We start from the raw sequence: 57,671 nt of genomic DNA, 5'->3' as shown, positions 1-57,671 counted from the left end.
CGCGAGCCGAGCTGATCCTCTCCGTCCGCGGCGGCGTCGCCGACACGGACAAGGTGCTGCGCCCGCTCGCCGTACTGGCGGCTTCGCCGCAGGTCGAGGGCCTGATCGTGACCCCCGGCGCCTCGCTCGACGTGGGTGAACCGCTGTGGCCCGGCGCCCAGTTCACCTCGGTCCTCGTCGCGGAGCCGGGCGGTCTGGTGGAGGACCTGGAGCTCGACGAACCCATGGAGCCCGTACGGTTCCTGCCGCTGCTGCCCATGACGCCGAACGAGGGCGCGTGGAAGCGGGTGCACGGCGCGCAGGCCCTCCAGGAGCGCTGGCTGAACAGCGGAACGGACCTGCGCGATCCGCTGCGCAAGTCCGTTTCCCTGGACTGAAGTCCCTTACGGGAAGAATCAGTTGGCGAAGACGGTGACGCCGTCCTCCGTCGCGTGCTTCGGTTCGAGCTCCTCGGCTTCGTGGGTGAGGGCGTCCTTGCGGGCCCAGACCACGACCGCGCCGATGACCGCGGTGACGGCCGCGACCACGAACGGGATGTGGATGTTGCTCCACTCCTCGATCTTCGGCGCGAAGAACGGCGCGGCGGCGGCGGCGAACCACCGGACGAAGTTGTAACCGGCGCTCGCCACCGGGCGCGGCGCGTCCGACACGCCGAGCGCCAGCTCGGTGTAGACGGTGTTGTTCACGCCGATGAAGGCGCCGGACAGGATCGTGCAGACGATGGCCGTCGCGTGGTTGCCGTACCCGAGCACGAGGACGTCCGCCGCGAGCAGCACGAGCGAACCGCCGAGCACCTTCAGGGAGCCCAGCCTGGCCTGTAGCTTCGGCGCCACAAGCACCGAGAAGACGGCGAGCAGCAGACCCCAGGCGAAGAAGATCGCACCCGACTTGTACGGGGTCATGTCCAGCACGAACGGCGTGAAGGCCAGGACCGTGAAGAACGTGTAGTTGTAGAAGAACGCGGAGGCTGCGGCCGACGCGAGCCCGCCGTGCCCGAGGGCCTTGATCGGGGCGAGCAGCGAGGTCTTTTGCGCGGGCTTCGGCTGTTCCTTCAGGAACGCCGTGATGCACAGGAAGCCGACCGCCATCAGGACCGCCGTACCGAAGAACGGGTAGCGCCAGCTCGCGTTGCCGAGGACCGCGCCGAGCAGCGGCCCGCACGCCATGCCGAGGCCGAGCGCCGACTCGTACAGCAGGATCGCCGCGGCGCTGCCGCCGGCCGCCGCGCCGACGATGACCGCGAGGGCCGTCGACACGAAGAGCGCGTTGCCGAGGCCCCATCCCGCGCGGAACCCGACGAGTTCGCCGACCGACCCCGAGGTGCCGGCGAGCCCCGCGAAGACCACGACGAGCGCGAGCCCGAGGAGCAGGGTCTTCTTGCCGCCGATCCGGCTGGAGACGAACCCGGTCACCAGCATCGCCACGGCGGTGATCAGGAAGTACGAGGTGAAGAGCAGGGACACCTGGCTGGCCGAGGCGTCGAGGCCCTTGGCGATGGAGGGGAGGATCGGGTCGACGAGCCCGATGCCCATGAAGGCGACGACGGACGCGCCGGCGGTGGCCCAGACGGCCTTCGGCTGCCGCAGCAGGCTCGTCGCTCCCTTGTCCAGTGGGTCCCCTTCGGCGGGCCCTCCTGTGCTGCTGTTCATGCCTGCTCCTTAGCGGCTCACGTCGAGATCATTGACGTATACACATATTAGTTAGCCAACCTAAAAGGTGCAAGTTACATCTAGTTTCCCCTGGTGACAGGGCCACCGGACGGGTGATCGTCCTTGACGGGGGGACGACCGGGGAGGACCGTTGGTCGTTATGAGGGGCGAACCCAGTTGCCCGAAGTGTGGTGGCCGGGTCAGGGCTCCCGGTCTCTTTGCCGACTCCTGGCAGTGCGACGTGCACGGGACGGTGCATCCGCTGCAGCCTGTGATCCCGCCGAGCGTCGAGGCACTCCAAGTGGTGGTCCACCGCGCGCAGGTGCCGGTGTGGATGCCCTGGCCGCTGCCGGTCGGCTGGCTGTTCACGGGCGTGGCCTGCGCGGGCGACGACCGCAGCGGCGGCCGTGCGACCGCCGTGGCCTGCTCGGGGCCCGCGCCGCTCGGCGGCATCGGTGAGCTGGTGCTCGTCGCGGAGGAGCTCGGCGTCGGGCTCGGCGCGCGCTATGCGGGCATCGACGGCCCGGACCCCGGCCCCTATCTGAACGTCGAGCAGCCGCCGCAGGCCAAGCTGCTCGCGGCGGGCAGGCCGACCCCGATGTGGCATGTGGCGGGAACGCCGGACGACCGCGCGGTCTTCGCGGGCGAGGCGCGCGGCCTGTGGCTGTGGGCGGTCGCGTGGCCGGAGCAGTCGGGACTCCTGATGTACGACGAACTGGTGCTCACCGATCTGCGGGACGCCGGGGCCGAGACGGATCTGCTGCCGTGCGGGGCGCTCTCGCCGCGGATTCTGTCGCCGTGAGGCATGTGGCGCCCCGAGGCGGGAGCGGGGGCGCCGTGAGGGGGATCTCCCCTGTGGCGGGCGGCGGAGTGTTCGACTCCCGTTATCCTTGAGCGTCCCGTCGTCGCCCCCTCGTCGCGTCTCGTCTCTCGTCTTCTCCCGTCCCCCGCCCGCCCGTCAGAGCCTGGAGTCCGCGTCGTGCGCATCGATCTGCACACCCACTCCACCGCTTCCGACGGGACGGACACCCCGGCGCAGCTCGTGCGCAACGCCGCCGCCGCCGGACTCGACGTCGTCGCGCTCACGGACCACGACACCACTCGCGGGTACGCGGAAGCCGTCGCCGCTCTCGCGGGACTCGACCGGGGTCTCACCCTCGTCACCGGCGCCGAGCTCTCCTGCCGCCTCGACGGCGTGGGCCTGCACATGCTGGCGTATCTCTTCGACCCCGACGAGCCGGAACTCGCCCGTGAGCGCGAACTCGTGCGCGACGACCGGGTACCCCGCGCCAAGGCGATGATCGGCAAGCTCCGCGAGCTCGGCGTCCCGGTCACCTGGGAGCAGGTCGCGCGTATCGCGGGCGACGGCTCGGTCGGTCGCCCGCACATCGCCGAGGCCCTGGTGGAGCTCGGCGTCGTGCCCACCGTCTCGGACGCCTTCACGCCCGACTGGCTCGGCGACGGCGGCCGGGCGTACGCCGAGAAGCACGAACTGGACCCTTTCGACGCGATCCGCCTGGTCAAGGCGGCGGGCGGCGTCACCGTCTTCGCGCACCCGGCCGCCGTCAAGCGCGGCCAGGTGGTGCCGGAGTCCGCGATAGCGGCGCTGGCCGCCGCCGGTCTCGACGGCATCGAGGCCGACCACATGGACCACGACCCGGCCACCCGCACCCGGCTGCACGGCCTCGCCGAGGACCTCGGCCTGCTTGCCACGGGGTCGAGCGACTACCACGGCAGCCGCAAGACCTGCGTGCTCGGTGAGTTCACCACCGACCCCGAGATCTACGGGGAGATCACGCGGCGCGCGACCGGGGCGTTCCCGGTACCGGGCGCGGGCGGACGCGCCGGCGCGTGACCCCGCCGCGCAACGCGGCCCCGCCTTCACCTTCTCCGCCGCCCACGCGCGGCTCTTTCGTACGACTCACTTCACCGCAAGGCCATCACTGTGTTCGACGTCGCCGTCTTCGGATCCCTCTTTCTCACCCTTTTTGTCATCATGGATCCCCCTGGGATCACCCCGATCTTCCTCGGACTCACCTCCGGCCGCCCCGCCAAGGTGCAGAAGAAGATGGCCTTCCAGGCCGTGTGCGTCGCCTTCGGCGTGATCGCGGTCTTCGGGATCCTGGGCCACCAGATCCTCGACTACCTGCATGTCTCCGTACCCGCCCTGATGATCGCGGGCGGACTGCTGCTCCTGCTCATCGCGCTCGACCTGCTCACCGGCAAATCGGACGAGCCGACGCAGACCAAGGACGTCAATGTCGCCCTGGTGCCGCTCGGCATGCCGCTGCTCGCGGGGCCCGGCGCGATCGTCTCCGTCATCCTGGCGGTCCAGGACGCCGACAGCCTCGGCACGCAGATCTCCGTGTGGTCGGCGATCGTGGCGATGCACGTCGTGCTGTGGCTCGTGATGCGCTACTCCCTGCTGATCATCAGGGTCATCAAGGACGGCGGCGTGGTCCTGGTGACACGGCTCGCGGGCATGATGCTCTCCGCGATCGCGGTGCAGCAGATCATCAACGGCGTGACGCAGGTGATCAACGGCGGCTAGCCAGGGCCTCGGCCGGGGCGGCTTGCGACCGGACCCCGGCATGCCAAGGGCCCCCGTACACCTTTGGTACGGGGGCCCTTCAACCTGTGCGTGCAACCTATATGTGCAACTTGCTACCTATATATGCAACATCTGCGTTACGAGGCCGGGGATTCGGCCGGGCGGATATAGATGCGCTGGCCGATCGCTGCGGCCTGCTGCACGATCCGATTGACGGAGGCGGCGTCTACGACGGTCCGGTCCACGGCAGCGCCGTCGACGTCGTCGAGTCGCATGATTTCGAAGCGCATAAGGCTTCTCCCTTCGTCTGGTCATCCTCCTGAAGGAGAACTACTGGTGTGTGGCCGCCGGGACAACTGTGTCCGGCGTTCCATACGGGTACAACGAGTTGCCCCCAGCAAACATTCCCTACGCTAAATAAATTTTTCGACAGACTAATTACTCGTGAGTAGCGAGATCGGTTGTGTTCGCTGTGTGACCGACGGGACAATGGAGCCGATGAACGACGAGATCGAGATCAGCGCCCAGCTGGAGCGCGCCAACGGACTCCTCGAGCGGGTGCTCGCCGAGGTGGCGAGGACTCCGTCCACGCACGCGATCTTCGTCGACGCCGGGTACGTGTACGCGGCGGCGGGGCGGCTCGCGGTGGGCACGGAGGACCGGCGGGCCTTCGACCTGGACGCGGAGGGGCTGATCGAGGCGTTCATCGACAAGGCGCGCACGCTCTTCGCGGACAGCCGGCTGCTGCGCGTCTACTGGTACGACGGCGCGCGGCGCCGCATCCACACGGTGGAGCAGCAGTCCATCGCCGAGCTGCCCGACGTCAAGGTGCGCCTCGGCAACCTCAACGCGAACAACCAGCAGAAGGGCGTGGATTCCCTCATCCGGACGGATCTGGAATCACTCGCCCGGCACCGCGCGATCAGCGACGCGGCGCTGGTCGGCGGCGACGAGGACCTGGTCTCGGCGGTGGAGGCCGCGCAGGGGTACGGCGCGCGGGTCCATCTGTGGGGCATCGAGGCCTCCGACGGCCGCAACCAGGCGGAGCCGCTGCTGTGGGAGGTCGACAGCCAGCGCACGTTCGACCTCGACTTCTTCAAGCCGTACGTGTCCCGGCGCACCGCCGCGATGTCGTACGAGACCGCAGGCACCCCGCGGCCCGCGCGCGAGGACGTGCGGTTCGTGGGCGCGCAGGTCGCCGCGAAGTGGCTGGGCGCGCGGGGGCGCGAGGCGCTGGTGGATCTGCTGCCGGGCCATCCGTATCTGCCGGGGTCGGTGGACCAGGAACTCCTGGTGGAGGCCGAGAAGCTGCTCGCGTACTCGTTGCGGGGCCAGTCCGACCTGCGGCGGGCGCTGCGGGACGGCTTCTGGGAGCATCTGCGGACGCAGTATTAGCGGGCTTCGGTGTCGGCTCGCGCTCGCGCTCGGGCTTGGGCTTAGGTGTCGGCGTCCCAGAAGGCGATGAGAGCGGCGGCGGTCTGAGCCGGGCGGTCGGTGTTGGGGGAGTGCTCGGCGCCGGTGATGACCGTGCGGTGGGCGCGGAGCCTGTCCGCCATGTCGTCGAGCCAGGGGACGGGCCAGGTGTCGTCGCGCTCGCCGGAGATGACGTGCTTGCGCAGGGGGAGGGCGGCGAGTTCCGTGACGCGGTCCGGCTCGACGCAGAGTTGTTTGCCGGTGGCGATGAGCTGGGCGGGGCTGTGCCGGAGCCAGCGCTCGCGCAGGGCGTCACCGTCGACGTCGGTGTCCTCGGGCGGATCGGAGGCCTGGATGGCGGCCCAGGCCTCGGCCATCGTCATGACGGCCAGCGCGTCGGTCAGCATCTTGGCGCGGGCCTGCTGCGGGGGCGAGATGGCGGCGGGGCCCGATGCCATGAGGGTGAGCGAGGCGAAGGTCCCCGCAGGGGCGCGGAGGGCGGCGGCGCGGGCGATCTGGCCTCCTAGGGAGTGGCCGAGGAGGTGTGGGGGCGGGCTGGTGAATGCGTTTGTGCCTGTGCCTGTGCCTGTGCCTGTGCCTGTGCCGGTGTCTGCGTCGGCTTGAGTGAGGGCGTCGGCTTGAGCGAGTACGTCCAGGGCCAACTCGGCCTGAGAGTAAGGGGATTCATCCCTTTCGGGCCCTTGGCTCTCGTACTGGCCGCGGCCGTCGACGGCCACCGCTCGATACCCGGCAGCCGCGATGGGCACGAGCAGCGCGATGAAGTCCTCCTTGCTGCCGGTGAAACCGGGGAGCAGCAGGACAGTGCCCTTGGCCTCGCCAGCCGGGCGGGCATCCAGGGCGGCGAAGTCGCCGCGCACGGTCCTCAGGCTCAGGGCGTCGACGCCGGGGGGCGGGGTGAAGGTCGGAGGCCTGCTCATGCCTTTGAGGCTATCGGCGGAGGGGGACGGGGTCTCGCCGGGGGCGTGTTGGGGGTCTCGGTGGGGCTTGGCGTGGCGTGGCCCGGCGCTGCGCGCCGGATGCTCCCCGCCCACCCACCCGTTTGCCCCGAGTCCTGAGCGGCAGGGTGGGGGCGGGTAGCGGAACGGGCCAGTCTGCCCGGTCACGTTGTGGCTGCGGAGTAACGGGTGGGTGGGTGGGAGACATCCGCGCGTCAGCGCGGGACAGCTGACACCGAGCGCTCGGACAGCCGACCAACCTTCCCGGCGCTGCGGGGCACCCGGCGAGCGGGGAGCGCCGCGAGAGGCGATGCGGAAGGCCCGGCTCCCCCGTAGGGGGGCCGGGCCTTCCGACGTCCTGGCTCAGCGGAGCGTTCAGCTCTCCTCTGCCGGCGCAGCCACCGCCTTGCGGGCCCTGCGGCGAGGCTTGGTCACCGTGGGCTCCTCCTCGGCGACCGCCGGAGTCTCCGCCGCCTTGCGCGTACGGCGGCGGGGCTTGGTCTCCTCCGTCGGCTGAGCGGGGATCTCGGCCTCGGCCGTCTTGCGCGTACGGCGACGCGGCTTGGCGGCGGGAGCCTCGGTGTCCACGGCCTCGACCGTGTCGACGACAGCCTCGGCGGTCTCGGCGGCCTTCCGCGTCCTGCGGCGAGGCTTCTCGGCAGGAGCGTCGGCGTCGACGGTCTCCGCCGTCTCGACGACCGGCTCGGCCGCCTTGCGGGTGCGACGGCGCGGCTTGGCCGCCGGGGCGTCGGTCTCGGCTGCCTCGGCTGCCTCGACGACCGGCTCCGCGGCCTTACGGGTGCGGCGCGGCTTCGTGGCGGGTACCTCGGCCTCGGCCGTGTCGACCACGGCTTCCGCTGCCTTGCGCGTGCGGCGGCGCGGCTTGGTGGCCGGGGCCTCTGCCTCGGTGCTCTCCACGGCCTCGGCCGTGTCGACCGCGGCCTCGGCTGCCTTGCGGGTACGGCGGCGCGGCTTGGTGGCCGGGGCGTCCGCCTCGGTGCTCTCCACGGCCTCGGCCGTGTCGACCGCGGCCTCGGCTGCCTTGCGGGTACGGCGGCGCGGCTTGGCTGCCGGGGCCTCCACCTCGGTGCTCTCCACGGCCTCAGCCGTGTCGACCGCGGCCTCCGCGGCTTCCGCTGCCTTGCGCGTACGGCGGCGCGGCTTGGTGGCCGGCGCCTCGACGGGTGCGGGGGTCGTCTCCACGGCCTCGGCCTCGACTGTGTTCACCGGGTTCACCGGGTTCACCGTGTCGACAGCGGCCTCCGCCGCCTCCGAGCCGCCCCTCGTCCGGCGACGGCGACGCGGCGTGCGCGGCTCCGTCGGCTCTGCTGCGGGGGCTGCGGGAGCCGCGAGGGCTGCCGTCGGAGCGGCCTCGGCCACCGGCGCGGCTGCCGTAGACGGCGTCTCCAGCGGCGCACCGGAACGCGTGCGGCGGCGACGGCGCGGCGTACGCGCCTCACGCGGCTCGCGCTCCGGCTCGGAGGCGTGCCCGCGGTCACGGTCACGTCCACCGTCACGCCCGCCGTCACGGCCACGGCCGCCACGGTCGCGGTCCCGTCCGCGGGAGCCGCCCTTGCCGCCGGTCTCGCCGAGGTCTTCGACCTCCTCGGCGCGGAGCCCGGCGCGGGTCCGCTCGGCGCGGGGCAGCACGCCCTTCGTGCCCGCCGGGATGTCCAGCTCCTCGTACAGGTGCGGAGAGCTCGAGTACGTCTCGACCGGGTCGCTGAGGCCGAGGTCCAGCGCCTTGTTGATCAGCTGCCAGCGCGGGATGTCGTCCCAGTCGACCAGCGTGATCGCGATGCCCTTGGCACCCGCGCGGCCCGTACGGCCGATGCGGTGCAGGTACGTCTTCTCGTCCTCGGGGGACTGGTAGTTGATGACGTGCGTGACGCCGCCGACGTCGATGCCGCGAGCGGCGACGTCCGTGCAGACGAGCACGTCCACCTTGCCGTTGCGGAACGCGCGCAGCGCCTGCTCGCGCGCGCCCTGCCCGAGGTCGCCGTGCACGGCGCCCGCGGCGAAACCGCGCTTCTCGAGCTGCTCGGCGATGTCGGCGGCGGTCCGCTTCGTACGGCAGAAGATCATGGCGAGTCCGCGGCCCTCGGCCTGCAGGATGCGCGAGACCATCTCGGGCTTGTCCATGTTGTGCGCGCGGTACACGTGCTGCTTGGTGTTCGCGACGGTCTGGCCCTCGTCGTCCGGCGCGGTGGCGCGGATGTGCGTGGGCTGCGACATGTAGCGACGGGCCAGGCCGATGACCGCGCCCGGCATGGTCGCCGAGAACAGCATCGTCTGGCGCTTGGGCGGCAGCATGTTGATGATCCGCTCGACGTCGGGCAGGAAGCCCAGGTCGAGCATCTCGTCGGCCTCGTCGAGGACGAGGCACTTGATGTGCTTGAGGTTGAGCTTCTTCTGGCCCGCGAGGTCGAGGAGACGACCCGGCGTGCCGACGACGATGTCGATGCCCTTCTTGAGGGCCTCGACCTGCGGCTCGTACGCACGGCCGCCGTATATGGCGAGGACGCGGACGTTACGGGCCTTGCCGGCGGTCAGGAGGTCGTTCGTGACCTGCTGGCAGAGCTCACGCGTGGGGACGACGATGAGCGCCTGCGGGGCGTCGGTCAGCTGCTCGGGCTTGGCCCGGCCCGCCTCGACGTCCGCGGGGACGGTGACGCGCTCAAGGAGCGGGAGTCCGAAGCCGAGCGTCTTGCCGGTGCCTGTCTTGGCCTGGCCGATGACGTCGGTCCCGGAGAGCGCCACGGGGAGCGTCATCTCTTGGATGGGGAAAGGACTGGTGATGCCGACGGCCTCAAGGGCCTCGGCCGTCTCGGCGAGAATCCCGAGATCGCGAAAAGTCGTAGTCAGAGCATTGCCTCTTCTGTGAGACGCGGCCCGAGGCGAACGCTGGGGGTCGTGACCGTGCCACTACCGCCGGCTGCCTGGGGGCTGGGCCGGGGGCGCGGGACCACTGCCTGCGCTCGAGCGCTCGTACCGCTGAGGTTCCCTCCTCGTGCCGTCCGCACTGTGCGGGCCGCCTGGAGGGCTGTCGGGTCGGAGCCGATCGGGCCTCCGACCGGGCATCCTCATTCGTACGGCCCGACGAATATTCGGCGGGCGCATTACCACTGTACCCCGGAATCTCGCAGCCGTGTCTGGCGAATTGGTCACGTAGTCGTTGTCACAGTCACTGACCAGGCCCTTACACGTTGCCGCGCGCGGGCTATTGTGCGGTTCATGGAGACGCCTGACACCGCCGCTGACACACCCGCCGAACCCACCGGAATCGCCGCCCTGGACTGGAAGACCGCTGCCGACGAGCCGCATTACCGCGCCGCCGTCGTGGATCTGCTCGGGGCGCTGGCCTACGGAGAACTCGCGGCGTTCGAGCGGCTCGCGGAGGACGCGAAGCTTGCGCCGACGCTCGGCGACAAGGCGGAGCTGGCGAAGATGGCGTCCGCGGAATTCCATCACTTCGAGCAGTTGCGGGACCGGCTTTCGGCGATCGGCGCGGACGCGACCGAGGCGATGGAGCCGTTCGTCGCCGCGCTCGACGGTTTCCACCGTCAGACGGCGCCGTCTGACTGGCTGGAGGGCCTGGTCAAGGCGTACGTGGGTGACTCGATCGCCAGTGACTTCTACCGCGAGGTGGCGGCGCGGCTCGACGGTGACACCCGGCGTCTCGTCCTCGGGGTGCTCGACGACACGGGGCACGCGAGTTTCGCCGTGGAGAAGGTACGCGCCGCGATCGAGGCGGACCCGCGGGTGGGCGGGCGGCTCGCGCTGTGGGCTCGGCGCTTGATGGGGGAGGCGCTTTCGCAGTCGCAGCGGGTGGTCGCCGACCGGGACGCCCTGTCGACCATGCTGGTCGGGGGCGTTGCCGATGGGTTCGACCTTGCCGAGGTCGGGCGGATGTTCTCCCGGATCACCGAGGCGCACACGAAGCGGATGGCTGCGTTGGGTCTCGCCGCGTAGTCGCGGGGCTCCAGGGGGCGGGTGGGGGTGCGTTTCTCTCCGCGGGCGCGTTGTGGCTTGTCGCGCAGTTCCCCGCGCCCCTGACGGGGCCCGTAAGGCCCGGGCTACGCCGTCGCTGAGCGACGGCGTACTCGGGTGCCGGTGGGGCGGAGCAGGAGGGAGAGCAGGGCTGCTGCCACTGCTACCGCGCCTGCCAGGGTGCCGAGGGTGTGGCCTGCGCCGAGGGCCATGTGGGTGACGATGGAGCCGATCACGCCGCCCGCGGCGCCGGTCGACAGGACCAAGCTGCGTGCGGGGAGCCGGTGGGCCAGCCGGTGGGCGGCGGCCCACGCCAGGGCGAATCCGAGCAGTGCAGAGCCGAGTGCTTCCAGAATCACAGGGTGTCCCTCCCTCGCGGCCAGGTGCAAAACGGTCGTAGCCGGTAGTACCCCCGGCGGCCGGAACGCAATCCTCCAGGGCCTCCGCGGGCCGCGCGGATTCCTCCGCGGGCCGCACGGATTCCTCCGCAGACCGCGCGGCAATACACGGGAACGGCCCGGTGGTCCATGACCACCGGGCCGTTCCCGTTGTTCGTCCTGCGTGCGGCGCCCCTGACTACAGGGCGCTGAAGCCCACCTTGCGCGCGGTCGGCTCGCCGAGCTCGACATACGCGAGGCGGTCGGCCGGAACCAGGACCTTGCGGCCGTGCTCGTCCACGAGGCTCAGCAGCGGCGACTTGCCGGACAGCGCCTCGGACACCGCGTGCTCGACTTCCTCGGCACTCTGGCCGCTCTCCAGCACGATCTCGCGGGGCGCGTACTGCACGCCGATCTTGACCTCCACGGCTTTGTCCCTCCGACGGTCAGTGATGTGCGCGGCCGTCCGCGCCGTACTCAGCACACATTAGCCCGGTGAGGCGATGCGTATGCTTCCGCCGCTGCACGCCGGTAGCGAACAGAGATCGGGAACAGAATGCCCGGTCGACGAATCCGGGTCAGTGGCCTTCCGTGCCGTGCAGCGGGAAGCCCGCGATGCCGCGCCAGGCCAGCGAGGTGAGCAGTTCCACCGCCTTCTCGCGCGGGACCGTGCTGCCGCTGGCCAGCCAGTACCGTGCGACCACCTGCGAATAGCCGCCGAGGCCCACGGCGAGCAGCATCGCCTCGTCACGGGGCAGCCCCGTGTCCTCGGCGATGACCTCGCAGATCGCCTCCGCGCACTGGAGCGTCACCCGGTCAACGCGCTCGCGGACCGCGGCCTCGTTCGTCAGGTCCGACTCGAAGACCAGACGGAAAGCGCCGCCCTCGTCCTCCACGTACGCGAAGTAGGCGTCCATCGTGGCCGCCACCCGCAGCTTGTTGTCCGACGTGGACGCGAGCGCCGTACGGACGGACTGCAGCAGTGATTCGCAGTGCTGGTCGAGCAGGGCGAGGTACAGGTCGAGCTTGCCGGGGAAGTGCTGGTACAGCACCGGCTTGCTGACTCCGGCACGCTCGGCGATGTCGTCCATCGCCGCCGCGTGGTACCCCTGCGCGACGAAGACCTCCTGCGCCGCGCCCAGCAACTGATTGCGTCGGGCACGACGCGGCAGGCGTGTGCCCCGCGGGCGCGCTGCCTCTGTCTGCTCGATGGCTGTCACGCCGCCTCCCATGATCGTGAATGTGCGGTGTGCGCCGCGCGGCCATCGTACTTTTCGGTAACCCTGATGTGCGCGGTACGAGCTGAGAATTTCACGGACTGGATAGCCGAGAAAGCCGTGCGTAGCAGGGCAAACACGGGCAGCTCAGCGGTAGTCGTCTCAGCGGTAGTCGTCCTCGTCGAGGCTGACGACGCGGGCCTGCTCGGCGAGGTCGGCCTCGTTGGCCGCGTCCGTGTCCGCGTACCGCAAGGAGTCGTCCTCGCGCGGCGCGAGATCGGTCTGCTGCTCCGCGGCATCGGCCTCCGGTGCCTCGGTGCTCTGATCGGCGATGCCGGGGGTCTCCCCGGCCTCGAAGGTCTCGGGGTCCGACGGGTCGATGGACGGGTCAATGGGCGGGTCAACGGTCATCGTGGCTCTCTTCCCCGGCGGCCTGGCGGACGGATTACTAGTGGTGACTAGTGGTGCGAGTGCCCTGTTCGCTCGCTTCTATCTCCCTGTTGCCGTCCCTTTTGGCCGCCGTCCCTCCGTGCCTCTCTTCTACGAGCCTAGGAGAGTGCCGGACCGGGCGCTACGCGATCTCTGTACGGGCTTGGTACGGGCTTGGTACGGGCTTGGCGCGGCCTCCCCGTGACGCTTGGTACGGCTTGGTGCGGCCTCCCCGTGACATCGGCTGGATCTGTGACGGCGAACACATGAGCCACCGCGTGATCGTCTCGTAACATTGCCGCATGTCTTCGACCGATCTGCCGCATGTGATCGCCGCATCCGTCGCGCCCAAGCCGGGTGCCGTGGCGGTCGCGGCGGGCGAGCGGCTCGACTCGGTCACCCTGCCGGGGCTCACGCTCTCGGTGCGTTCCAGGCCTTCGGTGCGCGAGGGGCTGCCGCCCGCGCTGTTCGTGCACGGGCTCGGCGGCTCCTCGCAGAACTGGTCGGCCCTGATGCCGCTGCTGGAGGACGTCGTCGACTGCGCGGCGATCGATCTGCCGGGGTTCGGGGACTCGCCGCCGCCGGACGACGGCAACTATTCGGTCACGGGCCACGCGCGCGCGGTCATCCGTTATCTGGACGCGCGCGGCGACGGGCCCGTGCATCTGATCGCCAACTCGCTGGGCGGCGCGATCGCCACCCGGGTGGCCGCCGTCCGCCCCGACCTGGTCCGCACCCTCACCCTGGTCTCGCCCGCGCTCCCGGAGCTCCGGGTGCAGCGCACGGCACTGCCGACCGGGCTCCTCGCGGTGCCCGGCGTGGCGAGCCTGTTCACCCGGCTCACCAAGGACTGGACGGCCGAGCAGCGGGTCAGCGGCGTCATGGCGCTCTGCTACGGCGATCCGGGCCGGGTCTCGCCCGAGGGGTACAGCGCGGCGGTGCGGGAGATGGAGCGCAGGCTCAACCTTCCGTACATGTGGGACGCGATGGCCCGCTCGGCGCGCGGCATCGTGAACGCGTACACGCTGGGCGGCCAGCACGGACTGTGGCGGCAGGCCGAGCGGGTGCTCGCGCCGACGCTGCTGATCTACGGCGGCCGGGACCTGCTCGTCTCGTTCCGCATGGCCCGCAGGGCCGCCACGGCGTTCCGTGACTCGCGTCTGCTCACCCTGCCGGACGCCGGGCATGTGGCGATGATGGAGTATCCGGATACGGTGGCCACTGCGTTCCGCGAACTACTCGCGGACACGGACGAATTGCAGGCATCCGGTCAGTCGGATCAGTCAGACGCAGGGAGCTGAGGCGGCGAGTGGGACGTCATAGCCGCCGGGGTTCGACCGACCTCGCAGACAACACGGGCAGCACGGGCAGCACGGGCAGTACGGACACCACCGGCATAACGTCAGCGCAGGGCGCACGCCCGCCGGGTCCCGGCACGGGACGCCGCAGGCGTGCTCCGGGGGACCCCGGCACGCCCGCGCACGGCATCCCGCAGGCGACGCCTCCGCACGGAGTCCCGCAGGCGACGCCTCCGCGAGGCGTGCCGCAGGCCACCCCGCCCCGCGGCACCCCGCAGGCCACCCCTCCGCACGGCTCGCCGCACGTCCGTGGCGGGCACCCCGAGCAGCGTGAGCCGGGCGGGGGATGGGGGTCCGGGCCGCGTTCGGGCGCCGTCTACGGAGTGCCGGGTGCGCGGACCGCGCCGCCCCGCATGCCGGGGCCCCGCCGTGAGTACGTGGACGCGTTCGGCGACGAGTTCGACGAGGACGACCTCTTCGCGACCGGTACGACCGCCGGCCCCGCCACCGCGACAGGCCCCCCGCCCCGCGATCCGTACGCCTCCGTCACCGACTGGGACCGCGCGGTCGACGAGGACGAGGAAGCGCACGGAGAGCTCTGGTCAGCCGCCGACGGGTCCGACGGTCCCGGCGGCATCACGTACGACGAGGACGAGAACGCGGACGAGGACGGCAAGGGCGGCGGCAAGGGCCGCACCTACGCCGGGATCGCCGCCGCTGCCGTCACCACCGTCCTCGCGGTCGTCGTGGCCGGCCAGGTGACCGGCGGGTCGGCGGACTCCGTCCCCCGGACACAGGTCGCGAAGGGCCAGGACCCGCGCGCCGCGGGTGAGGACGCGTCCCGCTCGGACGACCGGCCCACGCCTCCGGAGTCCGCCCCGGCGACGTACGAGACGAAGATGGCGAAGAAGTATCCGCTGGACGCCAAGCTCACCGCGTCCGGCGACTTCGAGGCGATGGCCGGGTTCGACAAGGCGCCCGGCAAGGGGCAGAAGTTCCGCTACCGCGTCGACGTCGAGAAGGGCATGGGCCTGGACGGCGAGCTGTTCGCCTCGGCCGTGCAGAAGACCCTGAACGACGACCGGAGCTGGGCGCACGGCGGCGGCCGGACCTTCGAGCGCATCTCCTCGGGGCAGCCCGACTTCGTCATCACGCTCGCGAGTCCGGGGACGACCGGGAAGTGGTGCGCGAAATCCGGGCTCGACACCCTTGAGCAGAACGTCTCCTGTGACTCCGCGGCCACCGACCGCGTCATGATCAACGCCTATCGGTGGGCGCAGGGCGCCGAGACGTACGGCGACCGCATCTATCCGTACCGGCAGATGCTGATCAATCACGAGGTCGGTCACCGGCTCGGTTTCAATCACACGGACTGCACGAAGGACGGCCAGCTCGCGCCCGTCATGCAGCAGCAGACGAAGTTCCTCGACCACGACGGGATCAAGTGCAAGGCCAACCCCTGGGCGTTTCCCAAGAGTTGACGCCGTGAGTTGATCCCGGGAGGCGAACCCGCGCGTTGACCCCCGGGTGTTGGACCCGCGAGATGATCCCGGCAGTTGAGACGGAAGCGACCAGCATGTGGTCGTTTTCCGATCGGCAGCTTTGACATCCGCCGCAAGTTCGTTCATATTTCTCCGCATGTCGCCTCGTCACGCCTCCTCGCGCGCAGCCCTTGAGCTGGCGCTCTTCGGCGTGACCGCGCTCTGCGTGTCCGACATTCACTGTTGCTGACGCCCGCCCCTGGCGCGTGCGTCGCTTCCTCATGACCTTTTCGCGGTCCTGACCTCCTCTTTCGGCGACCCCCGGGGCGAGCTCTGCTCTTTTTCTCGCTCTTTCCCCGCTTGCTCCTCCGAGAGGTCCCCTCCCATGCGTCAATCGTCCGTCATAGCCCGCCGCGTGGCCGCGGCATCCGTCAGCCTTGTCCTGGCAGCGGGCGCCGCAGCCTGCGCGGGACCCGAGGACCCCGGGGGCGACGACGCCGGGAACGGCGCCGGGGGCAAGCCCGCCAAGGGCGGCACGCTCACCGTCCTCAACAGCCAGCCGCAGGTCGACTTCGACCCGGCGCGGCTTTACACCTCCGGCGGCGGCAACGTCCCCTCGCTCGTCTTCCGCACCCTGACCACCCGCAACCGCGAGGACGGCGCCAAGGGCTCGGAGGTCGTGCCGGACCTCGCCACGGACCTCGGCAAGTCGAGCAAGAACGCCACGGTGTGGACGTACACCCTCAAGAAGGGGCTCAAGTACGAGGACGGTTCGCCGATCACGTCCGCCGACGTCAAGTACGGCATCGAGCGCTCCTTCGCCGGTGAACTCTCCGGCGGGGCGCCCTACTTGCGGGACTGGCTGATCGGCGGCGACAAGTACGCCGGGCCCTACAAGGACAAGAGCGGCAAGGGCCTTGAGTCGATCAAGACGCCCGACGAGCGGACCATCGTCTTCCACCTGAACAAGCCCGAGGGCGAGTTCCCCTACCTGGCGACGCAGACGCAGTTCACGCCCGTCCCAAAGAACAAGGACAAGGGCACCAAGTACGAGGAGCACCCGGTCTCCTCGGGCCCGTACAAGGTCGTCGAGAACGAGAACGACGGCGAGCGCCTCACCCTGGAGCGCAACCCGCACTGGTCGGCGAAGACCGACCCCGAGCGCAAGGCCTACCCGGACAAGATCGACGTGCGGTCCGGCCTCAACTCCTCCGTCATCAACCAGCGGCTCTCGGCCGGCCAGGGCTCGGACGCCGCCGCCGTGACCACCGACACGAACCTCGGCCCCGCCGAACTCGCCAAGGTCACCGGCGACAAGGCACTGGCGTCGCGTGTCGGCACCGGGCACTTCGGATACACGAACTACCTCGCCTTCAACCCGAAGGTGAAGCCCTTCGACGACCCGAAGGTGCGCCAGGCCATCTCGTACGCGGTCGACCGGTCGTCCGTCGTCAACGCCGCCGGCGGTTCGTCGCTCGCCGAGTCCGCGACCACGTACCTGCCGAACCAGAAGTCCTTCGGATACACGAAGTACGACCACTTCCCGGCGGGCAAGTCCGGCAACCCGAAGAAGGCCAGGGAGCTCCTGAAGGAGGCCGGCCACAAGGACGGGCTCACCATCACGCTGACCCACTCCAACGCCAAGGACTTCGAGACGAGCCCGGAGATCGCCACGTCGATCCAGGACGCCCTGAAGAAGGCCGGGATCACGGTCAAGCTGGAAGGCCTGGAGGACAACGACTACAAGGACAAGATCCACAGTGCCGAGGACGAGCCCGGCCTCTTCCTCGCCCACTGGGGCGCCGACTGGCCCTCCGGCGGCCCCTTCCTCGCCCCGATCTTCGACGGGCGGCAGATCGTGAAGGACGGCGCCAACTTCAACACCGGCTTCCTCGACGACAAGTCCGTCAACGACGAGATCGACGAGATCAACAAGCTCACCGACCTCGACGCGGCCGCCGAGCGCTGGGGCGCCCTCGACAAGAAGATCGGCGAGAAGGCCCTCACCGTGCCGCTCTTCCACCCGGTCTACAAGCGGCTGTACGGCAAGGACGTGAAGAACGTCGTGATCAGCGACTGGACGGGCGTCCTCGACGTCTCCCAGGTTGCGGTCAAGTAAGGGCGATCGGTCACCCCACCATGAGCGAGGCCCTGTTGGCCCCGGAAGCGGGGACGGGCGCCACGGCGCCCGCCCCGGCCTCCGGCGCCCGTCAGTTCTGGCGGCGGCTGCGCACGCAGCGCGCCGCCCTCGTCGCGGCGGTCGTCGTCGCGCTGCTCGTCCTGGTCGCGCTCGCCGCGCCGCTGCTCACCGCCATCGAGGGCCAGGACCCCGGTACGTACCACCCCGACCTCATCGACTCCGGGCGCGGCGGCGTCCCGATCGGGTCGTTCGGCGGGATCAGCGCCGAGCACTGGCTCGGCGTCGAACCGCAGACCGGACGTGACCTGTTCGCCCGTCTCGTCCACGGCGCGCGGGTCTCCCTCGGCGTCGCCTTCGCCGCGACCTTCGTGCAGGTGCTGATCGGCGTCGGCGTCGGCATCGCGGCCGGACTCGGCAACCGCCTGGTCGACCAGGTGCTCAGCCGCGCGACCGACGTCATCGTCGCCATGCCGCTGATGGTGCTCTCGCTCGCCCTGATGGCGATCGTGCCCAGCGGATTCCCGCGCCCCGTCCTGGTCGCCCTGGTCATCGGGCTCGTCGCCTGGGGCAGTACGGCCAAGATCGTGCGCGCGCAGACCATCACCCTCAAGGAGCTCGACTACGTGGCCGCCGCCCGGCTCAGCGGCTGGAGCACCTGGCGCATCGCGCGCCGCGAACTCCTGCCGGGACTCGCCGCCCCCGTCATCACCTACGCGGCGCTGCTCATCCCGCTGAACATCACGGTCGAGGCCGCGCTCTCCTTCCTCGGCGTCGGCGTCAAACCGCCGACCGCCTCCTGGGGACAGATGCTGACCTCGGCCGACGTCTGGTACCAGGCCGCACCGCAGTACCTACTGCTGCCCGCGGGGGCACTGTTCGTGACGGTGCTCGCGCTGACCGTCCTCGGGGACGGCATACGGACCGCGCTCGATCCGAGGGCCGCGTCGCGGCTGCGGATCGGCACCGGACAGAAGCGGGAGGGCAGGGCATGACCGGCTTCTCGCCAGGCAGGACCCGCTTGCTGCGAGGCATGACCGGCTTCTCGCCAGGCCTGACCGGCCTGCTGCACGGCATGACCGGCTTTCTCCTGAGGCGCGCGGCGGGCGCCCTCGTCACGCTGCTCGCCATCTCCGTGATCATCTACGCCGTCTTCTACATCGCTCCCGGCGACGTCGCCCAGATCACCTGCGGGCCACGCTGCTCACCGGCCCAAGTGGCGCAGGTGAGCGAACAGTTGCGGCTGGATGACCCGGTGTACGTCCGCTACCGGGACTTCCTCCAGGGCATCTTCGCCGGCCGGGACTACTCGACGGGCACCGGCACGGAGCACTGCGCCGCCCCTTGCCTCGGGCTCTCCTACCAGAGCGACCAGCAGGTCACCCAGCTGATCCTGGCGAAGCTGCCGGTCACCGGGTCGCTCGCGCTCGGCGCCATGGTGATGTGGCTGATCCTCGGCGTCGGCACCGGAGTCCTCTCCGCCTGGCGGCGCGGGCGCGTCACCGAGCGCGTCCTGACCGCCGTCACGCTCGCGGGCACGGCGACGCCGGTCTTCGTCATCGGCCTGCTGCTGATGATCGTGGCCTGCGGCCAGCTGAACTGGCTGCCCTTCCCGCAGTACGTACCGTTCACCGACGACCCCCAGCAGTGGGCCTGGAACCTGCTCCTGCCCTGGCTGTCCCTGGCGCTGATCGAGGCGGCCAAGTACGCGCGCCTGACCCGCGCCTCGATGCTGGAAACCCTCGCCGACGACCATGTGCGGACCTTTCGCGCGTACGGCGTCGGGGAGCGCTCCATCATCGGCAAGCACGCCCTGCGGGGCGCGTTCGCGCCGGTCATCGCGCTGAGCGCCAACGACTTCGGTTCGATGTTCGGCGGCGCCGTGCTCAGCGAGACGCTCTTCGGCCTGCCCGGCATGGGGCGCGAACTCGTGCACGCGGTCAAGGTCGTCGATCTGCCGGTGGTGGTCGGCATGGTCCTGGTGACCGGCTTCTTCGTGGTGCTCGCCAACGCCGTCGCCGACGTCCTCTACGCGGTGGCCGACCGAAGGGTGGTCCTGTCATGAGCCCGATCCCCGACAAGGCGCACAGCCTCGTCCACGTGACGGACCTGGTGGTCGACTTCGGGGAGACGCGCGCCGTCGACCGGCTCTCCTTCACGCTGGACAGGGGCGCGGCGCTCGGCCTCGTCGGCGAGTCGGGGTCCGGCAAGAGCACGGTCGCCTCCGCGCTGCTCGGGCTGCACCGGGGCACCGGCGCGAACGTCGGCGGCGAGGTGCGGGTCGGCGGCATCGACGTACAGGAAGCGTCCGGTGCGGAGCTGCGGCGGTTGCGGGGCGGGAAGGCGGCGATGGTCTTCCAGGACCCGCTGTCGTCGCTCGACCCGTACTACGCGGTGGGCGACCAGATCGCCGAGGTGTACCGCGTGCACACCGGGGCCTCGCGCAGGGCGGCACGCGCGCGTGCCGTCGAAGTGCTCGACCGGGTGGGCATTGCGGACGCCGTTCGCAGGGCGCGGTCCCGGCCGCACGAGTTCAGCGGAGGCATGCGGCAGCGTGCGCTCATCGCCATGGCGCTCGCCTGCGAGCCCGAGCTCCTGATCGCCGACGAGCCGACGACCGCTCTCGACGTCACCGTGCAGGCGCAGATCCTCGACCTGCTGCACGTGCTGCGCGCGGAGACCGGCATGGGTCTGCTCCTGGTCACGCACGACGTGGGCGTCGCGGCGGAGAGCGTCGACGACGTCCTGGTCATGCGGTACGGCAGGTCCGTCGAGCGCGGGCCCGTGCGGGAAGTCCTCGGGGCGCCCCGGGAGGCCTACACGCGGGAGCTGCTCGGGGCGGTGCCGCGGGTGGACTCGCCGCGGGAGGCGTCCGCGCCCGTGCGGGGTGACGTCGTGCTCGAAGCGGTCGGCCTGCGGCGCGAGTTCGGGCGCGGCAAGCGCGCCTTCCCGGCGGTGGACGGGGTCTCGCTCACGGTCCGCCGGGGAGAGACGCTCGGGATCGTGGGGGAGAGCGGCAGCGGCAAGACGACTCTGGGGCGGATGCTCGTGGGGCTGCTCGACCCGTCGGCGGGGGAGATCCGCCACGGGGGCGATCCGTCGCCGGGCGGCGTACGGGCCGGCGTGCAGATGGTGTTCCAGGACCCCGTCTCCTCGCTCAATCCGCGCCGCGCCGTCGGGGAGTCCATCGCCGATCCGCTGCGCGCGCGGGGAGAACACGACGATGCAGTGGTGCGCGCTCGCGTGCGCGCCCTCATGGAGCGCGTCGGGCTCGATCCGGCGTACTACGGGCGCTACCCGCACGAGTTCAGCGGAGGCCAGCGCCAGCGTGTCGGGATCGCACGGGCCCTTGCCGCCGAGCCCCGCGTCATCGTGTGCGACGAGCCGGTGTCGGCCCTCGACGTCACGACGCAGGCGCAGGTGACCGCGTTGCTCGCCGAGCTCCAGGAGGAGCACGGGCTCGCCCTGGTCTTCATCGCGCACGACCTCGCGGTGGTGCGCCAGGTCAGCGACCGGGTCGCGGTGATGCGGCAGGGACGGATCGTCGAGCAGGGCTCCGTCGACGAGGTGTACGGAGCGCCGCGACAGGCGTACACCAAACAACTGTTGGCGGCCGTGCCCGCGCTTGACCCGGAGGCCGCTGCCCGGCGCCGCACGGCCCGAGGGGAGCTGGCCGCAGCTTAACGTTCCGTAGCGAAAGAGCGCTCTCCGGGCCCCTAGCGCGACAGAACGCAACCGGCACGGGAAAGTTACGGCCGTTCACCCCTTTTGGTGGCGTGATGGACAACCGTCCGTCGCGCCACCTGCATGTCCGCATACGTTCGTCCCGCTGCGAGCCGCTGGTCCAACGGCGGCTCTCCATACGGGAGATCGGGGGTGTACGCGTGCGCATCGGACTGCTTACGGAGGGTGGCTATCCGTATGTGAGCGGTGACGCCAGGCTCTGGTGCGACCGGCTCGTGCGCGGGCTCGGGCAGCACGAATTCGACGTCTACGCACTCAGCCGCAGCGAGCGGCAGGAGGCCCGGGGCTGGGTCGAACTGCCGCCCCAGGTGAACCGGGTGCGGACGGCGCCCCTGTGGACGGCCGACGACGACATCGCCCCCGGAGCCGAAGCCCGCTTCAGGTACGGGCGGCGGGCGCGGCGGCGCTTCGCGGAGTGCTTCGGCGAGCTGGCCTCGGCGGTGTGCGACTCCGCCCCCGGCACCCCCAGCGCTTTGGCGGACCGTTTCAGCAGTGGGCTCTACGGCCTCGCCGAACTCGCCGGGGACGAGGGCGGCCTCGTCGGCGCCCTGCGCTCCGAAGCGGCCGTGCGCGCCCTGGAGAGCGCGTGCCGTGCGCCGGGCGCACTCCGCGCCGCGCGCACCGCACGGGTGCCGGACCTGCTCGCCGTCGCGGACCGCCTGGAGCGGGCGCTGCGCCCGCTCTCCCTCGACTGGTACGGCGACGACTGCCTCGGCGCGGTCGATCTGTGCCACGCCACGTCCGGCGGCCCGGCGGCGCTCCCCGGGCTCCTCGCCGAGCACTTCTGCGGAGTGCCGCTCCTCGTCACGGAGTACGGCGTGCAGCTGCGGGCGCACTACCTCGCGACCGGCGACGAGGCCCTGAGCGCGCCGGCGCGGGCGCTGCTCACCTCCTTCCACGGCAGGCTCGCCGCCGAGGTGTACGACAGGGCCACGGTCATCACGCCCGGCAACACGCACGCCCGCCGCTGGCAGGAGCGGTGCGGTGCCGAGCGGGCCAAGCTGCGCACCGTCTATCCCGGCATGGAGGCGTCCCGGTTCGCGGAGGTCGGCGAGCGGGAGGACCCCGGCGATCCGGACACCCTCCTCTGGGTCGGGCGCATCGAGCCCGCCAAAGACCTGATCTCCCTGCTCCACGCCTTCGCCGAGGTCCGCAAGGAGGAGCCGAAGGCGCTCCTGCGCATCGTCGGCGCGCCCGCGGAGGGCCCGGAGGCCGCCGCGTATCTCGCGCACTGCAAGGCGCTGGCGGCGCAGCTCTTCCCGGACGAGGCGCAGGGCGCGCACGCCGTCGGCGACAACCCCGTGTCCTTCGAGGAGATCGGCACGCCGGGGGCGCCCGAGCTCCAGGACGCGTACGCCGCGGGGAGCGTCGTCGTCCTGTCGAGCGTCATAGAGGGCTTCCCGATCAGCCTGGTCGAGGCGATGTTCTGCGGGCGCGCGACGGTCTCCACGGATGTCGGGGCGGTCGTCGAGGTCATCGGCGGCACGGGGCTCGTGGTGCCGCCGCGCAACCCGCGGGCGCTCGCCGACGCGTGCGTGGCGCTGCTGCGCGACGCGGGACGGCGCGAGCGGCTCGGGGCCGCGGCGCGTGCGCGGGCGCTCGAACTGTTCACCGTTGAGCAGAACATCGAGGCATTTCGCGGCATTTACCTGGAGATCGTCTCGCGCTGTCCGGTGCGCAGGGAGGCACTCGACGACGCGGGCGAGCCGGTCCCGTTCGGCAATCCGGCCGAAGCCCGGATGCCGGGCCGGTGGGCGGGGGCCGCGGGCGGCGGGGACACGGGCGCGCCCAGCTGGGCGCAAGAGGCCGACGAACCGCAGCAGTTGAAGGGGGCGGGCGTATGAGCACGGAGCGGCAGATCGACGCGCCACGAGCTCCGGGAAGCCCCGGCGGATGGGACGCGCGGTCGCAGGAACTGCTGGCCGACGCGGCACTCGTACGGGAGCCCGCGGCCTGGCGGGGCGCGGCGTCCGGTGCCGGGGCGGGACCGAAGGCCGCGCGGCGCGGCGGCGCCGACCCGGTGAAGGCGCTGATGCACCGGCACCGGGAACTGTGCGAGCGGGCCGTGGACCCGTTGGAGATCGCCGCCGGGCTTGAGGCGCACGGGGTGACCGACAGGACCGCCGCGCGGTTCAGGCACCGTGACGTGTTCGCGCTCGCCGAGGAGATGTACGCGCGCGTGCCGCGCGACGAGGAGGAACGCGCCGTCCCTGTGGCGCTTCCGGCGCCGAGTGCGCCCGAAGTACCCGCGGCCCGGGCGCTGATCGCGCTGCTCCCGGGCGCGGCATGCGGGCTCGCGGTCGCGGGCCTTGAGCTGAGCGAGGGACGTGCGCGGCTCGCGGTGGGGATCGGCGGGGCGCTCGCGGTGGCCGTGGCGCTGCTGGTGACCCTCCGGCACGGCCCGCTGCGATCCGCGCACCGGGCCCTTCCGGCCACGCGCGCGTGGACGTGTCTTCTCGTCGCGTACGCCCTCTTCGGCGACGGACTGCTGCGGGCCGCCGTCTCGGCCGGCCCCGGCGGCCTGCCTGCGCCCTCGACCGCCGCCGCGCTGGGGCTCGCGCTCGCCGTCGCGCCCGCGGCATGGTGCGTGCGGCTCTTCGCCGTGCGGGCACAGGCACGGCTTTCGCTCAGCCGTGGGCTCACCGAGTTCACCGCCTCCGTAAGGCCGTTGCTCCTCGGCGTGCTCGCGCTCTACCTGTGCGCCCTGGCGGCCCTGCTCGTGGGAGCGGCGGCCCTGAGCGGAACAGCGGTCGGCGCGGGGGCGGGTGCCCTCGGCGCGCTGCTGCTGCTCTCCCGGCTGCTGCGTACATACGGCTTCACCCGGGCCCCCGCGCTGATGCTGGGGTTCGCGGGTGCCGTGGAGGCGGCCTCGCTCGCCTGCGGGTTCGCGGGGCGCCTACCGGGATGCGCCTGGCTGGCCGCACCGGTGGAGGGGGCGGTACGGGCCTGGGGGCCCGGCGTCGTACCCCTCGTCGCGTGCGGTGCCGCCGCGGGCGTGCTGTTGCTCCACTCCCTGCGGGTGCTCAGCCGGGCCTCCGCGCACGCGGGCGGTGCGTCTTGAGCGTGCGCGCCGCCGGTCGCGGCTCACCCGCCCTCATGCCTTCCACTCTCTCTCCCGCGGGGCCGACACCGCGGGCCTTACCCCGTGAATTACGGCAACCCCCTGAAGGAGACAGCCAGATGAGCACCCCCAGTATCCGAGAAACCGACCAGGGAGCCGCCCGATGAGGGTGCTGCTGATCGGAGCCAACGGATACCTCGGCCGGTTCGTCGCCGACCGGCTGCTCGCCGACCCGGCGGTGCAGCTCACCGCGCTCGGCCGCGGAGACGACTCGGACGTACGGTTCGACCTCGCGAGCGGCAGCCCCGGCGCGCTCACCCGCTTCCTGGACGCGGTGCACCCGGGCGTCGTCATCAACTGCGCGGGCGCCACCCGCGGCGGCGCCCGCGAGCTGACCCGGCACAACACCGTCGCCGTCGCCACGATCTGCGAGGCACTGCGCCGCAGCGGATGCGGGGCGCGGCTCGTGCAGCTCGGATGCGGCGCCGAGTACGGGCCGAGCCAGCCGGGGTCCTCCACCGCGGAGGACGCCGTGCCCAGGCCCGGCGGACCGTACGGAGTCAGCAAGCTCGCCGGTACCGAGCTGGTCCTCGGGTCGGGTCTCGACGCCGTCGTCCTGCGGGTGTTCTCGCCCGCGGGCCCCGGCACCCCGGCCGGATCGCCGCTCGGGCGGCTCGCCGAGGCCATGCGGCGCGCCATGCAGTCCGGTGACGGCGAGCTCAAGCTCGGGGGCCTCGGCGTGCAGCGGGACTTCATCGACGTACGCGACGTGGCGCGCGCCGTGCACGCCGCCTCGCTCTCCGCGGCCCAGGGCATCGTGAACATCGGCGCGGGCCGTGCCGTACGTCTGCGCGACGCGGCGGCGGTCCTGGCGCGCGTCGCCGGGTACGGCGGCGCCCTGCACGAGCTCGACCAAGGCGGCCTGAGGCAATCCATCGGGCACCCCCGCGCCGAATCCGACCACGGGAACCCCGCCGCCTACCCCTACCCGGACGGCTGCGGCAGCTGGCAGCAGGCGGACGTGCGCACCGCGCGCGACCGGCTCGGCTGGCGGCCCCGGATCAACCTCGAAGAATCACTCGCCGACATCTGGATGGAGGCGGCATGCCGCATCTGACCAGCACAGCCACAGGCACCGCACACACCGACGTACGTCTCGGCTTCGGCATCCCCGGTTTCGCGCATCCCCTCGTCGCACCGGTCGAATGGTCCGAACTGACCCGCCCCGGGACCCCCTTGGACTGGGTCGTGCTCAACGTCAGCAGGGGCCCCGGAGACCGGCCCGACCCGCACTGCCTGGAGGCGGCGGGGCGGCTGCGGAACGCGGGCGTACGTGTTCTCGGTCACCTCGACGTGACGTACGGAGCGCGCGGCTTCGGGGAGCTCGTCTCCGACGCCCACCGCTATCTCGACTGGTATCAGGTCGACGGCTTCTCGCTGGACCGCTGTCCCACGGAGCGGACCGCGCTCCCCGGGGTGCGCAGGACGGTCACCACGCTGCGGGCGCTCTGCGACGACGCCCACATCGTCCTCGGGCACGGCACGCACCCCTATCCGGGATACGCCGAATCCGCCGACCAGTTGGTGACCTTCTCGGGCGCCTGGAGCGATTACCGCTGGTCACAGGTGGCCGAGTGGACCGCCGACTACCCGCCCGAGCGCTTCTGCCACTTCGTGCACGGCATGCCGCGCGGCCACCTCGAAGAGGCGCTGCGCATCGCACGCTGGCAGGGCGCGTCGACGATCTACTTCACCGACCGGGTGGACAGCGGGGGAGCGGGCGACCCCTGGGAATCCCTGCCCGGGTACTGGGACGAAATCGTCTCGCGCATCGGAACGGGTGTCTCGGAATGAAGAGGGGCGTGGCAGTGTTACGGACAGAACAACCGTTTCCACATACCGACCAACGGAGTCTCCGTGTCGCTGCCACCCCTGGTCGAGCCAGCATCTGAGCTCACCGTCGACGAGGTCCGCAGGTACTCCCGCCACCTGATCATCCCCGACGTCGGGATGGACGGGCAGAAGCGGCTGAAGAACGCCAAGGTGCTCTGTGTCGGCGCCGGCGGCCTCGGGTCACCGGCGCTGATGTACCTCGCCGCGGCGGGCGTCGGCACGCTCGGCATCGTGGAGTTCGACGAGGTCGACGAGTCGAACCTGCAGCGCCAGATCATCCACAGCCAGGCCGACATCGGCCGCTCCAAGGCGGCGTCGGCGAAGGACTCCGTCCTCGGCATCAACCCGTACGTGAACGTGATCCTCCACGAAGAGCGGCTCGAAGCCGAGAACGTGATGGACATCTTCGGCCAGTACGACCTGATCGTCGACGGCACGGACAACTTCGCCACGCGTTACCTGGTCAACGACGCCTGCGTGCTGCTCAACAAGCCGTACGTATGGGGTTCGATCTACCGCTTCGACGGCCAGGCGTCCGTCTTCTGGAGCGAGCACGGTCCGTGCTACCGCTGCCTCTACCCGGAGCCCCCGCCCCCCGGCATGGTCCCGTCCTGCGCCGAGGGCGGCGTGCTCGGCGTGCTCTGCGCGTCGATCGGCTCCATCCAGGTCACCGAGGCGATCAAGGTCCTGGCCGGCGTGGGCGACCCGCTGGTCGGCCGCCTGATGATCTACGACGCCCTGGAGATGCAGTACCGCCAGGTCAAGGTCCGCAAGGACCCCGACTGCGCGGTCTGCGGCCCGAACGCCACCGTCACCGAGCTCATCGACTACGAGGCCTTCTGCGGCGTCGTGTCGGACGAGGCGCAGGAGGCGGCGCTCGGCGCGACGATCACTCCCAAGCAGCTCAAGGAGTGGATCGACGCGGACGAGAAGATCGAGATCATCGACGTCCGTGAGCAGAACGAGTACGAGATCGTCTCGATCCCCGGCGCCAAGCTGATCCCGAAGAACGAGTTCCTCATGGGCACCGCCCTGGAGAGCCTTCCGCAGGACAAGAAGATCGTCTTGCACTGCAAGACGGGTGTCCGGTCCGCGGAGGTCCTCGCCGTGCTGAAGTCCGCGGGCTTCAGCGACGCGGTGCACGTGGGCGGCGGCGTGATCGGCTGGGTCAACCAGATCGAGCCCGAGAAGCCGGTCTACTAGGCGTAGCGCTTGAACGGAGAGGGGCCCGCACCCATGGGTGCGGGCCCCTCTCGTTTGACCTCTTACGTCTCGCAGACCTTGCCGTCCTTCGGGGTCTTGCCGTTCAGCAAGTAGGCGTTGACCGTCTCGTCGACGCAGTCGCTCCCGCTGCCGTACGCCCCGTGGCCCTCGCCCTTCCAGGTCAGCTGGACGCCGACGCCCTTGCCCAGCTCGTCCGCCATCTTGCGGGCGCCTTCGTAGGGCGTCGCCGGGTCGCCGGTGTTGCCGACGACCAGGATCGGGGCAGCGCCCGGAGCGCTCACGTCGGGGGAGTCGTGCAGTCCGGCCACCGGCCACTCGTGGCACCAGCCCGCCGTGTCCCAGCCCATGAACTCGCCGAAGACGGGCGATATCTCCCGGAACTCGCCGAGCCGCGCCTTCGCCTCGGGGGGCGTCGTCCGGTCCTTGGCGTCGAGGCAGGCTATCGAGCGCTGCGAGTGGCTGGCGGTGCTGTAACGGCCGGACGAGGAGCGTTCGTTGTACGCGTCGGCGAGCTGGAGGAGGGCCGAGCCGTCGCCCTTCTCGGCCTGCTCCAGACCGCGGGTCAGGGCGGGCCAGCTCTGCCGGCTGTAGAGGGTGACCGAGATGCCGGTGGTCGCCAGGGACTGGGTGAGCTTCCGGTCGCCGGACGCGGGCAGCGGCTCGGCGTCCAGGCGCTTCAGGAGACGCACTATCTTCTGCGAGCCCGCCTTCGGGTCCTGGCCCGAGGACTTCAGGTAGTTCTCCAGGGCGCGCTGGAAGCCACGTGCCTGGTTCTTGGCGTGGCCCGTCGAGTCCGCGGACGGGTCGACGACGGCGTCCAGCGTGAGGCGTCCCACCTTCCGGGGGAACAAGTGGGCGTAGGTCCCGCCGAGTTCGGTGCCGTACGAGACGCCCATGTAGTGCAGCTTCTCGTCGCCGAGCACCTGGCGCATCACGTCCATGTCCTTGGCGGCCTCGACCGTCGAGACATGGCCGAGGAGCTTGCCCGCGTCGCGCGCGCAGCCGGCGCCGAAGTCGGCCGCGTCCTTGAAGTACGCCGCTTCCTCCGCCGCGGTGTCCGGAGTCATGTCGACGGACTCCGCGGCCTCGGTCTCCTTGTCGCTGCGGCAGCGCACGCCCTCGCTGCCGGCGACCCCGCGCGGGTCGAAGCTCACCAGGTCGTACCGGCCGCGCAGCGAGTCGTACATGTCGGCGAAGGACGGCAGCATGGAGACGCCGGAGCCGCCCGGCCCGCCGAAGTTGAACAGGAGCGAACCGATGCGCTCGCCCTTGCCGGTGGACCTGGTGCGGATCAGCGCGACGTCGATCGTCTCGCCGTCCGGCTTCTCGTAGTCCAAGGGGACCTTGAGGGTCGAGCACTGCCACTCGGAGCCGGGCGCGGGCTCGTCGCCGACCGCCTCGCAGCCGCCCCAGTCGAGCTTCTGGGTGGTCAGCGAGGCGGGCAGGGTGGAGGAGGGATCGGGCCTCGGCGACTGCTCGGGACCGGTCGGCGCGGGCTTCGCGTCGCCGTCGCCCCCGTCGGAGCCGCTGCAGCCGACGGCGAGCCCCGCCACCAGAATTCCTGCGGCGGCCAGAGCCGCTGACCGTACGAGACGCGGCATGGAGCGCTTCCCCCCTCGGAAGACAGTCAAGCCATAGTAATTGGGGCCACCGACAGTGGCTCCGGGGGGCCGCGGGCCCTTGCCGCGTCAGGGGCGGGACCTGCCTCCGGGAGCTTGCCCTGCCCCCGGGAACCGACCGTGCCCCCGGGAGCTGACCGCGCCCTCAGGAGCAGACAGTGCCCTCCTCGGGCACCGTGCCGTCCAGGAGATAGCCGTTCACCGCGTCGCGCACACACTTGTTCTTGCTGTCGTACGCCCCGTGCCCCTGGCCCTTGTACGTCAGCTCGACGCCGACGCCCTTGCCGAGCGCCTTGGCCATCTTCTTCGCGCCCTCGTACGGTGTGGCCGGGTCGCCGGTGTTGCCGATCACGACGATCGGCGGCGCGTCCGGTGCGCTGACGTCCGGGTGGTCGGTGGCGCCGTCCACCGCCCAGTCGGTGCAGCCGAGCATGCCCCATGCCAGGTAGTCGCCGAACAGCGGTGACGCCTTGCGGAAGTCGGGGAGTTTCTTCTCGACGTACTCCGGTGTGTAGCGCGCCTTGTCGTCCGCGCAGTTGACGGAGATGTTGGCGGCCTGGAGGTTGCTGTACGTGCCGTCCTCGTTGCGCCCGTTCATGGAGTCGGAGAGCGTCATGAGGAGCCGGCCGTCGCCGTCGTACGCCCGGTCGAGGCCTTCGGTGAGGTACGGCCAGAAGTCCCGGGAGTACAGCGCCTGCGCGATGCCGTTCGTGGCGGCGGTCTGCGTCAGTTCGCGGGAGTCCCCGGTCGGCAGCGGCTTGGAGTCCAGCTTCTCGAGGAGCGCCGCGATCTTGTCCTGCACGTCCTGCCCGGTGTCGCCGACCGGGCAGTCCTCGACCTTCGACGTGCAGTCCTCGGCGTAGTTGTCGAGCGCGAGCTGGAAACCCTTCGCCTGGCCCAGCGAACCCTGTTCGGCCGACTCGGTGGGGTCGACGACCGCGTCGAAGACGGCACGGCCCACCTTCCCCGGGAACAAGTGCGCGTAGACGCCGCCGAGTTCCGTGCCGTACGAGATGCCGAAGTAGTGCAGCTTGTCGTCGCCGAGCACCTGGCGCATCAGGTCCATGTCGCGGGCCGCGTCGGTGGTGCGTACGTGGGGGAGCACCTTGCCGGAGTTCTTCTCGCAGGCTCCGTTGAAGTCCTTCACGTTGTCGACGAGCTTCTTCCGCTCGGCGTCGTCGTCGGGAGTGGAGTCCTCCTGGAAGTACGCGTCGAGCTTCTCGTCGTCCTCGCACTTCACGCCCGCGCTGCGGCCGACGCCGCGGGGGTCGAAGCTCACCAGGTCGTAGCGGGTGCGCAGCTTGGCGTAGTCCTGTCCGAAGGCGGGCAGCGTGGTCACGCCCGAGCCGCCGGGGCCGCCGAAGTTGAAGACGAGCGAGCCGATCCGCCGGTCCTTCCCGCCGCTCGCCGCGGCGCGGATCAGGGCGATGTCGAGGGTGTCGCCTTTGGGCTTGTCCCAGTCGAGGGGGGCCTTCATGGTGGCGCACTGCCATGCGGCGCCGCCGGGCAGCGGCGACGGGGCCTCACCGCCGCCTTCGGCGGCGTCGGGCGCCGGGCAGTCCTCCCAGCTGAGCTCCTGGGCCGACAGGTCCGTGTCCTTGGCGTCCTTGGAGGACTTGGAGCCGTCGTCGCTGCAGGCCGCGAGGGTCGCGGACAGCAGGACGACGGTGGCGGCGGCACGCGCCTTGTGGTTGGGCATGCTTCCCATCCTGCGGGGGGCGCAGACGGGGCGCACGGCCTGCTCGCCCTTCCGTGGTGTGCACGCCTTCCTAAAGAAGGCCCTTCCTTGTCAGATGGTTGAAGAACAGCCATCCCGGAAGCACCGGCAGCCACAGCGTGAGGAGCCGGAACAGCAGTACGGCGGGCGCGGCCACGTCCTTGGGCACGCCCACCGCGATCAGACCGAAGGTGAGCGTCGCCTCGACCGCCCCGACACCGCCGGGCGTGGGCGCCGCCGAGCCGAGCGCGTTGCCTGCCAGGAAGACCACGGCGACGCTGGCCAGGGTCAGCGGCTTCATCTCCGTGGTGCTGAAGGCGCGTACCGAGGCGTCGAGACAGAGCACGAACATGAGCGTCAGGAGCAGCATGCCGCCGATGCCGGTGAGCAGCTTCTGGGGCCGCTGGAGCACGTCGAGCATGCGCGGCACGACGCCCGCGAAGAGCGAGCGCACGCGCGTGACGACGAACTTCCGCAGGAACGGGATCGCGGTCACCACGAGCACGAGCACCGCGACCGAGAGGAGACCGGCGATGACGGTACGGGACGGTGACAGGGACGGTGTCTTCTCCGTGCCGGTCACGTAGCCGAAGATCATCAGCAGCATGATGTGCGAGCCGAGCCCGAAGAGCTGCGAGGCCCCGACGCTCGCCACCGCGAGGCCTGAACGCACCCCGGAGCGTTGCAGGAAGCGTGTGTTGAGCGCGACGCCGCCCACCGCGGCCGGTGCCACAATCTTCACGAACGACCCGGCGACCTGGGCCTGCACCGCCCGCAGGAACGGCACACGCTCCGGCACGAAGCCGAGCAGGCTCATCGCCGCCGCGAAGTAGCTCAGCGCCGAGCAGGCCACGGCCACGGCGACCCAGCCCCATTCGGCCTCGGCGACGATCGTGTTGAAGTCGACGTGGGTGAGCTGCGAGAGCAGGAAGTACGCGCCGATGGCACCGGCGATGAAGCTGATCAGCGTGCGCGGCCTGATGCGCTCGAGCTGAGCGGGCTCGACGGGCGCCTGCGGCCTGATGAGCAGCACCTGGTGGCGGATCTGGGTGAGCAGATCCTCCTCGCGGGCCTGTTCGAGCGCTACGTCTATCGCCTGCTTCTCGGCCTGCTTCTCCGCGCGCACGGTCTTGCGGTCGGGGCCCTTGGCGCCGTCGGCCTTCTCCGCCGCCTGTGCCGCCGCGCTGGCCTCCGCCTCCGCCGCGCGGGCGAGCTTGTCCTTGCGGGACGCCTCCAGGACCGCCTCGCGCTCGCGCTGCGAGCGCTCCCTCGCCAGCTTGCGCAGGGTCCCGCGGGTGGAGCGGGTCAGGGCGATGGGCTGGAGCAGCGGGAGGCAGTCGGCGACCGTGTCGGGGCCGAGCACGTCCAGGGCGGTGGCGACCGCGCGCTCCGCGCCGACGCGCAGCCCGAAGGCGGTCAGGAGCTGGGCGACGTCCATCCGCAGGACCAGGTCACCGGCGGCGATCTCACCGCCGCGCAGGTCGGTGAGAATCACCGTGCCGGAACGATCCACCAAGATCGCGTCACCTGCGAGCCTGCGGTGCGCGATCCGCCGCGACTGGAGCGCCTGGACCTGCCGCCAGGTGTCGCGCAGCAGTTCGTCGGTGATGGCGTCGTCGGGCAGGGAGTCCAGGGTGCGGCCGCCCGTGTGTTCGTAGACGAGCATCACCGCGTCGGGACCGAGCTCGGAGGTGGCGATCAGCTTGGGCGCGTTGGCCCCGGCCGCGATGGCCGCGTACGCGAGGAGTGCCTCCTGCTCCAGGGCCTGGCGCAGCGACTGCAGGCTGCGGCGCTGGGTGATGCCGCGCAGGGTGAGCCTGCGCCATACGCGGTAGAAGAAGCCCTGCGCCTGCTGCTCGCGGTCGATGACCGTGACGTCCAGGGGCGGGCCGTCCTCCAGGGTGACGAAATAGCGGCGGCCCCGGTCGCCGTGCTCGCTGTCGGGGGCGTCCTCGCGGGCCGCGCTCACCGGGTGGAAGCCGACGTGCCGCAGACCCGCGAGGAGCGTCTGGCCGGTGGGGCGGACGTTCGGCGAGCCGACCGCGTAGAGCGTTCCGTAGGCCACGCTCCAGCCGAGCAGGACCGTCAGGATGATCGAGAACGGTGTGGTGTAGCCGGTGACGAGCATCGTGAAGGCGTCGAGAAGCAGCACCACCCACAGCACCACGCGCCAACGGGGTCTGCGGGACATCCCCACGGCTGTCATGTACGCGATGACGGGCGCGAGATAGCCGTGCACGGGATCGGTGAGCGCGTGCAGATCGCCGGGCGACGGCCTGGTCAGCGCCTCCTGGATGGAGTCCGGGGCGGCCTTGGCGACCCAGAGGTCGGTGGCCAGCGTCACGCCGTGCGCGAGGACGGCCGCGAGGACGCCGTCGGCGATGCGCAGCCCGTCCCGCTTGACCAGGCGCTCGATGGCGAACGCGACGGGGACGAGCAGGACGCCGATGCTCGCGGTGAGTCCCGCGAACTTGATCAGGAGGTCGGGCGCCTGGTCCGTGCCCTTGTCGATGTCCTGGGCCAGCCCCGACGTCGTGCCGTGCGCGAACGCGGCGATCGCGAGGACCACGACGATCCCGAGGATGCCGACGAGCAGCCGCATCAGGTCCGAGGGGCGGTGCACGCGCGCGGCGAGCAGCGGTTCGTCACCGGCCACGCGGTCGGCGTGCGCGCCTTCGCCCTCGGCGAAGTCGGAAACGGTGTCGTCGGCGAGGCTGGAGCCGGCGTCGTCGGGAATGAGGGCGTGCGCCCCCTCCCGCAGGTCCTCCTGGCGCAGGTTCTCCTCGCGGAGTTTTCCCTTGCGGAGGTCTCCGGGGTCGGGGTCTCTGGCGTCGAGGCCTCCGGAGTCGGGGTCTCCGGCGTCGAGGTTCCCGGCGCCGAGGTCCCCTGGCCGCTCGTCCGTGCTGCCGGGCGTCTCGCTCTTCTCGTACTTCTCGTACTTCTTCAGGGAGTGCCCACCGGTGTCCGGGCGCGCCTCGGCCGCAGGGGTGCCCGCCGTCTCATCGGGGTGCACGTCCTGCTGCTCCGTCGCCTCTTCTTGATCTCGTATCACCAGTCACCGCCCGCATGATGGTGGCATGTCCCACCGACAGAGGGGGGCATCAGGGTGCAATGCGGGGTAGCAAAGTGTTCACCCGGCACCAGTTTGTCGCGTACCGCACACTCTGTCGCGGGCCGGTCGCGGTGTCGGTGGCGTACGGCAGGATGGTCCGGATGAGCGAGGAGAGCGGAGCGGAGCAAGGCCTCTCGACGTACCCGGAGTATGCCGAGCGGGTCTTCGAGGTCGCGGAGCTGATCCCTCCGGGACGGGTGATGACGTACGGGGACGTCGCCGAGTGGCTGGAGGAGGGCGGCCCCCGGCAGGTCGGCCGGGTGATGGCCCTCTACGGAGACGCGGTTCCGTGGTGGCGCGTGGTCCGCGCGGACGGCCGGTTGCTGCCGGGCCACGAACTGCGGGCGCTGGACCACTACCGCGCGGAGGGCACGCCGCTGCGTACGGCGAGCCGCGCCTCCGAGGGCCATGTGCCGCGCCTGGACATGCGGCGGGCGCGCTGGGACGGCGCCGGTGCGCACGGGGACGACGCCGGTGCGCACGGGGACGGCGCGGCGGCCGGCGACGCGGCTGGTGGCGACGCGGCGGGAAGCGGCGGTGCCGCTCTCCGGCAGGCTCCGGGGGCTCACACCTGACAGCTTCCGCCATCCCGCGGTGTCGCGGGGGACCGGTGGCCCGTACGGGGGAAGCCGCACGGCCCGCACGCCCGCTGGCGTAGCGTCGACGGCACGCGGTTCCCCCACCCCGCATCTCGCCTCATGCCTCACCCCCGCACCTCACCCCGGCCCGCACCCGCGGCCATCGCGCAGCCTTTTTTCACCCCGTACACCCACCAGGACCGGCGACCCACGTGAGCTCCACTTCTTCCGCCCGGCACACCCGGCACCCGTCGCACCCTCAGGTGCGACAGGGGGCCCGGGGTGCCTATCGGCTGGTGCGCACTCCGCCGGTGCACGTGGATCCCCCTCGTCTTGACGCACGGCAGCGCGCCGTGGTTGACCACCCCGGAGGGCCGTTGCTCGTCCTCGCGGGGCCCGGTACGGGCAAGACGACCACGCTCGTGGAGTCCGTCGCCGCGCGGGTCGCCAAGGGCACGGAACCGGAGCGGGTCCTCGTCCTGACCTTCAGCCGCAAGGCGGCGGTGGAACTGCGCGACCGTATGGCGCTGCGCATAGGCGCGGCCAATGCCCCGCAGGCGACGACCTTCCACTCCTTCTGTTACGCCCTCATCCGCGCCCACCAGGACGCGGATCTCTTCGTCGAACCGCTGCGGCTCCTCTCGGGTCCCGAGCAGGACGTGGCGGTACGGGAGCTGCTCGCGGGCCAGATCGACCTGGCGGGGGAGGGGCGTTCTCGTGTCCGCTGGCCGGACGAGCTGCGGGCCTGTCTGACGACGCGGGGCTTCGCCGACGAGGTGCGCGCGGTGCTCGCCCGGAGCCGTGAGCTGGGCCTCGGGCCCGACGCCCTGGACGCCTTCGCCCGGCGTGCGGGGCGCCCGGACTGGGGCGCGGCGGCGGCGTTCCTCGCGGAGTATCTGGACGTGCTCGACATGCAAGGGGTGCTCGACTACGCGGAACTGGTGCACCGCGCGGTACTGCTCGCGCGGCGTCCCGAGGTCGCGCGGGCGCTCGGCGCGCAGTACGACGCGGTGTTCGTGGACGAGTACCAGGACACGGACCCGGCGCAGGTGCGGTTGCTGCACGCCCTTGCCGGGGGCGGGCGCTCCCTCGTCGCGTTCGGCGACCCGGACCAGTCGATCTACACCTTCCGGGGCGCCGACGTGAACGGCATCCTCCAGTTCCCTTCCCGCTTCCCGCGCGCGGACGGCACCGATGCGCCGGTCGAGGTCCTGACCACGTCCCGCAGGTCGGGGGCCGGGCTCCTCGCCGCAACGCGCCTGCTCACCCGGCGCATGCCGCTGACGAGGCTGCCCGCGGAGAAGGTACGGGCCCACCGGGAACTTTCGGCGGTTCGTGACGGCGGTCGCGTCGAGGCGTACACGTACCCCACGTCCGGCGCCGAGCTGGACAACATCGCGGACATCCTGCGCCGCGCGCACCTGGAGGACGGCGTCCCCTGGGGCGAGATGGCGGTCCTGGTCCGCGCGGGAGCCCACACGATCCCCGCGTTCCGCCGCAGCCTCACCGCGGCGGGCGTCCCCCTGGACATAGACGGCGACGACATCGCCCTGCGCCACGAGCCGGCGGTGACGCCGCTGCTGACGGCGTTGCGGGCGGTGGCGACGTCGGTGGTGGCTGAGCCTGCGGCGGCTGCCGGCTTTCCGGCTGAGTCGGAATCGGCTTCAGGTGAGTCCGGGGCGGCTACGGGTGAGTCCGGGGCGGTTTCTGCTGAGCCCGGGGCGGCTTCCGGTGAGCCCGAGCCGGCTTCTGGTCCGCGGTCCGGGTCCGCTTCTGATCTCCGGGCCGAGCTTGCGTCTGGCTCTGGCGTCCGGGGCGAGTCTGCGCCCGCCTCTGACGTCCAAGCCGAGCCCGCGCCCGGCTCTGACCTCCAGGCTGAGCGCCAGCCTGAGCCCGCTTCCGGTCTCCAGGCTGCGTCCCGGCCCGAGACGGCCGCCTCTGATCCGCGCGGCGTGTCCGAGGCAGCTTCCGGTCCGCAGGTTGCCGTCGCTTCCGACCTCCGGGCCGAGCCCGAGCCCGAGCCCGATTCCGGGACCGACCGCGCTCCCGACGCCGGGGCCCCCGAGGGCGGCACCCCCGAGCCCGAGTCTGGTGCCGGGGCCGGCGACGATCCCGAGGGCGACGACCCCGAGGGCGACGGCCCCGCGCCCGAGTCCGAAGCAGCTCCCGGCCCGCACGGGGGCGAACCCGAACCCGAACCCGAACCCGAGCCCGCTGCCGGGTCCGCAACCGCCGCCCCCGTCTGGCTCGACACCGAGACCGCCCTGGCCCTCCTCACGTCCCCCCTCGCCGGCATGGACGCCGCCGACCTCCGGCGGCTCGGGCGGGCCCTTCGCGCGGAGGAGCGGGCCGCGGGCAACCACCTTCCGCCGCCCTCCGACGAGCTCCTTGCCAGAGCGCTCGCCGAACCGGAGCGGCTCGTCGCGCACGATCCCGCGTACGCGCGTGGCGCCCAGCGGCTCGGCGCGCTGCTCCGTAAGGCCCGTGAGCGTCTCGCGGGCGGCGGCACCGCCGAGGAGGCGCTCTGGGAGCTGTGGGACGGCACCCCGTGGCCGCGCCGCCTGGAGCGGACCGCACGCCGTGGCGGCGCCGCGGGGCGTAACGCGGACCGCGATCTCGACGCGGTCTGCGCCCTGTTCGCGTACGCCTCGCGCGCCGAGGAACGCACCGGAGGGCGCGGCGCCCTCAACTTCCTCGAAGAGACCGAGGCGCAGGACATCGCCGCGGACACCCTCAACCGCAGGGCCGTACGCCCCGACGCCGTACGCCTGATGACCGCGCACCGGTCCAAGGGCCTCGAGTGGCGGCTCGTGGTGGTCGCGGGCGTACAGGAAGGCCTCTGGCCCGACCTGCGCCGCCGCGGCTCCCTCCTGGAGGCCGACCGCATCGGAAGCGACGGCCTCGCCGAGCCCCTCACCCCCGGAGCGCTCCTCTCCGAAGAGCGCCGGTTGTTCTACGTGGCCGCCACGCGCGCGCGTGAACGCCTCGTCGTCACCGCCGTCAAGGCGCCCGCGGACGACGGCGACCAGCCCTCCCGCTTCCTCACCGAACTCGGCGTGGAGCCCAAGGACGTCACGGGCCGCCCGCGCCGCCCCCTGTCCGTCTCCGCGCTCGTCGCCGAGCTGCGTTCCACCACGGTCGACCCGCGCGTCTCGGAGCCCCTGCGCGAGGCCGCCGCCCACCGTCTGGCCAAGCTCGCCGCGCTGAGCGACGCCGACGGGCGCCCCCTGGTGCCGTCCGCGCACCCGTACCGCTGGTGGGGCATGTACGAGCCGACGGCCAGTGAAGTCCCCCTGAGGGACCGCGACAAGCCCGTCGTCCTCTCCGGGAGCGCCCTGGACCAGCTCGCCAACACCTGTTCCCTGCAATGGTTCCTGGGCCGCGAGGTGAAGGCCGACGCCCCCTCGACCGCGGCCCAGGGCTTCGGCAACGTGGTGCACGTCCTGGCCGACGAGGTCGCCTCCGGCAGGACACCCGCCGACCTCGCCGTCCTCATGGAGCGCCTCGACTCGGTCTGGGACGCGCTGGCCTTCGACGCCCCCTGGAAGTCGTCGCAGGAGAAGGAGCACGCGCGCGTGGCGCTCGAACGCTTCCTCCAGTGGCATGTGATGGACCGCGCGTCCCGCACCCCCGTCAGCAGCGAGCACGACTTCGACGTGACCCTCGAAGCGGGTCCCTACGAAGTACGCGTGCGCGGCTCCATGGACCGCGTCGAGCAGGACGCGCAAGGCCGCGCCTACGTGGTCGACTTCAAGACCGGCAAGCAGACCCCCACCGCCGCGGAAGTGGCCCGCCACCCCCAGCTCGCCGTCTACCAGCTCGCACTGCGCGAGGGCGCGGTCGACGACGCCTTCGAAGGCGTACGTCCCGAGGCGGGCGGCGCGGAACTGGTGCAACTGCGCCAGGGCGCCGCCAAGAAGGACGGCGGCGAGGCCCTCCCCAAGGTGCAGGCCCAGGAGCCGCTCGCCGGGGAGTGGGTGGGCGACCTCCTCGCCACCGCGGCCGGCAAGGTCCTCGACGAACGCTTCACGCCCACCACGGGCCAGCACTGCACGCACTGCGCCTTCCGCGCCTCGTGCAGCGCGCGGCCGGAGGGACGGCAGGTGGTGGAGTGACGGGGGAGGCACCAGTGCGGTTGGTGGTCGACCTCACGTCGCGGCGCACGCGTCCATAGCAGTCTCACAGGCCATCTAAAGTCTCCGTAAAGCTGATTTGTGCACCAGCGAACCCTCCGATCGTGCACCTTCCCGAGGAGAAACAGACATGGCAGCCAACCGGAAGCTCCTGGCCGCGGCGGTCGCCTGCGCCACCGCCTTCGTCGGCATCACGGGATGCTCCAGCGAGGAGAAGGACCCCTTCGAGGGAATGAGCGCCGACAAGATCGCCAAGAAGGCGGCCGACGCGTCCAAGGACGCGGGTTCCTTCAAGGTGACCGGCGAGGGCAAGCAGGAGGGCAAGCCGATCAAGGTCGACTTCTCGGTCGCCAAGTCCGGTGACTGCGAGGGGAAGATGGACGGCGGAGCGGGCGGCACCGCCGAGTTCCTCGTGTCCGGCGAAACGCAGTACATGAAGGGCGACGCGGCCTACTGGAAGAACGCCCTGGGTGGCGGCGGTCAGACCTCGCGCTTCGAGGACAAGTGGGTGAAGACGCCGAACAGCCAGAACGCCGGTGTCTGTGACGCGGACGCCATGTTCCAGACCAAGGACCTCAAGAAGCTCAAGCGCGAGGACGACGCCGACGTCAACGGCAAGAAGACGGCCGTGCTCACGAAGAGCGAGTCGGGCAAGAAGACCACCTTCTACGTCGCGGCCGAGGGCAAGCCGTACTTCCTGAAGGTCGTCACGGCCGACAAGGCGGACCCGGGCACGATGTACTTCTCCGACTACGGCAAGTCGGTCGCGGTCAAGGCTCCGGCGCCGGACGAGGTCGTGGACCTGGAAGAGCTCATGAAGTCCTGATGCGTGTCCTGATGCGTGTCCCGACGTGAGTCCTGACACCCGAAGGCCCTGACGCCGGTGCGACGGCGGTCACTGAAAGCCGGGTACGCCCCGATTGTCAGTGGCCGCCGCTAGCCTCTCTGACGTGCCACCTCGTATCACCGACCCCGAGCAGCTCAAAGAGCTCCTCGGCATCCCGTTCACCCCGGAGCAGACGGCCTGCATCACCGCGCCGCCCGCCCCGCAGGTGATCGTGGCCGGAGCCGGGTCGGGCAAGACGACGGTGATGGCGGCCCGCGTGGTCTGGCTGGTCGGCACCGGCCAGGTCGCCCCCGAGCAGGTCCTCGGCCTGACGTTCACGAACAAGGCGGCGGGCGAACTCGCCGAGCGGGTGCGCCAGGCGCTGATCAAGGCCGGGGTCACCGATCCCGAGACCCTCGACCCGGACCACCCTCCGGGCGAGCCGGTCATCTCCACGTACCACGCCTTCGCGGGCCGTCTCCTGACCGACCACGGGCTGCGTATAGGGCTCGAACCCACCACCCGGCTGCTCGCTGACGCCACCCGCTTCCAGCTCGCCGCGCGCGTCCTGCGCGAGGCGCCGGGACCGTATCCCGCGCTGACGCGCTCCTTCCCCGACCTCGTCAGCGACCTCCTCGCACTCGACGGCGAGCTCGCGGAACACCTCGTACGTCCCGAGCAGCTTCGCGCGTACGACACCGAGCTGCTGCACGCCCTGGAGGGCGCCAAGCTCTCCAACGCCGACCTGCGCAAGGTGCCGGAGACGGCGGCGGCCCGGCTCGAACTGGCCGAGCTCGTCGGCCGCTACAGGGAGGCGAAGCGCGCCCGCGACCTCCTCGACTTCGGCGACCAGATCGCCCTCTCCGCGACGCTGGCCCGCACGCGCGCGCAGGTCGGCGAGATCCTGCGCGAGGAGTTCCGCGTCGTCCTGCTCGACGAGTACCAAGACACGTCGGTGGCCCAGCGCATCCTCCTGGCAGGCCTCTTCGGAGGCTGCACGGGCCACCCGGTGACGGCGGTCGGCGACCCCTGCCAGGCGATCTACGGCTGGCGGGGCGCGTCCGTGGCGAACCTCGACGACTTCCCCGAGCACTTCGCGTACGCCGACGGCCGCCCCGCGGCCCGCCACGCGCTCAGCGAGAACCGCCGCAGCGGCGGCCGCCTCCTGGACCTCGCGAACGGCCTCGCGGAGCCGCTGCGCGCGATGCACGCGGGCGTGGAGGCCCTGCGGCCCGCGCCAGGCGCCGAACGCGACGGCCTGGTGCGCTGCGCCCTTCTGCGCACGCACACCGAGGAGATCGACTGGCTCGCCGACTCCATCGCGCACCTCGTGCGCACCGGAAAGGCCCCCGGCGAGATCGCGGTCCTGTGCCGCACGGCGACGGACTTCGCGCAGATCCAGGGGGCGCTCGTGGCCCGCGACGTGCCCGTGGAGGTCGTCGGCCTCGCCGGGCTTCTGCACCTCCCGGAGGTCGCCGACCTGGTCGCCGTCTGCGAGGTGCTCCAGGACCCCGGCGCGAACGCCTCCCTGGTGCGCCTGCTCACGGGCCCGCGCTGGCGCATCGGCCCGCGCGACCTCGCCCTCCTGGGCCGTCGCGCACGCCTTCTCGTACGCCATGGGCACGCGGCCCCGGACGACCCGGACCGGCGGCTCGCCGAAGCGGTCGAGGGGGTCGATCCCGCCGAGGTGATATCGCTCGCCGACGCGCTCGACACCTTCCTGGAGACGCCCCTCGACGAGGACACGGAGGACGACGGGCTGCCCTTCTCGCCGGAGGCGAGGGTGCGGTTTGCCCGGCTCGCCGCCGAACTGCGCGATCTGCGCCGCTCGCTGGCCGACCCCCTGATGGACGTGCTGCACCGGGTGCTCGCCGTCACGGGCCTCGAAGTCGAGCTCTCCGCGTCACCGCACGCCCTCGCGGCCCGCCGCCGCGAGACGCTGTCGAACTTCCTGGACGTCGCCGCGTCCTTCGCCGCGAACGACAGCGGGGCGAGCCTCCTTGCCTTCCTCGCCTTCCTGCGGACGGCCGCGCAGTACGAGAAGGGCCTGGACAACGCCCTGCCCGGCGGCGAGAACACCGTCAAGGTGCTCACCGCCCACAAGTCCAAGGGCCTGGAGTGGGACGTCGTGGCCGTCCCCGGGCTCGTCACCGGCACGTTTCCCAGCACCCAGGGGCGCGAGAAGTGGACGGCGCAGGGCAAGGTCGTCCCGCACGCGCTGCGCGGCGACGCGGCCACCCTGCCCGACATAGAGGCGTGGGACTCCCGCTCCATGAAGGCGTTCCACGAGGACATGAAGGAACACCAGCGCATAGAGGAGCTCCGCCTCGGCTACGTGACCTTCACCCGCCCCCGCTCGCTGCTCCTGGGCTCCGGCCACTGGTGGGGCCCCTCGCAGAAGAAGCCGCGCGGCCCGTCGGACTTCCTCCGGGCGCTGTACGACCACTGCGTGCTGGGCCACGGGGAGATCGAGGCCTGGGCCGACGAACCGGAGGAGGGCGAGGAGAACCCCGCCCTGGCGGAAGGCGCCGCCGAGCACGCGTGGCCGCTGCCGCTGGACGACATGGCCCTGGCCCGCCGCCGGTCCGCCGCGCAGACGGTCCTCACGCATCTGGACGGCCTGACGGGGGAGGCGGGGGTGACGGAGATGACGGGGGAGGCAGCGCCTGCCGACGCCCGCTCGCACGAGGAGCCCCACCCGTCGGCGTTCGACGACGTGCCTCCTTACGAGGACCCGGACTGGCCGCCCCCGCCAGAGGACGAAGAGGCCCCCGACGCCGACATGGGGGCTGCCCACCCAGGGGACGCTGACACCGGTGACTGGGACTCCTGGACAGCGGCCCGTCCCGCGATCCCGCACCAGACCGCCCCTCCGTCGTCAGCCGTGCCCGGCGTGCCCGGCGCCCGCCCGCACCCGGCCGACACCGACACCGAGACCGCCGCCGCCCCCGGCGAGGCCCGTCTCACCCCGGAGGAGGCCCGCACGCTCGCCTCCTGGGACCGTGACCTGGACGCCCTCACCGGCGAACTCCTGCGCGCCCGTGAGGCGATCAGGGACGTTCCCGTACCTGCATCGCTCACCGCGTCCGAAGTGCTCCGCCTGGCGGCCGACCCGGAGGGCTTCGCGCAGGAGCTTGCGCGCCCCATGCCACGCCCGCCGCAGCCCGCGGCCCGGCGCGGCACCCGCTTCCACGCCTGGATCGAGACCCGCTTTGAGGAGCTGCGCCTCCCGCTGCTCGCTCCCGAGGATCTGCCGGGCGGCGGCCCCGGCGAGGCCGAGATCGCGGACGAGCGCGATCTGGAAGCCCTCAAGGAGGCCTTCGAGCGCACCGAGTACGCCCACCGCTCCCCCCACCGCGTCGAGGTGCCCTTCCAGCTGACGCTCGCGGGTCGTGTGATCCGCGGCCGGATCGACGCGGTCTACAAGGAGGTCGACGGCGACGACGTGACGTACGAGATCGTCGACTGGAAGACCAGCCGAACCCGCACCGCAGACCCCCTCCAGCTCGCCGTCTACCGCCTGGCCTGGGCCGAGCTGCACGACGTACCCCCGGAGTCCGTGAAGGCCTCGTTCCTGTATGTGCGCAGCGGTGAGATCTCCCGCCCCGCGCACCTGCCGGGCCGGGCCGAACTTGAGCGGATCCTCCTGGCGGAACCGGGCGGGCAGCCGGGTGACGAACCACCGGACGAACCGGCTCCCGAGGGCGGCTAGGCTCGTGACCATGAGCCAGTCCGTTGACAGCGACGTCAGTGGCGGCAGCGCCGTCCGTACGTTCATCCAGACCCACCGTGCCGCCTTCCTCGACGACCTCGCCGAGTGGCTGCGCATCCCGTCCGTGTCGGCACAGCCCGACCACGCGGACGACGTACGGCGCAGCGCGGACTGGCTCGCGGCCCGGCTCAAGGAGACCGGTTTCCCGACCGTCGAGGTCTGGGAGACGCCCGGCGCCCCCGCCGTCTTCGCCGAGTGGCCCTCCGGTGACCCACAGGCCCCCACCGTCCTCGTCTACGGCCACCACGACGTGCAGCCGGCGGCCCGCGAGGACGGCTGGCACACCGAACCCTTCGAGCCCGTCGTCCGGGGCAATCGCCTCTACGCGCGCGGGGCGGCCGACGACAAGGGCCAGGTGTTCTTCCACACACTCGGCGTCCGCGCCCACCTGGCCGCCACCGGCCGCAGCGCCCCCGCGGTGAACCTGAAGCTCCTGATCGAGGGCGAGGAGGAGTCGGGCTCGCCGCACTTCCGCGCGCTGATCGAGGAGTGCGGGGAGCGCATCGCCGCCGACGCGGTGATCGTCTCGGACACCGGCATGTGGGCCGAGGACACCCCCACGGTCTGCACCGGCATGCGCGGCCTCGCCGACTGCGAGATAGAGCTGCGCGGCCCCGACCAGGACATCCACTCGGGCTCCTTCGGCGGCGCCGTCCCGAACCCGGCGACCGCCGCCGCGCGCCTCGTCGCCGCGCTGCACGACGAGCACGCGCGCGTGGCCGTCCCCGGCTTCTACGAAGGTGTCGCCGAACTCACCGACCGCGAGCGCGAACTCTTCGCCGAGCTGCCCTTCGACGAGGAGAGCTGGCTGCGTACGGCCAAGTCGCACGCGACCCACGGAGAAGCGGGCCACACCACCCTGGAGCGCATCTGGGCCCGCCCCACCGCCGAGGTCAACGGCATCGGAGGCGGCTACCAAGGACCGGGCGGCAAGACGATCGTCCCGTCGTCGGCCTTCCTGAAGCTGTCCTTCCGGCTCGTCGCGGGCCAGGACCCGGACCGCGTCGAAGATGCGGTCCGCACCTGGGTCGCCGACCAGCTGCCGAACGGAATCAGCCACACCATCACCTTCGGCGCCGCCACGCGCCCGTGCCTGACGCCGCTCGACCACCCCGCCCTGCAGTCCGTCGTACGGGCGATGGGCAAAGCCTTCGAGAAGCCGATCCTGTTCACCCGCGAGGGCGGTTCGGGACCGGCGGCCGATCTCCAGGACGTACTCGACGCCCCCGTGCTCTTCCTGGGCATCTCCGTGCCGTCCGACGGCTGGCACGCACCGAACGAGAAGGTCGAGATCGATCTGCTCCTCAAGGGAGTCGAGACGACGGCCTATTTGTGGGGCGATCTCGCCGAGCACTGGCGCGATGCACACTGAGCCCCGCATTGCCGACCTTGCCGCACCACCCATTCCATCGGGGGAGTTGGAAGCACCTGTGACCACCTGGACCGACCGCACCGCTGACCGTCCCGTCTCGCTCACCGCACCGAGCGGCATCGATCGCGCAGCCCACCACCGCCTCGACGAGGCCTGGCTCGCCGCCGCCTGGAGCCACCCCACGACACGGGTCTTCGTGGTCTCCGGCGGCCAGGTACTCATCGACGAGACGCCCGAAGGCGCCACCGAACTGGTGATGACGCCGACCTTCGAAGCGCCCCTCACCGAGGCCCACCGCTACTTCCTGGGCACGGACGACGACGGCGTCAGCTACTTCGCGCTGCAGAAGGACTCCCTGCCCGGCCGCATGGACCAGCAGGCACGCCCCGCGGGCCTGCGCGAGGCGGGCCTCCTCCTGTCGCCCCGCGACGCGGGCCTGATGGTGCACGCCGTGGCCCTGGAGAACTGGCAGCGTCTGCACCGCTTCTGCTCGCGCTGCGGCGAGCGCACCGTCATCGCCGCGGCCGGCCACATCCGCCGCTGCCAGGCGTGCGGCGCCGAGCACTACCCGCGTACGGACCCGGCAGTGATCATGCTGGTGACGGACGACCAGGACCGCGCGCTCCTCGGGCGCCAGGTGCACTGGCCCGAGGGCCGCTTCTCGACTCTTGCGGGCTTCGTGGAGCCGGGCGAGTCCATCGAGACGTCGGTGCGCCGCGAGGTCTGGGAGGAGGCCGGCGTCACGGTCGGCGACGTCGAGTACGTCGCGAGCCAGCCCTGGCCGTTTCCCTCCAGCCTGATGCTGGGCTTCATGGCCGAAGCGACGTCCTCGGAGATCAACGTGGACGGCGAGGAGATCTCCGAGGCCCGCTGGTTCTCCCGCGAAGACCTGCGGGCCGCATTCGAGTCCGGGGAGGTCCTGCCTCCGTACGGGATCTCGATTGCGGCCCGACTGATCGAGCTCTGGTACGGCAAGCCCCTGCCGAAGCCGGGCGCCGTGGGCTAGGGCCGGTCCGCCGGACCGGGACCCCGGCCGCTCAGGCGGCCAGCTTCTGCTTCACCTGGGCGAGCGAGGGGTTCGTCAGCGTCGAGCCGTCCGGGAAGAGAACGGTGGGAACCGTCTGGTTCCCGCCGTTCGCCTTCTCGACGAAGGCCGCGGAATCCGGGTCCTGCTCAATGTTGATCTCGTTGTACGTGATGCCCTCGCGGTCCATCTGGCCCTTGAGCCGGCGGCAGTAGCCGCACCACGTGGTGCTGTACATCGTCACAGTGCCCGGCATGTGTCTCGCGCTCCTTTGTTGCTCGGGGTGCGTCATCGCAATGACCTGAACGTACGTGACCCGGCCACCATTCCCGCATTAGTACGACTGCGGAGGCCTCCCTGTGGACAACCTGCTCACGCGCCCCGGGGGACCTGGCAGCATGGCGGGGTGACAGCAGCAACGCACTCCACCCTCTTCCCGCAGGTTCCGGACTCTGCCGACGCGGTGCTCGCCGGGCTCGACCCCGAGCAGCGCGAGGTGGCCACCGCCCTGCACGGGCCGGTGTGTGTCCTGGCGGGCGCCGGGACGGGCAAGACCCGGGCGATCACGCACCGGATCGCCTATGGCGTCCGCGCCGGAATCCTGCAACCCGCCAGCGTGCTCGCCGTCACGTTCACCAACCGCGCGGCCGGCGAGATGCGCGGCCGCCTGCGCCAGCTCGGCGCGTCCGGAGTCCAGGCGCGCACGTTCCACTCCGCGGCACTGCGCCAGCTCCAGTTCTTCTGGCCGAAAGCAGTCGGTGGCCAGCTGCCCCGAATCGTCGACCGCAAGATCAAGCTCGTCGCCGACGCGGCGGCCGCCTCCCGCATCCGCCTCGACCGCAACGAACTGCGGGACGTGACGAGCGAGATCGAGTGGTCCAAGGTCACCCAGACCGTCCCCGCCGACTATGCGACCGCCGCCGCGAAGTCGGGCCGCCTGATCCCACGGGACGCCGCCGAGATCGCCCAGATCTACGGGGCGTACGAAGATCTCAAGCGCGACCGCTCCGTCATCGACTTCGAGGACGTCCTGCTCCTGGCCGTCGGCATCCTCCAGGACCGCCACGACATCGCCGACCAGGTCCGCGCCCAGTACCAACACTTCGTGGTCGACGAGTACCAGGACGTCAGCCCGCTCCAGCAGCGCCTCCTGGAGCTGTGGCTCGGCGACCGCGACAGCCTCTGCGTCGTCGGCGACGCCAGCCAGACGATCTACTCCTTCACCGGCGCGACCCCCGACCACCTGCTGAACTTCCGCATCCGCCACCCCGGAGCGACGGTCGTCAAGCTCGTCCGGGACTACCGCTCCACGCCCCAGGTCGTGCACCTCGCCAACGGCCTGCTCTCCCAGGCCCGGGGCCGCGCCGCGGACCACCGCCTCGAACTGATCTCCCAGCGCGAAGCCGGCGCCGAACCGGTCTACACGGAGTACGCGGACGAGCCCGCCGAGGCCGAAGGCGCCGCCCGCCGCATCCGGGCCCTCATCGCCGACGGCGTCCCGGCGAGCGAGATCGCGATCCTCTTCCGCACCAACTCCCAGTCCGAGATCTACGAACAGGCACTCGCCGACGCCGGTGTGCCCTACCAGCTGCGCGGCGCCGAGCGCTTCTTCGAGCGCAGCGAGGTCCGTGAGGCGGGCGCGGCCCTGCGCGGCGCGGCCCGCTTCGGTGGCAACGACTCCCTCCTCGACGACGTCGTCGACCTGCCCTCGCAGGTGCGTGCCGTCCTCTCCACGAAGGGGTGGACGACAGAGCCGCCGGCCGGCTCCGGCGCCGCCCGTGACCGCTGGGAGTCCCTTGCCGCCCTGGTGCGCCTCGCCGAGGACTTCGAACGGGCCAAGCCGGGAGCGACGCTCGCCGACCTGGTGGGCGAGCTCGACGAGCGCGCCAACGCCCAGCACGCGCCGACCGTCGAGGGCGTCACCCTCGCCTCGCTGCACGCGGCCAAGGGCCTGGAGTGGGACGCCGTCTTCCTGGTCGGACTCGCCGAGGGCATGATGCCGATCACGTACGCCAAGACGGACGAGCAGATCGAGGAAGAGCGCCGCCTCCTGTACGTGGGGGTCACCCGGGCCCGCCTCCGGCTCTCCCTCTCCTGGGCCCTCTCCCGCTCTCCGGGCGGTCGCGCGGGACGCCGCCCCAGCCGCTTCCTGGACGGGCTGCGCCCGGGCTCGGGGGCGGGCGCCGGAGCGCGTGCCGCGGCAGGTGGTCCCGGTGGCATCGAGCGCGGCAGCGGGAGCGGCGGGGTCGGGGAGAGCGGCGGCGCCAGGGGGCGCAGGCGGACGAGCAGGTCGCCGGCCCGGTGCCGGGTCTGCGGAAGGTCCCTGACCGACGCGGGCGAGATGAAGCTCATGCGATGCGAGGACTGCCCGTCCGACATGGACGAGGGGCTCTACGAGCGGTTGCGGGAGTGGCGCTCGGGTCAGGCGCAACTGCTGGGACAGCCGGCGTACTGCGTGTTCACGGACAAAACTCTGATCGCCATCGCGGAGGCCGCGCCCGACGAGGAGGGGGAGCTGGCCCGGATCCCCGGCGTCGGCGTGCGCAAGCTCAACCGCTATGGATCTGATGTCCTCGCCATTTGCGCAGGTGAGGACCGTGTAAGGGGCGCCGATGGCAACTGATTCAAACTCGTCGAAAAAATAGTTTGCGCAGGCGCAAGGAAGACCCATAGGTTCTTAAGCACGGGAACGGCGGCTTCTCCGAAGCCCTCGCTCCGTGCTGTACTTAATAGTCCGCCCGCAGGATCGGTTCCGGCCGATCCCATAGACGCCGAGAGGAGGCGATTCCAGTGATCAGCATCAACGAGAGCTTCATCAGCACCGTGAAATTGACCGATCGCTCGGTCGTCGCTTCCTGCCTGCTCGGCTTCTCGATCCCGGGCACCGGTCTGTCCGGTGGCATCGCTGTCGCCGCCAACCGTCCGGAGTCCTCTGTCCTGCCTCTGTCCCTCCCGCGTCGCACCGCTGTCAACGTGCTTCCGATGCGTGAGGTCAATGAAGGCAGCGAGCGAGCGACCAAGGCACCGGAAGCAGTAGCGACGGCACAGGCGCAGGCCTATGCCTTTGCCGCGGCCGGTGCCGGAGCCAAGAAGCAGACGACCCAGCAGCAGACGCAGCACCACCACACGATGTGGGCCTTCCGTGGGCTCGAACCCTGGAGTGATCCAGTCTGATCCTCGATCAGACCGGCGCCTTCAGGGCCGCGGAACCCCACCCGGGATCCGCGGCCCTTCTGTTTTTCCCGAAACGGGATGACGGAGCGAGGGGGCCGAGCAAGACCCGGTACCAGCCGCCAACCGGCCGACCCAGGCCGGCACGACCAGACGAGGAAAACAACACCGTGCAACTCGAAGCGCACGCCCCGTCCGTACCGCCTTCAGAGACTCTCCCCCCGCCCGTTCCCACGGAGGACCCGACCTTGACTCCCCTCACCGCGCTCACCGCGCTCGATGACGCCATCGAGAACCTCGGCGTACCCGTCCCCTGCCGTGCCTACGACCCCGAGGTCTTCTTCGCCGAGTCGCCGGCCGACGTCGAGTACGCCAAGTCCCTCTGCCGTACCTGCCCGTTGATGGAGGCCTGCCTGGCCGGCGCCAAGGAGCGGCGTGAGCCGTGGGGCGTCTGGGGCGGCGAGCTCTTCGTCCAGGGTGTCGTCGTTGCCCGCAAGCGGCCGCGTGGCCGTCCGCGCAAGAACCCGGTTGTCGCCGCATGAACGCCATCGGAACGATCGATCGCCCCCTGACGCACGACCCCAAGAAGCAGGCCCCGATGAAGGCAGCCACCGCCGAGCCCGCCGGCTCCGCAACCACAGACTTCTCCACCACCGGCGCGAACGACTCGCGCCAGAACAGGACCCGCGAGATGCAACTCATCCCAGAAGCCCTGGCTCGTGCGCATATGCACGAACGCATGCGTGAGGCCGACGCGCAGCGCCCGGCCGCCCGCCTGATGGCGGCACGCCGGATGCAGCGCCGGGCCGAGCGCGCGTCACTGCGCGCAAGGCGCGCGCTCGCCATGGCCGTCATGCAGTGACGGTTCGACGCACAGCCTGAGCCACACCACGAAGCCCGCGGGGGCCGGTCCGAACGGACCGGCCCCCGCGGTGCGTTGTACCGGGCGAACCTTCACGGGCGGCGATAGGGTCTCCGGGTGGACCAGCAGACTCCTCAGCCCGCGGACGCCGGGAATCTTGTGTGCTCCCGCTGCGGCAAGGTCGCCGAAGGCGCGCCGCTCACCTGGACCTGCTCCATGGAGAACGGCGTCCGCCGCTACTTCTGCGACTCCTGCGCCCGCGAGAACATCCGGGCCATCGAGGGGCGGCTCGACTCCCCCTGGTGGTGAGGACGAGGGCGAGCCACGGTCCCAGCACCGGCCGTTCCCCAGCACCGGCTGTTCCCGGGCGCCGTCTGTCCCCGGCGTCAGCTGTCTCAGGCGCCGGCCGCCGGATCGTCCGCCTCCGCCGCCTCCTCCTGCGCGTCCTCCTGTGGCTCCTCTTCCACGAACCCCGGCAGCCATTCCTCGAGTTCGTCCCGCATCCGGACCGTCGCCCCGAGCTGACAGAGCACCCCGATCGTGCTCAACGTCACACGGTGTATCAGCAGATACGACGGCGGAAGGTTCAGTCGCTTGCCCAACTGATAGGCGGGAGAACGGGGATCGGCTACCCGCGCCGCCTGCCCGCGCATCCAGCCCCGGGTGAAGGTGAACTCCTCCACCAGCATGGGTTCGATGATCGGCAGCAGATAGTCCAGGACCGCGTCCGGTTCGAGATCGACGGATTCCTGGACGAAGCCCTCCTCGCACAACATCGCGTAGACCGCGTCGGCCTCGCCGTCGAGCGTCATCCGCAGGGAGCGGCCGATGGTCGGGGGCAGCCCGCCGGGCAGCCGGTCCACCGTGCCGAAATCGAGGACCCCGAGCCGCAGGCCGCCCTTCTCGTCGGGCAGCAGACGGAAATTGCCCGGATGCGGATCGGCGTGCAGCAGCCCGGTGCGCGCGGGCCCCGAGAAGAGGAAACGGGCAAGGAGCTGTCCCGCCCGGTCCCGCTGCTCCTGCGTGCCGTCGGCGATCACGTCCGACAGGGGTATCCCGTCGATCCACTCGGTCACCAGAACCTGCTCGCTCTGGTGCACCACATCGGGCACCAGCACATCCGGATCGTCCGCGAACTCCTCCGCGTGCGCGCGCTGTGCGAGGGCCTCCAGGCTGAAATCAAGTTCCTCGGAGACCCGGTCGCGCAGCTCCGCGATGAGCGGCTTGATGTCCATCCCCGGAACCAGCGGCCCCAGGAGCCGGGCGAAGCGGCTGAGTTGGTTCAGGTCGGAGAGCAGGGCCTCGCCCGCGCCCGGGTACTGCACCTTGACCGCGACCTCGCGGCCGTCTTGCCACACCGCCCGGTGGACCTGGCCGATGGAGGCCGCGGCGGCCGGCTTGTCCTCGAACTCCAGGAAGAGCTCGCGCCAGTCATCGCCGAGCCGCTCGGCGAGGACGGCGTGCACGGTGCGCGTCGGCATCGGCGGCGCCGCTTCCTGGAGCTTCGTCAGCGCCGCGCGATACGGCCCCGCGACCTCTTCGGGAAGCGCCGACTCGAACACGGACAGGGCCTGGCCGAACTTCATGGCCCCGCCCTTGAGCTCGCCGAGCACCTTGAACAACTGATCCGCCGTGCGCTGCTGCAGCTCACGGCCGACGATCTCCGCCGACTTGCCCCCTATCCGTTTGCCGAGCCCCCAGGTCGCCCGCCCGGCGAAGCCGAGTGGCAGCGCGGCCAGTTTGGCGGTACGGGTTACCGCCTTCCGGGGAAGATCAGACATGCGCCCCTCCAAGTCCCAGACAGCCACGCCTCGTCAGGCGGTTACCCGGCCATTGTGTCGTGCGGCTCTTTGTCCCCGGCGGGGTGTTCCCCCTTATCCACCACACCCGCCCCGCACGGGCACGAGAGATGCGGTGACACCGGCCGTGCGTGCCAGTCAAGGCCCGGCACGGACGCCTCCCAGCGGACTCCCGCGCTCGCTGGTGCCGCCCCGTCCAGAAAGGCCAGGGCATGCGCCGCGGCGAGGCCGGCGACGGTGGTCGACAGCGCCAGATCACACGCGGTGACATGGCGCGCGCGTCCCGAACGCCACTGCGCCAGCATGCGCGGCCAGGTGGGGTCCCGGTCCGCACGGTCGAGCGCCAGACAGCCCGCGCAGGCCGTCGCCCCCGGGAGGACGAGCGGCCCCACCACTCCGGTTCCCTCGATCACCCCCGCGTAAAGGTGCGGTGTTCCCGACGAGACGAGTGGCTCGGCGGCGAGGGGGTCGGGGGCGTGTGCGTCGAGCCCGTCCCGCGGGGTGATGACCACAAGGGAGAGAGCCGGCTCCTCTTCCCTCGCTGTCCCCGCCGTCCCCGCTTCTCCCAGTTCTTCCGCCGCCCTAGCTGCTCCCGCCGCCCTCGCCGCTCCCGCTGTCCTCCGGACCCGGCGGGGCGGCCGGTCCGGAGCCCATTGCCGCACGCCCCGCCGCGCCGCGGCGTCCCGGCGGTCGCCGATCGCTTCGGCGGGATGACCGCCCGGCGCCACATCCCGGGGCTCGACTACTCCTCCGTCGAGCACGTCCACCTGCCCCACACCGGCCCCGGACAGGACAGACGCCACCACCGCCCCCACTCGCCCCGCACCCCGGACCTGGACCCGCATCGCGCGGCGCGCCGCCAGCTTCCGCATCCCGTCACCGGGCCCGGCGGTCACGACCGAGAGGGAAGCCAGATCCGGGCGCAGCCGGTCCATGGCCTGATCCCGCTTGCGCAGGGCGTCGGCCGCCGAACCGCCTCCGGTCGCGTCGTCGAGGAGCCCGGCCCCGGACAGCCGCCGCACGAGCTTGTCCACGTGATCGTCGGGCAGACCCATCCGTCTGCCCTCCTCGCGCAGAAGCGGAAGCCCGCGTGTTCCGTCCAGAAGCTGGAGAAAGCTGCCCGTCGCCGTGTCCACCGGCCCCAGCACCAATGCGTGAGCGGGCGCCACGCCGAACTGGATGGTGTTCAGATCGCGCCAGCCGCGTCGCAGCGTCGGCTTCAGGATCGGATGCATGGTCGTCCCCCCGTGGTCATCCGGCGCTGCTGATCCCCGTCCGCATCCCATCCGCATCGCCGGTCGACAGCCAGGATGCCCGTCCCGATCGACAGCCGTCGCGGGTTGTCCACAGGCGCGGGGTATTCGTCGTACTAATCGATCGCACGGGGAGCGATACCCCGCCGAACCGTCCCGGAGGCGGGACTTCCCCCACACCCAGCGGGTAACGTCGGGGCGTGCCCGCCGACCCACTGCACCGCGCCGGAAACCCACAGCGCAGCATGACCAGCCCGCCGTCACCCGGCTCTGGGGGGAGCGCGGTCGAGGTCAGAAGGAGCGCCCGCCGCCGCAGAACGGTCTCGGCGTACCGAGAGGGCGATCGCACCGTCGTGCTCATCCCCGCCCGCATGTCCGAGGCCGAGGAACAGCGCTGGGTCAACGTCATGCTCGACAAGCTCGCGGCCCAGGAGAGCAAGCGGGTCCTGGGCGACGCGGAGCTCTTCGAGCGTGCCGAGCGCCTCTCCGAGCAGTACTTCGACGGCCGGGCCAGGCCCGCGTCCGTTCGCTGGGTCACGAACCAGAACACCCGGTGGGGTTCGTGCACCCCGTCGGAAGGCAGCATCCGCCTTTCGCACCGCTTGCAGGGCATGCCCGAGTACGTCGTCGACTACGTCCTCGTCCACGAACTCGCCCACCTCCTCGTGCCAGGGCACGGGTCCGATTTCTGGCGACTCCTGGAGGCCTACCCCCGCACGGAGCGGGCCCGTGGGTACCTCGAAGGTGTGGTTGCGGCCGACCGGCTGCCCCATCTGCCCGCCGCACGCGACGAGTGAACTTCCGCCGCTCACGGAGGTTGTGTACCGGCTCTGTACCGGCTTGGTTCGCTGTCGGACTTTCCGGTTAGCCTGACGCGACGCATTTACATTCGGGATGGGGGACGGTCGTTACGTATGGCCAGGGAATTCCAACGCGGCCACAAGGCCAAGATCAGTGACCTCACCGCGGGCACCGATCTGTACGTAGGCGTACAGATCTCCGCCCCCGGACTGAGCTTTGACATCAGTTGCTTCGGCCTGGACGCGGACGAGCGCCTCTCGGACGACAGTTACTTCATCTTCTTCAACCAGCCGAAGTCGCCCGAGGAGTCCATCCAGCTCCTCGGCGCGCAGGCCGGTGACACCGAGTCGTTCCGGGTCACGCTCGACCGGATTCCGCCGAAGATCCAGAAGCTGTCGTTCACCGCGACGATCGACGGCGCCGGGCAGATGTCGCAGGTCGCCCCCGGTTACATCCGGATCGTCGCGGGTGGCGAGGAAGTCGCCCGCTACTCCTTCAACGGCGCGGAATTCTCCACGGAACGTGCCGTGATGCTGGGCGACTTCTACCTGAAGGACGTCTGGCGGTTCGCCGCGATCGGCCAGGGATTCGACGGCGGTCTCGACGCGCTCCTGAAGAACTTCGGCGGCGAGGTCGCCGAGGAGGAGCCCGCACCGCAGGCACCCCCGGCCGTCGGCGCCCCGGCCTTCGCGCCGCCCGCCCAGGCCACCGCGCCGCCCGCGTTCGGTGCCCCGGCAGCCCCCGCGCAGACCCCGGCCCCGGCCCCGGCACCCGCTCCGGCCCCCGCACCCGCCCCCGCCCCGGCCCAGAACTTCGCGCCGCCGCAGGGCGCCACGCCGCCGCCGGCACCGGCCCAGGTCGACCCCTCCGTGCACGCGGCGCAGACCATCGTGGCCCCGGTGAACCAGCCGCATGGCGGCACGATGCCGCCTCCGCCTCCGCCCGAGCCCTACGGGCAGCCGAAACCGCAGTACAGCCAGGTGCCCGGCCAGTCGGCGCCCCCGCCGCCCGGCTACGGCCAGCAGCCCGGCGCTCCGATGCCGCCCGGTTACGGCCAGCAGCCCCCCGGCCAGTTCCCCGGTCAGCCCGCGGCCCCCTCCCCGTACGGAGCAGGCGCCCCCCAGAGTGCCCCGCAGGCCGGCGGCGTGACCGCGGCTCTCGCGGCGTACCGCGAAGCACCCACCGGGCAGCGCTGGACGCAGCAGAACGAGAAGATGGTCCGCGTCGACCTCGGCGTCAGCGAGCAGGCCGTACTCGCCCGGCAGGGCAGCATGGTGCTCTACCAGGGCAAGGTCGAATTCAGCTACAAGGGCGCGGGCTTCGCGGGCCGCGTCGTGGGCAACGCGACCGGCCAGGAGATGCAGCTCATGCGCTGCTCCGGCCGCGGCCAGGTCTTCCTCGCCGAGGAAGCCACCCACCTGCACCCCATCGAGCTCCAGGGCGACGCGATCTGTGTCTCCGCGGAGAACGTCCTCGCGTTCGACGAGTCGCTCCAGCACGAGGTGCGCAGGATCGAGGGCCACGGCATCCCCGGTGGCGCGCTGTTCGTGATGCAGTTCCAGGGCACCGGCACGGTCATCGTCAAGACGCACGGTGTGCCCGTCGTGCTGCCCGTCACGCCGACGACGTTCGCCGACTGTCACGCCGTGGTCGCCTGGTCGGCGGCGGCCCAGGCGATCGTCTCCAGCCAGGTGCGGCTGCGCAGCAACGCGTACGCGGGCTCCACGGGGGAGAGCGTGAACCTCCAGTTCCGGGGCGCGCCCGGCAACTTCATCATCGTCCAGCCGTTCGAGGTCTGAGGGAGCCCGTCATGAATCAGCAACTCTCGGGCTTCGCCCCGGCACCGGTCGCGGCCCGTATGGAGAACCACGGCAGCCACATGCTCAAGGTGGCCATGCAGAGCGGAAACGACCTCCTCGCGCGCGTGGGTTCGATGGTCGCCTACGAAGGGTTCGTGCAGTACGAGCCCAATCCGCCCGCCGTGCGCCAGATCGCGAAGGAGTGGATGACCGGCGAGGGAGCACCTCTGATGAAGTGCTCCGGAGACGGCCTGCTCTATCTCGCCGACTACGGAGCGGACGTCGTCGTCGTCAACCTGGCGGGTGACTCGCTCTCGGTGAACGGCACGAACCTCCTCGCCTTCGACACATCCCTCCAGTGGGGCGTCGAGCGCGTCAAGGGCATGGCCAAGTTCGCCGGCCAGGGCCTGTGGAACGTCAAGATCTCCGGACAGGGATGGGTGGCGCTGACGTCCCGCGGCACCCCGGTCGTCGTCGACTGCGGTCGCGGCGAGGACGAGACGTACGTCGATCCGGACGCCCTGATCGCCTGGTCCCCGAACCTCAAGGTGAAGGGAAAGCGCAGCTTCAAGGCCGGATCGCTCATCGGGCGCGGCAGCGGCGAGGCCTACCAGATGGGCTTCTCCGGAGAGGGCATCGTCGTCGTACAGCCCAGCGAGGACAGCACCGACCGTCTCCGAGCCCGGGGCTGAGGGGGAACAGAACAGCATGCAGAGCCCACTTTTCGCGCACACCGAGCAGCAGACTCAGGAGCGCTACACCGTCCAGAACCCGCAGCTGCTGCGGGTCGCCCTCGCGGGCCACGACGACATCCTGGCCCGCAAGGGCGCCATGGTCGCCTACCAGGGGCTCATGGAGTTCGACGCGGAGTACCAGAGCCAGGGCAACCAGCGGGCCCGCGCGCACACCGGCGAGGGCCTGGACCTGATGCGCTGCCACGGTCAGGGCACGGTCTACCTCGCGAACCTCGCCCAGTACATCCACGTGGTGGACGTGGACCAGGACGGTCTGACCGTGGACAGCAGCTATGTCCTCGCGCTCGACTCGTCGCTGACCCACCAGGTCATCGCCGTGGACAGCCAGTACGGAATCTCCGGCTCCGGCAAGTACCAGCTCAACATCACGGGCCGCGGCAAGGTCGCCCTGATGACCTCGGGCCAGCCGCTGATGCTGCAGGTCACGCCGGATCAGTACGTGAACGCCGACGCCGACGCGATCGTCGCCTGGTCCAACGGCCTGCGGGTGCAGATGCAGGCCCAGACGCACTCGTCGGGCGTGTGGCGCCGACGCGGCAACACCGGTGAGGGCTGGGAGCTCAGCTTCATGGGCCAGGGCTACGCGCTCGTCCAGCCGAGTGAAATGCTGCCGCCCCAGAACGCCGTCGTCGGGCAGGGCGCCAGGGCTCAGTACGGCATGGGCCAGCAGGGTGCGCGGGGGCAGAACCAGGGGAACGTCTGGAGCTAGCCCCTGCGCGGGGTGCGGAAGCAGTGAGCAGGAGCGTGGGGAACTGCGGGCCGGTCGTGGCTGGTCGCGCAGTTCCCCGCGCCCCTGCGGGGCGCGTCGTTCTACAGTCGCGCCCTTGTTGCTTCCACCAGGCGCACCACTGACGTGTCGGCGACCTTCGCCACCTCGTCGTACGCGAACCAGCGCAGGTCCAGGGACTCGTCGCTGATCGCCTCGGTCGCTCCGGAAGGGGCCAGTGCCGCGTACTGCACGTCGAGGTGCTGGGTGCAGGGCCCCGGGATCGGGTGGCGGTCCAGGCGGACCGGGCCGCCCGGCAGGAGCGCGAGGCCGGGCACCCCGGACTCCTCGGTGGCCTCACGCAGCGCGGCGGCGGCCAGCGTCGTATCGCCAGGCTCGCAGTGGCCGCCCATCTGGAGCCACATCCGCAGCTTCTTGTGCAGGGTCAGCAGCACGCGGCCGCGTGACGGGTCGACCACCAGCGCGCTCGCCGTCACGTGGCCGTCCGTGCAGGCCTTCCACATGCCGTCCTCGGGGTGGGCGGCGAGGTGGTCCAGGTAGTACTGACGCAGGTCTTCCTGGTCCTCGTAACCCTTCAGGACGAGGACCGCGTCGTCGTACAGGCTCACTTCTTGTCGTCGCCCTCGGTGTCGCTGTCGTCGCCGGTGTCCTTCTTGAGGTCCGGCTTGGAGCCGCCCGCCGCCTCGCCGAGCATCTTGTCAAGCTCCGAGAAGTCCAGCTGCTCGTGGTGCACGAAACCGTCGGGGTCGTCCAGGTCAGAGGCCGTCGGCAGCATGTCCGGGTGGGCCCACAGGCCGTCCCGGCCGTCCACGCCGCGCGCGTCCGTGAGCGAGGCCCACAGGCGCGAGGCGTCGCGCAGCCGGCGCGGACGCAGCTCCAGGCCGATGAGCGTGGCGAAGGTCTGCTCCGCGGGACCGCCCGTCGCACGGCG

Annotated in this window: 49 protein-coding genes (2 of these 49 running past the window's edge); 33 read left to right on the top strand and 16 right to left on the bottom strand. The window is 71.3% G+C overall.

Annotated elements, in window-relative coordinates; all coding sequences use genetic code 11:
* On the top strand, nt 1–377 hold the 3' portion of the coding sequence (locus IE226_RS17070) for a suppressor of fused domain protein (protein ID WP_190082084.1). Its footprint begins 208 nt before the window's first position; only the last 377 of its 585 coding nucleotides appear in the window; its start codon lies beyond the left edge, outside the window; its stop codon occupies nt 375–377.
* Nucleotides 378–395: 18 nt separating this feature from the next.
* On the opposite strand, the gene IE226_RS17065 is transcribed toward IE226_RS17070, so the two are convergent.
* Nucleotides 396–1,649, bottom strand: coding sequence for an MFS transporter (locus tag IE226_RS17065; protein ID WP_190082083.1), 1,254 nt, complete (start codon nt 1,647–1,649; stop codon nt 396–398).
* Between the two features lie 160 nt (nt 1,650–1,809).
* On the opposite strand from IE226_RS17065, the gene IE226_RS17060 reads away from it, so the two are divergent.
* The 3 genes from IE226_RS17060 (at nt 1,810) to IE226_RS17050 (ending at nt 4,200) form a co-directional block, all read left to right on the top strand.
* Nucleotides 1,810–2,451 (top strand): DUF6758 family protein, encoded by a 642-nt coding sequence (locus IE226_RS17060; RefSeq protein WP_190082082.1) that lies wholly within the window; start codon nt 1,810–1,812, stop codon nt 2,449–2,451.
* A 177-nt stretch (nt 2,452–2,628) separates the two neighbouring features.
* Nucleotides 2,629–3,504: a PHP domain-containing protein gene (locus IE226_RS17055; protein ID WP_190082081.1), complete on the top strand. Its 876-nt coding sequence runs from the start codon at nt 2,629–2,631 to the stop codon at nt 3,502–3,504.
* A 90-nt stretch (nt 3,505–3,594) separates the two neighbouring features.
* Nucleotides 3,595–4,200 carry a MarC family protein gene (locus tag IE226_RS17050; RefSeq protein ID WP_190082080.1) on the top strand — a complete coding sequence of 202 codons (606 nt, stop codon included), beginning with the start codon at nt 3,595–3,597 and terminating at the stop codon, nt 4,198–4,200.
* Between the two features lie 137 nt (nt 4,201–4,337).
* On the opposite strand, the gene IE226_RS17045 is transcribed toward IE226_RS17050, so the two are convergent.
* On the bottom strand, nt 4,338–4,490 hold the full coding sequence (locus tag IE226_RS17045) for a DUF8834 family protein (protein WP_167829028.1): 153 nt from the start codon (nt 4,488–4,490) through the stop codon (nt 4,338–4,340).
* 199 nt (nt 4,491–4,689) lie between these two features.
* Here IE226_RS17045 and IE226_RS17040 point away from each other — a divergent pair, with 199 nt between their 5' ends.
* Nucleotides 4,690–5,595: an NYN domain-containing protein gene (locus IE226_RS17040; protein ID WP_373306980.1), complete on the top strand. Its 906-nt coding sequence runs from the start codon at nt 4,690–4,692 to the stop codon at nt 5,593–5,595.
* Between the two features lie 41 nt (nt 5,596–5,636).
* On the opposite strand, the gene IE226_RS17035 is transcribed toward IE226_RS17040, so the two are convergent.
* Together IE226_RS17035 and IE226_RS17030 are read right to left on the bottom strand one after the other, a co-directional pair.
* Complete coding sequence (locus IE226_RS17035; protein ID WP_190082078.1) at nt 5,637–6,551, bottom strand: alpha/beta fold hydrolase; 915 nt, start codon at nt 6,549–6,551, stop codon at nt 5,637–5,639.
* Between the two features lie 393 nt (nt 6,552–6,944).
* Nucleotides 6,945–9,341 (bottom strand): DEAD/DEAH box helicase, encoded by a 2,397-nt coding sequence (locus tag IE226_RS17030; RefSeq protein ID WP_229871097.1) that lies wholly within the window; start codon nt 9,339–9,341, stop codon nt 6,945–6,947.
* A 462-nt stretch (nt 9,342–9,803) separates the two neighbouring features.
* On the opposite strand from IE226_RS17030, the gene IE226_RS17025 reads away from it, so the two are divergent.
* The gene (locus tag IE226_RS17025; protein WP_190082077.1) at nt 9,804–10,541 is read left to right on the top strand and encodes a ferritin-like fold-containing protein; all 738 of its coding nucleotides are present in this window, start codon (nt 9,804–9,806) and stop codon (nt 10,539–10,541) included.
* A gap of 104 nt (nt 10,542–10,645) precedes the next feature.
* Here IE226_RS17025 and IE226_RS17020 read toward each other — a convergent pair whose 3' ends face one another.
* The 4 genes from IE226_RS17020 to IE226_RS17005 all read right to left on the bottom strand — a co-directional run bounded on the left by IE226_RS17020 (nt 10,646) and on the right by IE226_RS17005 (nt 12,564).
* Entirely contained in the window at nt 10,646–10,918 is a 273-nt protein-coding gene (locus tag IE226_RS17020) for a hypothetical protein (RefSeq protein ID WP_190082076.1), read from the bottom strand.
* A 217-nt stretch (nt 10,919–11,135) separates the two neighbouring features.
* Entirely contained in the window at nt 11,136–11,363 is a 228-nt protein-coding gene (locus IE226_RS17015; protein WP_190082075.1) for a DUF3107 domain-containing protein, read from the bottom strand.
* A gap of 151 nt (nt 11,364–11,514) precedes the next feature.
* Nucleotides 11,515–12,156 carry a TetR/AcrR family transcriptional regulator gene (locus tag IE226_RS17010; RefSeq protein ID WP_190082074.1) on the bottom strand — a complete coding sequence of 214 codons (642 nt, stop codon included), beginning with the start codon at nt 12,154–12,156 and terminating at the stop codon, nt 11,515–11,517.
* 159 nt (nt 12,157–12,315) lie between these two features.
* Nucleotides 12,316–12,564, bottom strand: coding sequence for an Rv3202a family protein (locus IE226_RS17005; protein WP_190082073.1), 249 nt, complete (start codon nt 12,562–12,564; stop codon nt 12,316–12,318).
* Nucleotides 12,565–12,884: 320 nt separating this feature from the next.
* Here IE226_RS17005 and IE226_RS17000 point away from each other — a divergent pair, with 320 nt between their 5' ends.
* The 12 genes from IE226_RS17000 to moeZ all read left to right on the top strand — a co-directional run bounded on the left by IE226_RS17000 (nt 12,885) and on the right by moeZ (nt 27,399).
* Nucleotides 12,885–13,883, top strand: a complete 999-nt coding sequence (locus IE226_RS17000; RefSeq protein ID WP_190082072.1) for an alpha/beta fold hydrolase — start codon at nt 12,885–12,887, stop codon at nt 13,881–13,883.
* An 8-nt stretch (nt 13,884–13,891) separates the two neighbouring features.
* A complete protein-coding gene (locus tag IE226_RS16995; RefSeq protein ID WP_190082071.1) occupies nt 13,892–15,361 on the top strand; it encodes a DUF3152 domain-containing protein in 1,470 nt (489 codons plus the stop codon).
* Nucleotides 15,362–15,518: 157 nt separating this feature from the next.
* Complete coding sequence (locus IE226_RS45235) at nt 15,519–15,611, top strand: Ms4533A family Cys-rich leader peptide (protein ID WP_344520500.1); 93 nt, start codon at nt 15,519–15,521, stop codon at nt 15,609–15,611.
* 135 nt (nt 15,612–15,746) lie between these two features.
* The gene (locus IE226_RS16990; RefSeq protein ID WP_190082070.1) at nt 15,747–17,480 is read left to right on the top strand and encodes an ABC transporter substrate-binding protein; all 1,734 of its coding nucleotides are present in this window, start codon (nt 15,747–15,749) and stop codon (nt 17,478–17,480) included.
* Nucleotides 17,481–17,500: 20 nt separating this feature from the next.
* Nucleotides 17,501–18,493, top strand: coding sequence for an ABC transporter permease (locus IE226_RS16985; protein WP_190082069.1), 993 nt, complete (start codon nt 17,501–17,503; stop codon nt 18,491–18,493).
* An 80-nt stretch (nt 18,494–18,573) separates the two neighbouring features.
* Nucleotides 18,574–19,563, top strand: a complete 990-nt coding sequence (locus IE226_RS16980) for an ABC transporter permease (RefSeq protein ID WP_190082193.1) — start codon at nt 18,574–18,576, stop codon at nt 19,561–19,563.
* Nucleotides 19,560–21,182, top strand: coding sequence for a dipeptide ABC transporter ATP-binding protein (locus tag IE226_RS16975; protein WP_190082068.1), 1,623 nt, complete (start codon nt 19,560–19,562; stop codon nt 21,180–21,182). Before IE226_RS16980 ends, IE226_RS16975 begins: the two co-directional genes overlap by 4 nt.
* A gap of 200 nt (nt 21,183–21,382) precedes the next feature.
* The gene (locus IE226_RS16970; RefSeq protein WP_229871125.1) at nt 21,383–23,086 is read left to right on the top strand and encodes a DUF3492 domain-containing protein; all 1,704 of its coding nucleotides are present in this window, start codon (nt 21,383–21,385) and stop codon (nt 23,084–23,086) included.
* On the top strand, nt 23,083–24,303 hold the full coding sequence (locus tag IE226_RS16965) for a hypothetical protein (RefSeq protein WP_190082066.1): 1,221 nt from the start codon (nt 23,083–23,085) through the stop codon (nt 24,301–24,303). Before IE226_RS16970 ends, IE226_RS16965 begins: the two co-directional genes overlap by 4 nt.
* 163 nt (nt 24,304–24,466) lie before the next feature.
* The gene (locus tag IE226_RS16960) at nt 24,467–25,420 is read left to right on the top strand and encodes an NAD-dependent epimerase/dehydratase family protein (RefSeq protein ID WP_190082065.1); all 954 of its coding nucleotides are present in this window, start codon (nt 24,467–24,469) and stop codon (nt 25,418–25,420) included.
* Nucleotides 25,408–26,157, top strand: a complete 750-nt coding sequence (locus tag IE226_RS16955; protein ID WP_190082064.1) for a spherulation-specific family 4 protein — start codon at nt 25,408–25,410, stop codon at nt 26,155–26,157. The genes IE226_RS16960 and IE226_RS16955 overlap by 13 nt, the downstream gene beginning before the upstream one ends.
* 63 nt (nt 26,158–26,220) lie before the next feature.
* Complete coding sequence (gene moeZ, locus IE226_RS16950) at nt 26,221–27,399, top strand: adenylyltransferase/sulfurtransferase MoeZ (protein WP_190082063.1); 1,179 nt, start codon at nt 26,221–26,223, stop codon at nt 27,397–27,399.
* Nucleotides 27,400–27,461: 62 nt separating this feature from the next.
* On the opposite strand, the gene IE226_RS16945 is transcribed toward moeZ, so the two are convergent.
* From IE226_RS16945 to IE226_RS16935, 3 genes are all read right to left on the bottom strand, one after another.
* The gene (locus IE226_RS16945) at nt 27,462–29,021 is read right to left on the bottom strand and encodes an alpha/beta hydrolase (RefSeq protein ID WP_190082062.1); all 1,560 of its coding nucleotides are present in this window, start codon (nt 29,019–29,021) and stop codon (nt 27,462–27,464) included.
* Between the two features lie 163 nt (nt 29,022–29,184).
* Entirely contained in the window at nt 29,185–30,738 is a 1,554-nt protein-coding gene (locus tag IE226_RS16940) for an alpha/beta hydrolase (RefSeq protein WP_190082061.1), read from the bottom strand.
* 70 nt (nt 30,739–30,808) lie between these two features.
* Entirely contained in the window at nt 30,809–33,808 is a 3,000-nt protein-coding gene (locus IE226_RS16935) for a lysylphosphatidylglycerol synthase domain-containing protein (RefSeq protein WP_373306968.1), read from the bottom strand.
* A 161-nt stretch (nt 33,809–33,969) separates the two neighbouring features.
* On the opposite strand from IE226_RS16935, the gene IE226_RS16930 reads away from it, so the two are divergent.
* From IE226_RS16930 to nudC, 6 genes are all read left to right on the top strand, one after another.
* Complete coding sequence (locus tag IE226_RS16930) at nt 33,970–34,443, top strand: MGMT family protein (RefSeq protein ID WP_308429474.1); 474 nt, start codon at nt 33,970–33,972, stop codon at nt 34,441–34,443.
* 215 nt (nt 34,444–34,658) lie between these two features.
* A complete protein-coding gene (locus IE226_RS16925) occupies nt 34,659–38,561 on the top strand; it encodes a UvrD-helicase domain-containing protein (RefSeq protein WP_190082059.1) in 3,903 nt (1,300 codons plus the stop codon).
* Nucleotides 38,562–38,709: 148 nt separating this feature from the next.
* Nucleotides 38,710–39,405 (top strand): LolA-like protein, encoded by a 696-nt coding sequence (locus tag IE226_RS16920; protein ID WP_190082058.1) that lies wholly within the window; start codon nt 38,710–38,712, stop codon nt 39,403–39,405.
* Nucleotides 39,406–39,529: 124 nt separating this feature from the next.
* On the top strand, nt 39,530–43,117 hold the full coding sequence (locus tag IE226_RS16915; RefSeq protein WP_190082057.1) for a UvrD-helicase domain-containing protein: 3,588 nt from the start codon (nt 39,530–39,532) through the stop codon (nt 43,115–43,117).
* A gap of 10 nt (nt 43,118–43,127) precedes the next feature.
* Nucleotides 43,128–44,549 (top strand): dipeptidase, encoded by a 1,422-nt coding sequence (locus IE226_RS16910; RefSeq protein ID WP_190082056.1) that lies wholly within the window; start codon nt 43,128–43,130, stop codon nt 44,547–44,549.
* A gap of 58 nt (nt 44,550–44,607) precedes the next feature.
* Entirely contained in the window at nt 44,608–45,555 is a 948-nt protein-coding gene (nudC, locus tag IE226_RS16905) for an NAD(+) diphosphatase (protein ID WP_190082055.1), read from the top strand.
* Between the two features lie 31 nt (nt 45,556–45,586).
* On the opposite strand, the gene IE226_RS16900 is transcribed toward nudC, so the two are convergent.
* Nucleotides 45,587–45,829, bottom strand: a complete 243-nt coding sequence (locus tag IE226_RS16900; protein ID WP_190082054.1) for a mycoredoxin — start codon at nt 45,827–45,829, stop codon at nt 45,587–45,589.
* A 45-nt stretch (nt 45,830–45,874) separates the two neighbouring features.
* Here IE226_RS16900 and IE226_RS16895 point away from each other — a divergent pair, with 45 nt between their 5' ends.
* The 5 genes from IE226_RS16895 (at nt 45,875) to IE226_RS16875 (ending at nt 49,915) form a co-directional block, all read left to right on the top strand.
* A complete protein-coding gene (locus IE226_RS16895) occupies nt 45,875–48,196 on the top strand; it encodes an ATP-dependent DNA helicase UvrD2 (protein ID WP_373306979.1) in 2,322 nt (773 codons plus the stop codon).
* A gap of 167 nt (nt 48,197–48,363) precedes the next feature.
* Complete coding sequence (locus IE226_RS16890) at nt 48,364–48,747, top strand: hypothetical protein (protein ID WP_190082053.1); 384 nt, start codon at nt 48,364–48,366, stop codon at nt 48,745–48,747.
* 167 nt (nt 48,748–48,914) lie between these two features.
* Nucleotides 48,915–49,286, top strand: coding sequence for a WhiB family transcriptional regulator (locus IE226_RS16885; RefSeq protein WP_190082052.1), 372 nt, complete (start codon nt 48,915–48,917; stop codon nt 49,284–49,286).
* On the top strand, nt 49,283–49,606 hold the full coding sequence (locus IE226_RS16880; RefSeq protein WP_190082051.1) for a putative WhiB-interacting protein: 324 nt from the start codon (nt 49,283–49,285) through the stop codon (nt 49,604–49,606). The genes IE226_RS16885 and IE226_RS16880 overlap by 4 nt, the downstream gene beginning before the upstream one ends.
* A gap of 117 nt (nt 49,607–49,723) precedes the next feature.
* Nucleotides 49,724–49,915 carry a hypothetical protein gene (locus IE226_RS16875; protein WP_190082050.1) on the top strand — a complete coding sequence of 64 codons (192 nt, stop codon included), beginning with the start codon at nt 49,724–49,726 and terminating at the stop codon, nt 49,913–49,915.
* An 86-nt stretch (nt 49,916–50,001) separates the two neighbouring features.
* Here IE226_RS16875 and IE226_RS16870 read toward each other — a convergent pair whose 3' ends face one another.
* Together IE226_RS16870 and IE226_RS16865 are read right to left on the bottom strand one after the other, a co-directional pair.
* On the bottom strand, nt 50,002–51,387 hold the full coding sequence (locus IE226_RS16870; RefSeq protein WP_190082049.1) for an ABC1 kinase family protein: 1,386 nt from the start codon (nt 51,385–51,387) through the stop codon (nt 50,002–50,004).
* Between the two features lie 41 nt (nt 51,388–51,428).
* Nucleotides 51,429–52,640, bottom strand: a complete 1,212-nt coding sequence (locus IE226_RS16865; protein ID WP_190082048.1) for a ThiF family adenylyltransferase — start codon at nt 52,638–52,640, stop codon at nt 51,429–51,431.
* A gap of 218 nt (nt 52,641–52,858) precedes the next feature.
* Between IE226_RS16865 and IE226_RS16860 the strand changes: the two genes are divergently transcribed.
* The 4 genes from IE226_RS16860 to IE226_RS16845 all read left to right on the top strand — a co-directional run bounded on the left by IE226_RS16860 (nt 52,859) and on the right by IE226_RS16845 (nt 56,722).
* The gene (locus tag IE226_RS16860; RefSeq protein WP_190082047.1) at nt 52,859–53,455 is read left to right on the top strand and encodes a M48 metallopeptidase family protein; all 597 of its coding nucleotides are present in this window, start codon (nt 52,859–52,861) and stop codon (nt 53,453–53,455) included.
* A gap of 117 nt (nt 53,456–53,572) precedes the next feature.
* On the top strand, nt 53,573–55,258 hold the full coding sequence (locus IE226_RS16855; protein WP_190082046.1) for a TerD family protein: 1,686 nt from the start codon (nt 53,573–53,575) through the stop codon (nt 55,256–55,258).
* Nucleotides 55,259–55,269: 11 nt separating this feature from the next.
* Nucleotides 55,270–55,950, top strand: a complete 681-nt coding sequence (locus IE226_RS16850; protein WP_190082045.1) for an AIM24 family protein — start codon at nt 55,270–55,272, stop codon at nt 55,948–55,950.
* Nucleotides 55,951–55,966: 16 nt separating this feature from the next.
* A complete protein-coding gene (locus IE226_RS16845) occupies nt 55,967–56,722 on the top strand; it encodes an AIM24 family protein (RefSeq protein WP_190082044.1) in 756 nt (251 codons plus the stop codon).
* Nucleotides 56,723–56,823: 101 nt separating this feature from the next.
* Here IE226_RS16845 and IE226_RS16840 read toward each other — a convergent pair whose 3' ends face one another.
* A complete protein-coding gene (locus tag IE226_RS16840; RefSeq protein ID WP_190082043.1) occupies nt 56,824–57,348 on the bottom strand; it encodes an NUDIX hydrolase in 525 nt (174 codons plus the stop codon).
* Nucleotides 57,345–57,671 carry the 3' portion of a zinc-dependent metalloprotease gene (locus IE226_RS16835; RefSeq protein ID WP_190082042.1) on the bottom strand. The gene runs 1,119 nt beyond the window's last position, so 327 of the gene's 1,446 nt are visible here — the last part of the coding sequence; the start codon falls outside the window, past its right edge; it ends in the stop codon at nt 57,345–57,347. The genes IE226_RS16840 and IE226_RS16835 overlap by 4 nt, the downstream gene beginning before the upstream one ends.

The sequence above is a fragment of the Streptomyces longisporoflavus genome (genome assembly GCF_014649775.1).
GTDB lineage: Bacteria > Actinomycetota > Actinomycetes > Streptomycetales > Streptomycetaceae > Streptomyces > Streptomyces longisporoflavus.
This window is presented reverse-complemented; position numbering and strand designations above follow the sequence as displayed.

Coding starts and splice junctions, on each gene's coding strand:
- IE226_RS16920 (WP_190082058.1), top strand. CDS start 38,710: ATGGCAGCCAACCGGAAGCTCCTGGCCGCGGCGGTCGCCTGCGCCACC.
- IE226_RS17060 (WP_190082082.1), top strand. CDS start 1,810: ATGAGGGGCGAACCCAGTTGCCCGAAGTGTGGTGGCCGGGTCAGGGCT.
- IE226_RS16965 (WP_190082066.1), top strand. CDS start 23,083: ATGAGCACGGAGCGGCAGATCGACGCGCCACGAGCTCCGGGAAGCCCC.
- IE226_RS16930 (WP_308429474.1), top strand. CDS start 33,970: ATGAGCGAGGAGAGCGGAGCGGAGCAAGGCCTCTCGACGTACCCGGAG.
- IE226_RS17030 (WP_229871097.1), bottom strand. CDS start 9,341: ATGACGCTCCCCGTGGCGCTCTCCGGGACCGACGTCATCGGCCAGGCC.
- IE226_RS16865 (WP_190082048.1), bottom strand. CDS start 52,640: ATGCATCCGATCCTGAAGCCGACGCTGCGACGCGGCTGGCGCGATCTG.
- IE226_RS16910 (WP_190082056.1), top strand. CDS start 43,128: ATGAGCCAGTCCGTTGACAGCGACGTCAGTGGCGGCAGCGCCGTCCGT.
- IE226_RS17065 (WP_190082083.1), bottom strand. CDS start 1,649: ATGAACAGCAGCACAGGAGGGCCCGCCGAAGGGGACCCACTGGACAAG.
- IE226_RS16850 (WP_190082045.1), top strand. CDS start 55,270: ATGAATCAGCAACTCTCGGGCTTCGCCCCGGCACCGGTCGCGGCCCGT.
- IE226_RS16990 (WP_190082070.1), top strand. CDS start 15,747: ATGCGTCAATCGTCCGTCATAGCCCGCCGCGTGGCCGCGGCATCCGTC.
- IE226_RS16980 (WP_190082193.1), top strand. CDS start 18,574: ATGACCGGCTTTCTCCTGAGGCGCGCGGCGGGCGCCCTCGTCACGCTG.
- IE226_RS17040 (WP_373306980.1), top strand. CDS start 4,690: ATGGAGCCGATGAACGACGAGATCGAGATCAGCGCCCAGCTGGAGCGC.
- IE226_RS16940 (WP_190082061.1), bottom strand. CDS start 30,738: ATGCCCAACCACAAGGCGCGTGCCGCCGCCACCGTCGTCCTGCTGTCC.
- IE226_RS17005 (WP_190082073.1), bottom strand. CDS start 12,564: ATGACCGTTGACCCGCCCATTGACCCGTCCATCGACCCGTCGGACCCC.
- IE226_RS16960 (WP_190082065.1), top strand. CDS start 24,467: ATGAGGGTGCTGCTGATCGGAGCCAACGGATACCTCGGCCGGTTCGTC.
- IE226_RS17035 (WP_190082078.1), bottom strand. CDS start 6,551: ATGAGCAGGCCTCCGACCTTCACCCCGCCCCCCGGCGTCGACGCCCTG.
- IE226_RS16855 (WP_190082046.1), top strand. CDS start 53,573: ATGGCCAGGGAATTCCAACGCGGCCACAAGGCCAAGATCAGTGACCTC.
- IE226_RS17025 (WP_190082077.1), top strand. CDS start 9,804: ATGGAGACGCCTGACACCGCCGCTGACACACCCGCCGAACCCACCGGA.
- IE226_RS45235 (WP_344520500.1), top strand. CDS start 15,519: ATGTCGCCTCGTCACGCCTCCTCGCGCGCAGCCCTTGAGCTGGCGCTC.
- IE226_RS16900 (WP_190082054.1), bottom strand. CDS start 45,829: ATGCCGGGCACTGTGACGATGTACAGCACCACGTGGTGCGGCTACTGC.
- IE226_RS16945 (WP_190082062.1), bottom strand. CDS start 29,021: ATGCCGCGTCTCGTACGGTCAGCGGCTCTGGCCGCCGCAGGAATTCTG.
- IE226_RS16955 (WP_190082064.1), top strand. CDS start 25,408: ATGCCGCATCTGACCAGCACAGCCACAGGCACCGCACACACCGACGTA.
- IE226_RS16880 (WP_190082051.1), top strand. CDS start 49,283: ATGAACGCCATCGGAACGATCGATCGCCCCCTGACGCACGACCCCAAG.
- IE226_RS16975 (WP_190082068.1), top strand. CDS start 19,560: ATGAGCCCGATCCCCGACAAGGCGCACAGCCTCGTCCACGTGACGGAC.
- IE226_RS16985 (WP_190082069.1), top strand. CDS start 17,501: ATGAGCGAGGCCCTGTTGGCCCCGGAAGCGGGGACGGGCGCCACGGCG.
- IE226_RS16845 (WP_190082044.1), top strand. CDS start 55,967: ATGCAGAGCCCACTTTTCGCGCACACCGAGCAGCAGACTCAGGAGCGC.
- IE226_RS17045 (WP_167829028.1), bottom strand. CDS start 4,490: ATGCGCTTCGAAATCATGCGACTCGACGACGTCGACGGCGCTGCCGTG.
- IE226_RS16870 (WP_190082049.1), bottom strand. CDS start 51,387: ATGTCTGATCTTCCCCGGAAGGCGGTAACCCGTACCGCCAAACTGGCC.
- IE226_RS17000 (WP_190082072.1), top strand. CDS start 12,885: ATGTCTTCGACCGATCTGCCGCATGTGATCGCCGCATCCGTCGCGCCC.